The 44,678-nt window shown below is 42.5% G+C and carries 41 protein-coding genes and 2 pseudogenes (1 of these 43 cut by a window edge); 22 read left to right on the forward strand and 21 right to left on the reverse strand.

Annotated elements, in window-relative coordinates; all coding sequences use genetic code 11:
- From galU (H539_RS0106115) to H539_RS0106130, 4 genes are all read right to left on the reverse strand, one after another.
- Positions 1–116, reverse strand: partial view of a UTP--glucose-1-phosphate uridylyltransferase GalU gene (galU, locus tag H539_RS0106115; protein WP_026692806.1) — the beginning only. The gene continues 775 nt to the left of window position 1, outside the view; the window shows 116 of its 891 coding nt (coding positions 1–116); its start codon is at positions 114–116; the stop codon falls past the left edge of the window.
- A gap of 258 nt (positions 117–374) precedes the next feature.
- On the reverse strand, positions 375–1,142 hold the full coding sequence (locus H539_RS0106120; RefSeq protein WP_026692807.1) for a tyrosine-protein phosphatase: 768 nt from the start codon (positions 1,140–1,142) through the stop codon (positions 375–377).
- 86 nt (positions 1,143–1,228) lie between these two features.
- The gene (locus H539_RS0106125) at positions 1,229–1,921 is read right to left on the reverse strand and encodes a CpsD/CapB family tyrosine-protein kinase (RefSeq protein ID WP_425414696.1); all 693 of its coding nucleotides are present in this window, start codon (positions 1,919–1,921) and stop codon (positions 1,229–1,231) included.
- 18 nt (positions 1,922–1,939) lie between these two features.
- Positions 1,940–2,656, reverse strand: coding sequence for a YveK family protein (locus tag H539_RS0106130; protein WP_026692809.1), 717 nt, complete (start codon positions 2,654–2,656; stop codon positions 1,940–1,942).
- Positions 2,657–2,864: 208 nt separating this feature from the next.
- On the opposite strand from H539_RS0106130, the gene H539_RS0106135 reads away from it, so the two are divergent.
- Together H539_RS0106135 and H539_RS27880 are read left to right on the forward strand one after the other, a co-directional pair.
- Positions 2,865–3,647, forward strand: a complete 783-nt coding sequence (locus H539_RS0106135) for an SGNH/GDSL hydrolase family protein (protein WP_026692810.1) — start codon at positions 2,865–2,867, stop codon at positions 3,645–3,647.
- 180 nt (positions 3,648–3,827) lie between these two features.
- Positions 3,828–4,223: a hypothetical protein gene (locus H539_RS27880; RefSeq protein WP_051348461.1), complete on the forward strand. Its 396-nt coding sequence runs from the start codon at positions 3,828–3,830 to the stop codon at positions 4,221–4,223.
- A 208-nt stretch (positions 4,224–4,431) separates the two neighbouring features.
- Here H539_RS27880 and H539_RS30010 read toward each other — a convergent pair whose 3' ends face one another.
- On the reverse strand, positions 4,432–6,906 hold the full coding sequence (locus H539_RS30010) for a SpoIID/LytB domain-containing protein (protein WP_155889952.1): 2,475 nt from the start codon (positions 6,904–6,906) through the stop codon (positions 4,432–4,434).
- Between the two features lie 348 nt (positions 6,907–7,254).
- On the opposite strand from H539_RS30010, the gene H539_RS0106150 reads away from it, so the two are divergent.
- Genes H539_RS0106150 through H539_RS0106160 form a run of 3 tightly spaced genes read left to right on the forward strand, consistent with a single transcriptional unit; the run spans position 7,255 to position 11,340 of the window.
- Positions 7,255–8,262, forward strand: coding sequence for a glycosyltransferase family 2 protein (locus H539_RS0106150; protein ID WP_026692811.1), 1,008 nt, complete (start codon positions 7,255–7,257; stop codon positions 8,260–8,262).
- Positions 8,249–8,650, forward strand: a complete 402-nt coding sequence (locus tag H539_RS0106155) for a GtrA family protein (protein WP_026692812.1) — start codon at positions 8,249–8,251, stop codon at positions 8,648–8,650. Before H539_RS0106150 ends, H539_RS0106155 begins: the two co-directional genes overlap by 14 nt.
- Before the next feature lie 20 nt (positions 8,651–8,670).
- Positions 8,671–11,340, forward strand: coding sequence for a YfhO family protein (locus H539_RS0106160; RefSeq protein ID WP_026692813.1), 2,670 nt, complete (start codon positions 8,671–8,673; stop codon positions 11,338–11,340).
- Positions 11,341–11,532: 192 nt separating this feature from the next.
- Here H539_RS0106160 and galU (H539_RS0106165) read toward each other — a convergent pair whose 3' ends face one another.
- Both galU (H539_RS0106165) and H539_RS0106170 read right to left on the reverse strand, forming a co-directional pair.
- The gene (galU, locus tag H539_RS0106165) at positions 11,533–12,417 is read right to left on the reverse strand and encodes a UTP--glucose-1-phosphate uridylyltransferase GalU (RefSeq protein ID WP_026692814.1); all 885 of its coding nucleotides are present in this window, start codon (positions 12,415–12,417) and stop codon (positions 11,533–11,535) included.
- 98 nt (positions 12,418–12,515) lie between these two features.
- Positions 12,516–14,522 carry a penicillin-binding transpeptidase domain-containing protein gene (locus H539_RS0106170; protein ID WP_180321044.1) on the reverse strand — a complete coding sequence of 669 codons (2,007 nt, stop codon included), beginning with the start codon at positions 14,520–14,522 and terminating at the stop codon, positions 12,516–12,518.
- A 182-nt stretch (positions 14,523–14,704) separates the two neighbouring features.
- Here H539_RS0106170 and H539_RS27890 point away from each other — a divergent pair, with 182 nt between their 5' ends.
- From H539_RS27890 to H539_RS0106200, 4 genes are all read left to right on the forward strand, one after another.
- The gene (locus H539_RS27890; RefSeq protein WP_051348463.1) at positions 14,705–15,724 is read left to right on the forward strand and encodes a M14 family zinc carboxypeptidase; all 1,020 of its coding nucleotides are present in this window, start codon (positions 14,705–14,707) and stop codon (positions 15,722–15,724) included.
- A 141-nt stretch (positions 15,725–15,865) separates the two neighbouring features.
- Entirely contained in the window at positions 15,866–17,569 is a 1,704-nt protein-coding gene (locus H539_RS30015) for a transglycosylase SLT domain-containing protein (RefSeq protein ID WP_051348464.1), read from the forward strand.
- 107 nt (positions 17,570–17,676) lie between these two features.
- Complete coding sequence (locus tag H539_RS0106185; protein ID WP_026692816.1) at positions 17,677–18,912, forward strand: serine hydrolase; 1,236 nt, start codon at positions 17,677–17,679, stop codon at positions 18,910–18,912.
- 533 nt (positions 18,913–19,445) lie between these two features.
- Complete coding sequence (locus tag H539_RS0106200; protein WP_342664001.1) at positions 19,446–20,003, forward strand: DUF6843 domain-containing protein; 558 nt, start codon at positions 19,446–19,448, stop codon at positions 20,001–20,003.
- Positions 20,004–20,487: 484 nt separating this feature from the next.
- Here the strand turns inward: H539_RS0106200 and H539_RS0106215 are convergent, their stop codons facing one another.
- Positions 20,488–22,653, reverse strand: a complete 2,166-nt coding sequence (locus H539_RS0106215; protein ID WP_026692819.1) for an LTA synthase family protein — start codon at positions 22,651–22,653, stop codon at positions 20,488–20,490.
- A gap of 201 nt (positions 22,654–22,854) precedes the next feature.
- Here H539_RS0106215 and H539_RS32760 point away from each other — a divergent pair.
- Positions 22,855–22,953, forward strand: a pseudogene (locus H539_RS32760) (nitrate ABC transporter ATP-binding protein); the annotation flags it as partial.
- Between the two features lie 107 nt (positions 22,954–23,060).
- Here H539_RS32760 and H539_RS33395 read toward each other — a convergent pair.
- From H539_RS33395 to H539_RS30030, 7 genes are all read right to left on the reverse strand, one after another.
- Positions 23,061–23,201 (reverse strand): hypothetical protein, encoded by a 141-nt coding sequence (locus H539_RS33395; RefSeq protein ID WP_245602135.1) that lies wholly within the window; start codon positions 23,199–23,201, stop codon positions 23,061–23,063.
- Positions 23,188–23,325 (reverse strand): hypothetical protein, encoded by a 138-nt coding sequence (locus H539_RS33400; RefSeq protein ID WP_245602136.1) that lies wholly within the window; start codon positions 23,323–23,325, stop codon positions 23,188–23,190. The genes H539_RS33395 and H539_RS33400 overlap by 14 nt, the downstream gene beginning before the upstream one ends.
- Positions 23,326–24,090: 765 nt before the next feature.
- Entirely contained in the window at positions 24,091–24,357 is a 267-nt protein-coding gene (locus H539_RS0106235) for an excalibur calcium-binding domain-containing protein (protein ID WP_026692820.1), read from the reverse strand.
- A 68-nt stretch (positions 24,358–24,425) separates the two neighbouring features.
- Complete coding sequence (locus H539_RS32575; protein ID WP_218970912.1) at positions 24,426–24,854, reverse strand: polysaccharide deacetylase family protein; 429 nt, start codon at positions 24,852–24,854, stop codon at positions 24,426–24,428.
- A gap of 143 nt (positions 24,855–24,997) precedes the next feature.
- On the reverse strand, positions 24,998–25,204 hold the full coding sequence (locus H539_RS32580) for a glycosyltransferase family 2 protein (RefSeq protein WP_026692822.1): 207 nt from the start codon (positions 25,202–25,204) through the stop codon (positions 24,998–25,000).
- Entirely contained in the window at positions 25,197–25,343 is a 147-nt protein-coding gene (locus H539_RS32585; protein ID WP_218970913.1) for a glycosyltransferase, read from the reverse strand. Before H539_RS32585 ends, H539_RS32580 begins: the two co-directional genes overlap by 8 nt.
- A 177-nt stretch (positions 25,344–25,520) precedes the next feature.
- Complete coding sequence (locus tag H539_RS30030) at positions 25,521–26,213, reverse strand: VC0807 family protein (protein WP_051348465.1); 693 nt, start codon at positions 26,211–26,213, stop codon at positions 25,521–25,523.
- Positions 26,214–26,358: 145 nt separating this feature from the next.
- Between H539_RS30030 and H539_RS0106260 the strand changes: the two genes are divergently transcribed.
- The 3 genes from H539_RS0106260 to H539_RS0106270 all read left to right on the forward strand — a co-directional run bounded on the left by H539_RS0106260 (position 26,359) and on the right by H539_RS0106270 (position 30,350).
- The gene (locus tag H539_RS0106260) at positions 26,359–27,357 is read left to right on the forward strand and encodes a BMP family lipoprotein (protein ID WP_035321991.1); all 999 of its coding nucleotides are present in this window, start codon (positions 26,359–26,361) and stop codon (positions 27,355–27,357) included.
- 18 nt (positions 27,358–27,375) lie between these two features.
- On the forward strand, positions 27,376–29,025 hold the full coding sequence (locus H539_RS0106265) for a methyl-accepting chemotaxis protein (protein ID WP_026692824.1): 1,650 nt from the start codon (positions 27,376–27,378) through the stop codon (positions 29,023–29,025).
- 650 nt (positions 29,026–29,675) lie between these two features.
- Positions 29,676–30,350, forward strand: a complete 675-nt coding sequence (locus H539_RS0106270; protein WP_035321992.1) for a DUF421 domain-containing protein — start codon at positions 29,676–29,678, stop codon at positions 30,348–30,350.
- Between the two features lie 21 nt (positions 30,351–30,371).
- Here H539_RS0106270 and H539_RS0106275 read toward each other — a convergent pair whose 3' ends face one another.
- On the reverse strand, positions 30,372–31,139 hold the full coding sequence (locus H539_RS0106275) for a YoaK family protein (protein ID WP_051348466.1): 768 nt from the start codon (positions 31,137–31,139) through the stop codon (positions 30,372–30,374).
- A gap of 508 nt (positions 31,140–31,647) precedes the next feature.
- Between H539_RS0106275 and H539_RS0106280 the strand changes: the two genes are divergently transcribed.
- The 5 genes and pseudogenes from H539_RS0106280 to H539_RS33070 all read left to right on the forward strand — a co-directional run bounded on the left by H539_RS0106280 (position 31,648) and on the right by H539_RS33070 (position 35,306).
- Positions 31,648–32,787, forward strand: a complete 1,140-nt coding sequence (locus tag H539_RS0106280; protein ID WP_026692827.1) for a PP2C family protein-serine/threonine phosphatase — start codon at positions 31,648–31,650, stop codon at positions 32,785–32,787.
- Positions 32,788–32,929: 142 nt separating this feature from the next.
- Positions 32,930–33,343, forward strand: a complete 414-nt coding sequence (locus H539_RS0106285) for a hypothetical protein (RefSeq protein WP_026692828.1) — start codon at positions 32,930–32,932, stop codon at positions 33,341–33,343.
- Positions 33,344–33,359: 16 nt separating this feature from the next.
- Entirely contained in the window at positions 33,360–34,040 is a 681-nt protein-coding gene (locus H539_RS0106290; RefSeq protein ID WP_026692829.1) for a PAS domain S-box protein, read from the forward strand.
- Between the two features lie 35 nt (positions 34,041–34,075).
- A pseudogene (locus H539_RS33065) lies at positions 34,076–34,672 on the forward strand (diguanylate cyclase domain-containing protein); the annotation flags it as partial.
- Positions 34,673–34,712: 40 nt separating this feature from the next.
- On the forward strand, positions 34,713–35,306 hold the full coding sequence (locus H539_RS33070; RefSeq protein WP_281171397.1) for an EAL domain-containing protein: 594 nt from the start codon (positions 34,713–34,715) through the stop codon (positions 35,304–35,306).
- 28 nt (positions 35,307–35,334) lie between these two features.
- Here the strand turns inward: H539_RS33070 and H539_RS0106305 are convergent, their stop codons facing one another.
- From H539_RS0106305 to H539_RS27920, 5 genes are all read right to left on the reverse strand, one after another.
- Complete coding sequence (locus H539_RS0106305) at positions 35,335–36,180, reverse strand: CheR family methyltransferase (protein ID WP_026692832.1); 846 nt, start codon at positions 36,178–36,180, stop codon at positions 35,335–35,337.
- A gap of 37 nt (positions 36,181–36,217) precedes the next feature.
- Positions 36,218–39,025 carry an ATP-binding protein gene (locus H539_RS0106310; protein ID WP_026692833.1) on the reverse strand — a complete coding sequence of 936 codons (2,808 nt, stop codon included), beginning with the start codon at positions 39,023–39,025 and terminating at the stop codon, positions 36,218–36,220.
- A 286-nt stretch (positions 39,026–39,311) separates the two neighbouring features.
- Positions 39,312–39,740, reverse strand: a complete 429-nt coding sequence (gene fosB / locus H539_RS0106315; RefSeq protein ID WP_026692834.1) for a metallothiol transferase FosB — start codon at positions 39,738–39,740, stop codon at positions 39,312–39,314.
- A 22-nt stretch (positions 39,741–39,762) separates the two neighbouring features.
- Positions 39,763–40,317 carry a GNAT family N-acetyltransferase gene (locus tag H539_RS0106320; RefSeq protein WP_026692835.1) on the reverse strand — a complete coding sequence of 185 codons (555 nt, stop codon included), beginning with the start codon at positions 40,315–40,317 and terminating at the stop codon, positions 39,763–39,765.
- 24 nt (positions 40,318–40,341) lie between these two features.
- Positions 40,342–41,133 (reverse strand): sugar phosphate isomerase/epimerase family protein, encoded by a 792-nt coding sequence (locus tag H539_RS27920; protein ID WP_035321994.1) that lies wholly within the window; start codon positions 41,131–41,133, stop codon positions 40,342–40,344.
- 556 nt (positions 41,134–41,689) lie between these two features.
- Here H539_RS27920 and H539_RS0106330 point away from each other — a divergent pair.
- The 4 genes from H539_RS0106330 to H539_RS0106345 all read left to right on the forward strand — a co-directional run.
- Positions 41,690–42,415, forward strand: a complete 726-nt coding sequence (locus H539_RS0106330) for an ABC transporter ATP-binding protein (RefSeq protein ID WP_026692836.1) — start codon at positions 41,690–41,692, stop codon at positions 42,413–42,415.
- The gene (locus tag H539_RS0106335; protein ID WP_026692837.1) at positions 42,412–43,437 is read left to right on the forward strand and encodes an ABC transporter permease; all 1,026 of its coding nucleotides are present in this window, start codon (positions 42,412–42,414) and stop codon (positions 43,435–43,437) included. Before H539_RS0106330 ends, H539_RS0106335 begins: the two co-directional genes overlap by 4 nt.
- 24 nt (positions 43,438–43,461) lie before the next feature.
- Positions 43,462–44,103, forward strand: a complete 642-nt coding sequence (locus tag H539_RS0106340; RefSeq protein ID WP_026692838.1) for a TetR/AcrR family transcriptional regulator — start codon at positions 43,462–43,464, stop codon at positions 44,101–44,103.
- 302 nt (positions 44,104–44,405) lie between these two features.
- Positions 44,406–44,678 (forward strand): transposase (locus H539_RS0106345; RefSeq protein WP_026692839.1); only part of this gene is annotated, 273 nt, incomplete at its 3' end.

The following is a 44,678-nucleotide window of genomic DNA, read 5'->3' on the forward strand; positions in this document are numbered from 1 at the left end:
TGTATAGTTGGCTTATCAACTATAGGAAGCATTTCCTTCGGCATTGCTTTGGTTGCTGGCAAGAAGCGCGTTCCAAGTCCGGCTGCTGGTATGATGGCTTTTCTAACTTTTTTCAATTCACTTATGCTCCCTTTTCCCTTGAATTTTTCTTTCAAAATCAGCTATAAATAAATATCTAATAAAAAGGCAGGCCCTGACATGCCCTTTCATTAGATATTTATTGAAAGCATTTTCATTTAGTATGTAGCGGGCATTTAACCCAGCCTCACATCACATTATCGACGACCCGCGTCTAAGGCCAGCAGTTCCCTGCGTCCCACAACATGACCGAGTGCCTCCATTGATAAAGGTAAGGAGGCATCACCTATCATTTATTAAAAAATCCCCAGAATTTTCTTCCTTTTCACTGGCTGGGGTGCTTCCCTATAGACCACTTTCCCATCTGTCAGTAATTGCGCATTTTCTTTGAACAAATAAACCAGGTCATTCCCAAACTCCTTTTTTACCACATCGAATGCATCTGTCATCTTAAAGCTTCGGCCCCTTAAATTGTGGGCATCTGAAGCAATAAAATGGGTTAAATTTGCTTCTATTAAATCTAAAGAAAACTTCTTAATTTTTTTGCCGAACATACCTGCAATACTTGCGGCTGTTACCTGGCTGAGCGCACCCTTTTCTACAAATTTCAGTAAGAGTTCCGGCCGCTCAATCAGCTCCTGATTACGTTCAGGATGAACGATAATCGGTGCTATACCCTGCAGCTGTATGTCGAAAAGGAGCTTTTCCGTATACCTGGGAACATGGCCGGAAGGAAGTTCCACCAATAAATAGATGCCTTCATCGTTTAGGGTAAGAATGTTACCAGCTTCATAGTCTTCTACTAAATTTCCATATATTCTGACTTCTTGTCCCGGGAGAATCTCAAGAGGGATATTATGTTCATATAAGGTTTGTTTAAGCTGATCGACTTTTTTCAGGATGGTTTCTTTCGTATTTTCATAGGCACCATTCATATGATGGGGGGTTGCAAATAGTGTTTGAATACCCTCTTCAACCGCTGCTTTTGCTAATTCGATACTATCGGAAACAATCTGTGCCCCATCGTCAATTCCAGGCAAAATATGGCTGTGCAAGTCAATCATACTACAAATCCTCCATTTTATACCAAAATAATTCAAAAAAATAATATACTCTCTAAAGAAAGTACTTATTTTTTCCTTTTTCACTTTTATTTACCATAATAATAGTAAGAAGCTGTTTTACTTTCTTCTTTATTATTAAGAACGACTCCGACAATTTTCGCCTTTGCAGCAGTTAGCAGCTCTTTCGCTTTAACAGCGGCGTCTTTCTCTGTTCTTCCGCTAGACACTACTAAAATTACACCATCACACATATTCGACATAACCTGAGCATCCGTCACTACCAGTACTGGAGGAGTATCAAAGATGATGATATCGTACTGTTCCTTGGCAATCCTAAGCAGCTCCATCATGCTTCTCGAGCTCAGCAATTCAGCTGGATTAGGGGGGAGCGGTCCGCTTGGCAGGATATCCAGGTTTTCAATTTGAGACGTTTTTACAGCTTCCTGAAACGAAATTTGTTTAGAAAGGACACTTGTTAACCCAAATGTGTTTGTAAAGGAAAATGTATAGTGGACCGTTGGTTTCCGCAGATCACCATCGACCAATAGCACCTTTTTTCCTTGCTGGGCAAACACCACAGCCATATTTGCGGTAGTTGTTGATTTCCCCTCTCCAGGTCCAGCGGAAGTAACAATCAATGTCTGGAGCTCTTCATCAATTGATGAAAATTGAATATTCGTTCTAATCGTCCTATATTGCTCGGAAATCGGCGACTTTGGGTCATGCTGTGTAACCAGCTTCCGCTGCGTCTCCATCTTTTTTTGTTTATTATTACGAATTCCCAAAATGATTTCCTCCTAAGCTGACTTCCCTGGTTTTCTTCCCCGGGACTTTTCAATGTCTCCGATATTCGTGATGGCTCCTAATACAGGAAGCTCTAATAACTTCTCTATGTCCTGCTCATTTTTAATGGTGTTATCCAAATATTCGAATAGAAATGCAAGGCTAATCCCTGCCATTAAACCGATGACTAAGGCAATCGCGATATTTAACATGGGTTTTGGTTTAATGGGTGATACATGATCTCCCAGAACAGCCGGTGTTAAGATGCTTACATTATCCACATTCATAATTTTGGAAACATCGCGTTTAAACACTTCCACTGTTTTATTCGCAATCTCGGCGGCTTTTTTTGGATCATTATCCTCCACTGATACATTCACAACTTGTGAATTTTGTTCGTTGCCCACCGTTATTTTTCCATTTAATTCACTAACTGATGATTTCAGATTTAATTCATCTTTTACTTTCTCAAGGATCGCCGGGCTTTTAATAATCACATTGTATGTATTGATGAGCTGAAGGTTGGTTTGCACTTCATTATAATTATTATAAAGATTATCCGTTTTTTTCTGATTCACCAGCAGCTGAGCGGTAGATTGATAGACTGGCGTCAATACGAAATAACTGACTAAGGCACTTGCCAGCACCGCTGTTAAAGTAATTAAAATAATTAAGTTCAATCTTTTTCTTAATACACTGAACAAATCTTTTAAGCTGATCGTTTCTTCCATTACTTCCCCCGCCTATTGAATTTAACTAGAATATTATACCATAATACGCTGTAGAATTTTCTGTAAAAATGTAATATTTTTTCTTTTATTGTAATTTTATTTCTTCTTTTCCAGTGCTATAGTATATATTATTACAAGAAAGTTACAATTGGTAGACTTATATCTAAATTGGAATTAATTACTTGTTTTGCATAAAAGGAGATTGGGTATGAAGGCAGTTCTTACTATTTTGGTATTTGGAGTAACGGTTACAGCTATTATATTGGGGCAGACCTATTGGAATGAGGAAATTACAACTGTCAGTTCAAAGAAGGAAATTGTCCAAGAAGCTTCAAAAGCAGCACCTGTTTCTTCAGGTGAGGAATCTGATCCTATCGGGGACAAAATTAAAGATATTCCCACTAAACCACTGCAGGAAGTTTTTAATAGAGTCGAAGGAAAAAAGGAGAAAATAAAAATTACATTTATCGGATCCGATGCTCTTGGCAGCGCAGACTCAGGCTGGCCCCTTTTAGTTGAGAAAAAATTACAAGATGAATTCAAAGACAAGGTCACGTTTTCAACACTCCACTATAATCTCACTTCCAATGAGTACGTGCAGCAAGAAAAATTCAATGATCTGATTAGTGAAAAAGCTGATATTATTTATTTTGAACCTTTTACTCTAAACGACAACGGATCTGTTACGATTGAAGATTCCCTGAAAAATGTCCAAACGACCATGGACAAGGTCCATGAAGATAATCCATCTGCTGTCTTCATCCTTCAGCCCCCTCATCCTATCTACCAAGCGAGGAATTACCCGCTTCAGGTAGAGGCACTGAAAGACTATGCGGCAAAAAATAACATCCTATTCTTAGACCATTGGAAAAATTGGCCGGACTATAACAATGAAGAGATCAATAACTACGAAAATGAAGCTCAGTCTCAGCCAAACGATAAAGGAAATCGTATTTGGGCAGATGCGGTGATTGAGCAATTTGTTCGATAATGGATTAAAGGAGCGGGTTTATCCGGTCCTTTTTTATGTTTATAGATTCTGTCGACGCTCAAGCCTTTGAAGTAAGACGGCCCATCTTTATACGAACGTATCTATTTATATTTTCCATAAAGATTGATTCCAGCCTGGCAGGGTATTTAATCACTAGAAATATGGAAGGAGGGTTTCTGAATGTCATATCATAAAATCGAAGTCAGAGGATATAGTCTTGAGGTAAAGTTTACGAATGGCGTTGTGCATATTAAAAATGGCTCACAGCTGCAGTCCCTGCTGGCTGGTGATTCCCATGGTTCCTACAAGGCAGCCGAAACGATTAAGGATATGTATGTCCGTCAGACGAAAAAACCTCTCAATATTTCCACGATGTCACTAGCTATTGAAATTTTAGGTCATGTCTATCCTGGTAAGATTATCGAATTCATTAACCAAATCCCTCTTCCGAACGGGATTAAACGTTTCTTGGATACCATGTTAGATAGGGCTAATATTATTGATTGTGGCGAGAGGGAAAAGGATAGCAACCGATGGGTTTGGGATTCGCTGGCGCATGTAATTCCTGCAAGGTAAAGAAAAAAGGGCCACGGCATCTTCTACGGTCCTCAACTTGTGGAGAAATTTAAATAGACACTTTCAAAATGATTCTCTTTTAATTCTTACTGGTAGAAAGGTTTTTAAACTAGATCAGTTGCCCATAGCCTTGATGTTATATTTCTTTGGACGAATCATAAAAAAAAGGATAGAAGAAATGCTATTTTCTCCTATCCCATACTATATATTATTTAGTAATAACATTTGTTATATACTTTCCGGATACAAAAGCCTTCCCATTGCTAAACTGAATTTCATACCAGTCACCATTCTTTCTATTAATGGTGACGATCGTATTTTTCTTTAATGACCCAATGGCCTTTCCAGAAGTTGATGGTGTCTGGCGGACAATTAAACTCGTTGCACTTACCTTTCCAGTCATTTTTTTGACCGGATTGGAAAGGGTATAGGAAATATTGGTCGTCCTTTTGTTGTTACTGCCATCGACCGCTGTAAGAATCAATGTGTAGTTTCCAGTGGCCGCATTTGAAGCGGCCCAGGAGACCCATCTGGTTCCTGCCAATGTTTGAGCATCTTTTATAGGCGTAGCAATTACTTTAGAATTCCCATCCTTAACCTGGAGGGTCATCTTCGCTGTTTCGTTTATATCATAACGCATATACACCTTTTGGCTTTTTGAATCAAATGATGTTTTTATATTTTTCAAGACTGGTGCGGATGTGTCTTTCGGTATCGGTTTTTTGAGTGTATACATGATCATTGCGTTAGTCTTGTTGCTGCTGCCATCGACCGCTGTAAGAGTCAATGTGTAGTTTCCATTGGCCGCATTTGAAGCGGCCCAGGAGACCCATCTGGTACCTGCCAGTGTTTGAGCATCTTTTATAGGCGTAGCAATTATTTTAGAATTTCCATCCTTAACCTGGAGGGTCATCTTCGCTGTTTCGTTTATATCGTAACGCAAATACACCTTTTGGGTTTTTGAATCAAATGACGTGAGTATATTTTTCAAGACTGGTGCAGATGTGTCTTTCGGTACGGGCTTTTTGAGTGTATACATGATCGTTGCCGTACTCTTGTTGTTACTGCCATCAACCGCTGTAAGAGTCAATGTGTAGTTTCCATTCGCCGCATTTGAAGCGACCCAGGAGACCCATCGGGTTCCTGCCGATGTTTGAACTTCTTTTAAAGGCGCAGCAATTATTTTAGAATTTCCATCCTTAACCTGGAGGGTTATCTTCGCTGTTTCATTTACATCGTAACGCATATACACCTTTTGAGTTTTGGAATCATAAGAAGTCTCTATATTATTAATAACAGGAGCTGTTTCATCTTTGACTGGTACAGGCAGTGGCGGAGCAGGCTGCACCGGCGCCGGGATGACAGGAGCAGGTGTAGGATTTACCGGCACAGGATTTACAGGATCTGCTTGATAAGCACTGATAATATTCGTATTTTCATAGTAAAATGCAAGGATTTCCTTGTAATTTTTCTTCCCGGTTATAGGATCACCTGCATTCCTCGCACCATACTGACTTAAACCCACTCCATGGCCATAGCCTGCGCCTGTAACCAGTATTCTGTCACCAGTTGTACTGACTGATTGAACCAAATAGCTTTTCATCAAGCTGAGACCAAAAATGGCCCGGATCGACGAAGCATTCATACTATCCTTTACGAGGCGGTGGCTGACCGCTTTTCCTTGTTCTAATGTGAAGTAATCAATGGTTATACTGCCTGTGGTTACCCTGCCTCCGGATTTTACGCCACCGAAGGATAACTGGGGAACTCCTATAATCTTAATATTAGTTCCATATCCATTAGCCGTAAGCCACGATTTCATATTTTTCACTTCAGCTGTCTGTTCTGTTTCGCCTACTGTATTCCACCAAGTATCGGCTTTTGTTAAATCTAACTTAGAAGTATCAATTTGAACTTTTTTGATTCCAAAGCTCCATTTGGTTTTAGGATCATACGGATCCTGCTTAATCGTTAGGTATGGCCTTGCCGTTCCTCCCCAAACGTTGGAGTTTGTTTCCGTAACCCCTCCATTGCTTGAGGTAAAGAATGCATCTGAACCGATCGGCTTGCCATTATAGGCAATAACCTGCCCTTTGGTATCGTCGACTGCTTTTGATGATTTTTCATACCAGGAATAGCCGCCGTAAACCTGATAGGTAGTGGTATCATCTATGGTTTTTCCGTAACCCATGGCGTATGTTCTCGCTGCTACAGCTTGAGATTTTAAAGCTTCATCATTCCAGGAAGCTGGCATTTCAGCCGGAACTACTCCTTTTAAGTAATCTTCTAGACCAATAGAATTAATGGGACGTACATAATTCCCTTCTTTGGTAAAGGAGAAATCCCCCAGATAAAGCCTGCCGTTAATGGACAATGGACCTTTCTCTGTTATGGGCTTTACATCAATCTGTATACCTCTTCCAATTTCCTTAGAATTTTCAAGGATCCGTATACCTTCACTTGTGACCTCTAAAGAATAATTGACTTTAGGTAATAGGGTAACCCCTTTAATATTTGTAGAATAAGCAATATCAGGAACGACTGTAATCTGAGACTTGTTTCCGAGATAATTTTTCAATTTCACCTGAACGCGCGGCTCCTCACTCGAAGCATTAACAGAAAAAGCAGGAACCAGCGACATAACAATGATAAAAACAAATCCCAACAACATAAACTTACGCAAAACTTTCACCCTTTAACCCCTTTTCTTTGAAATTTTTACATTTTCCTTTAACTTAGACAATATTATACATATATTACAATATTAAACTACCAGCCATTTCCCTTTCAATGGTCAATTTCTCCTCTATTTATTAGATGATTAAGCTTTTTATACATTTATCTGGTTTTAGTTGGGTATTAGTTTTAGTATCAGTTGACAAACTTCCTCTTTTTTATGCAATAAATGACTTTTCCGTGATACAATGTGGTTTGGGAAAATTATGTCACCATGTATTTTGTATTCAGCAGGAAACTAAATCCATATGTTTTTATATCGGCTTCTGGGTTTTATTTTGAAGGAGGAAGATCTATGAAATTAATAACGATATTAATTCCAGCATATAACGAAGAAGAAGTTTTATATAAACTTTACCATCGTCTTTCAAAAGTCATAAATAACATTACTAATTATGAATTTGAATTACTCTTTGTTAACGATGGAAGCAAAGACCAGACTATAAATATTATAAAAGAACTAAGAGAAACGGATATCAGGGTGTCCTATATTGATTTATCCAGAAATTATGGAAAAGAGACTGCGATGCTGGCAGGCTTCGATTACACGAGAGGCGATGCACTTATCATAATTGATGCTGATTTACAGGATCCTCCAGAATTAATACCGGAGATGATTGAATTGTGGGAGCAAGGTTATGATGACGTATTTGCGAAACGCAAATCAAGATCAGGTGAATCCTGGCTGAAAAAGTGGACTTCCAAATCCTTTTATCGGGTTCTCCAGAAGGTTTCTCGAATTAAAATTGAAGAAGATACGGGTGACTTTCGTCTATTGGATAAAAGATGTGTACGAGCTTTACAACAGCTGCGGGAGACACAAAGATATACCAAAGGAATGTTCAGCTGGATTGGATTTAATAAAAAAGAGATTCTGTTTGATAGAGATCCCCGTGCGGCAGGGACCACTAAATGGAACTATGCAAAATTAATGGATCTGGCAATCGAGGGAATCACATCATTTACAACATTTCCGTTAAGGATATCTTCTTTTATCGGCGTGATCGTTTCATTTCTGGCGTTTATATACATGTTTGTGATTATATTCAAGACATTGTTTTTTGGGGAAAAGATTATCGGTTATCCCTCTACGATGTCTGTTATTTTATTTTTAGGAGGTATCCAATTACTTTCATTAGGTGTTATAGGCGAGTATTTAGGCAGGGTATTTAATGAAACTAAAAATAGACCTCTCTACTTTATAAATGAATATAACGGTCAACGGGAGCCTTACTTAAAAGGATTAGAAAATTTACGAGAATATAATAATGAAAGAGAAAAGGAATTCAATGAAAATAAGTAAAGAATTAGTACGGTATCTTATAATAGGGGTCTTAACGACCCTTATAAATATAGCCAGCTTTTATATCCTGACAGAATGGCTAATGTTTAACTATAAGGTATCAACGGTGGTTTCATGGTTTTTGTCTGTCTTTTTTGCGTATGTTACCAATAAGTATTATGTCTTTTCTTCTAAAACTACTTCCAAAAGCGGCCTAGTTAAAGAAATAGGTAATTTTTTCCTATTTCGCATACTTTCCCTCTTACTAGACTTTTTAACTATGCTGGTTTTGGTAGAGCTATTATCTATCAATGATCTTATTTCAAAAGTAATCGCAAATATTTTAGTCGTACTATTCAATTATGCTGCCAGCCGCCTGGTCATATTTAAAACAAATGAAGGAAAATAATTAAGTTTAGCAGGTGTTACATGATTCGTTCCAAACTAGATATGCATATGGTTCTTCTGATTGCAGTTACAGTCACTATGGGTTTGTTGATATTTTATCGAATAGCAGACCATGGCTATTATTACTTAGCTTCTTTGGGAGATGCCAAAGAACAATATGTACATTTTTTCAATCTATTTCATGATTTGGTTAGAAGCGGGGAGTTACCTTTCTGGTCATGGACTTATGGTCCTGGAGGGAGCTTTTGGAATGACTTTGGTTATTATATGCTCGGCGATATCTTTATTTGGCCGCTGCTCCTGCTGCCGAAGGCCTGGTTTCCATTGTCTTTTATCCCGATTACAATTCTTAAAATCACCCTAATTAGCTTAGGAACGTATTTACTGCTTAAAAAAATCGGAATAAAGAAATGGATCTCTTTTATTGCCGGGATAGCGAACAGCTTTGCCCTTTTCAACTTTGATCATTTTTACACTCATTATTTCTTTTTAAATGCTGCAGTTTATTTTCCATTTGTACTGTTGGGATATGAGAGATTCCTATCGGCTAAAAAGCCGGCTTTTCTGATTGGGGTTCTTTTCTTAGCCAGCATTAGTAATTTTTACTTCCTCTTCATGATCACTATTGGATTGTTTTTCTATAGTATTTTTAGATATTTTACATTCCACCATAATCATGGGGGTTTCAAGGGATTTTTTTATTTTCACATTAAATTGGCATGTGTTTACTTATTGTCCCTTGGGACGGCTATGGTAATATTTTTGCCATCAGTAATAAGTCTTTTTCATTCCAATGTTTTTCATCGGCCTGATAAAGCCTCGATTGAGAAAATCTTGGATTGGAGTGAACTTCTTACTAAATTAGTTTGGCAGGGCGGGATGAGTTTCCTTCCGTTGATCGTCTTACCCTTGGTATTGGTAAACGGGCTGAAGCGGTATTGGTTTCATGCATTGATGATCATAGCAGTTTTCCTAATGATAGATTTCCAAGAGATCAATTCTCTTATTGCCGGCCTTAGTTCGCCGTTTGAATTTAGAGCATTATTTCTTTATAATACTTTGTTAATCACATTCTCAGCGGTTGTTTTAAACGAGATGGATTTTACACGGATCAAGAACATCGTCATATTGCTATTGACCTCAAGTCTATTATCTATATGGTTACTCAAAAATCCGTTTACCCATTATGCTGGTTATATAGAGTATCTTCCAGCTCTTTTTGCTGTCTTATTTATTTTTTCGCAAAACTTATCAGCAATTGGAGCAAAAAAGTGTTTGGTACTTTTGAGCTCCCTTACGGTAATCCTATACAGCTTATTACTTCCTTATAGTTTAGTTACCGATTTACTTACAAGAACAGAGGGAGGAAATCCCGGGAATTCCCATAAAGGAGTATGGGGAGTATTACCTCTTTTGACTAAAAATGATTATGAACATTATTATAATAATGCAGAGGTTAAGAAAACCCTTCTTCAACTAAAAAAGGATCACGACTTTTATAGGATATATCCGAATAACCCACAGGTTTTAGGGAATAATTCTTCTTTAAGTTATGGGTTCCGCAGCTTTTATTCCTACAATTCTTTATTAAAGTGGGACTTACAGTCTTTCGAAATGGACACATTGGCCCAGATGGGATCAAGACGGATAAATACTTTAAAGGGATATCCTAATGATACATTTGTAACTACGTTATTAAATAATAAATATAGTGTTTCTTTTACTGGCACTAAAACTCAATTATATGGATATGTACCTGTTTATCAAAAAGATAATATTATCATTGAAAAAAATAAATACTTCCTGCCAGTCGGATTTTTGTATAACGGGGCCATTTCTTCTTCTGAGTTTAATCAGATGAACGGGTCATTACATGATGATATCATGCTAAAAAATGCAGTTGTTTCTGAATCTGACTACAAAGATCTAGATTTACCGACTAATACTAAAACATCAATAGAAATCGCGGGCTCCCTTTCTCAAGCAGTATTCAATAGTCCAACTAAAGTAAAGAAAAAGGAGAAAGGCCTGTTGATTTCTTCTAGAAACCCTATAGAAATAACCATACCTGTAAAGGGTCATTCCCTTTCGGATCTCTCTGTTTTTGCAGATATAGTCCCTTACACCACGAATCATGGCATCACGATGCATGCCCTGAATAATGCCGGAAAAAATTATATCTTCGAAAAGAACATGAGAAATAATCAATACGCCCTTACTCAGTATTACTATACAGATACGACTAATAAAGTCATCTTTCATTTTGGGAAGGATCAGGAAACTAAATGGATCAAACTCCAATTACAGCCTGGGACTTTCGTTCTTAAAGATATAAGGGTTACTCTTAGCAGTTACGAAGACTATAAAAAGGAAATAAAGCACTATCAGAAGGACAGTTTAAAGAAAATAAACTATGGGAATAATTTCATCAAAGGGCACTATAATAGCAAACGAAACTCTGTTCTCTTTCTGTCTATCCCTTATTCTTCAGGCTGGAAGGCTTCTATAGATGGGAAAAAAGTAAAGACCTTCCCTGTTCATACTGCCTTTATGGGAATATACGCTCCAAAAGGTAGTCATTCCGTCACTCTTAAGTTTATACCTGAAGGATTTGTTCCGGGTTTGCTTATTTCTATAATAAGTCTAGGTACTGCACTATTAGTTATCAGGAAGAAATTACTTAGTCCCTAAACTACGGGAGATTAAGAATATAATAACCTTTCAAGCATAAAAATAAGACTGACATGAATTCGCATAATGCTTATTTAATCAGTCTTATTTTTTTCAAATTTCACCAGGTGAATGTAATAGTTAAAATAAATAACCGGATAGAGTACACTCAGGGAGGTACCCTTTCCGGTTATAGTTAGTCATTTATCTTTCTCAGCTTTTTATTTGATTAGAGGAAACAATCTCTTTTAAATAATCCATGATATCCTCTTGAAGGTCCTCGTGCTGAAGTGCAAATTCAATCGTTGTTTTTACAAACCCGATTTTCTCGCCAACATCATACCTTTTTCCTTCAAAATCATATGCGAAGACACGCTGTATCTGGTTAAGCTTTTGAATCGCATCCGTCAATTGAATTTCACCCCCAGCTCCTTTTTCCTGCTCGCCCAGAAAATTAAAAATCTCTGGAGTTAATACATATCGTCCCATAATAGCTAAATTTGAAGGAGCTGTACCCAATTTAGGCTTTTCTACAAAACTGTTCACTTGGTAGCGTCTTCCTTCTTGCTGGGAAGGGTCAACAATGCCATATCTATACGTTTCATCCGCAGGTACAGTTTGCACACCAATAACTGAAGACCTAGTCTCCTCATACTGGTTAATTAACTGCTTTAAACAAGGAGTATCACTTTGCACTATATCATCACCGAGCAAAACAGCGAATGGTTCATCTCCTATAAAATTTCGCGCGCACCAGACGGCATGGCCCAGCCCTTTTGGTTCCTTCTGTCTTATATAGTGTATATCTGCCAGGTTAGTAGAGTATCGAACTCTTTCTAATATGTCCAACTTCCCTTTTTCCAGCAAGTTTTGTTCCAGCTCAAGAGCATTATCAAAATGATCCTCAATTGCACGCTTGCCCTTACCGGTTACAATAATAATATCTTCTATACCTGATGCAATTGCTTCTTCCACAATATATTGTATCGTTGGTTTATCCACTATCGGAAGCATTTCCTTTGGCATTGCCTTTGTGGCTGGAAGGAAACGGGTTCCTAGACCAGCTGCTGGTATAATTGCTTTTTTTACTTTACGCATTTTTTTGCTCCTAACTCGAAATAAATTTCCTATTCATCAAATGGAAGCCAAAACCGGCCCACGCTTGTTATAAATAAGTTTAAGGTGTGACAAGTCCTCTACTTTATATATTTTATAATACTTTTCGCTTTTTCCACAACATGCTTGCTGCCGCCTTTTTTATCAACACCCTCTACCATCATGGCAAGAAGCCACTGCGGGTTATTAGGGTTGGTGACGACGAACCAGCCGTTTTCAGTGCCTTTTACGCCTTGCTTTTCTTTAAGCTCGGCCGTTCCGGTCTTTCCTGCCAGCGGCATTTTAAGATCTGCTGCTGCGTGGCCGGTACCTTTAGGATCTGAGATGACTGCCTTCATCATATCGACCACAGCCGATGCCTGCTCAGGCTGGATGACGCTTTGCTTCCAGACCTTTCCTTTGTCCGGGTCGTTTAAAAGAAGGCTTGGCTTAATCAGATTCCCCTGGTTTACAAACGGCGTGTAGGCATCAGCCAGATGAAGGGTGGTCATCTGGATCTGCCCCTGGCCGTAGCCGCTGTCAGCTACCAGGATCTCGCTGCCCATATCGCCCGTCTTGGAGCCCGGGAGCGGATACTCATATGGAAGATCCTCGTTAAAGCCAAAGTCCTTGAGGCCAGCTATGAATTTATCCTTCCCAAGGGCCAGGGCCTGCTGGGCAAAATAGATGTTGTCGGAGTAAATCATGGCTGACTTCATGTTGACTGGGGCGCCGAAATCATGGACACGTGTAACATCGTACTTGCCCCAGCTCTTGGATTTCTGCCATTTCATGCCCGATACCTTCATGGTCTTGCTCGGATCGATGCCGTTTTTCAGGGCAATGGCCGCAGTGAGCGGCTTCATGGTTGAACCAGGAGCATAAAGTGCGCTGAATCGGTTCAGGGACGGATTGTCGGGGTTATTTGCCAGAGCCTGACGTTCCCTCTTCGACATGCCGAGTACCATTTTGTTTGGATCAAAGGACGGACTGCTAACGAGAGCCAGGGTTTCGCCGGTCTTCGGCTGGATGGCTGCCGCAGATCCTACATCTCCTTTATAAGAAGCAAAAATTTTCTTCTGCAGCTCGGCATCAATGGTAAGCTGGATTTTTTCTCCCTGCTTGGCCGGATTTTCTTTTACCACACGTTCTTCTCTATTCTTATCCTGGATGGTAATCTTGGCACCAGGCTCGCCTCTCAGCTTGTCCTCATACAGCTGTTCGAGGCCGCGCTTGCCGATCAGGCTGCTTGAGGTATAGCCTTTTCCCTTAAGCTTCTCCAGGTCCTCTGCCGTTACGGTTCCGATGTAGCCGACAAGATGGGCAGCTGCGTCTTTGTACGGATAGACCCTTGAGGTTTTGTCATCCACATAGACGGACGGAATGCCGTCAAGGTCCTGGGCCAGTCCCATTTGGTCTCCTGGTATGCTTTTGACCGGCACGGCATACGTTGGTTGTACCCAGGATTGATTTAGTTTCGCTTTAATTTCCGGGATGGATAGATGTAATAGCTTGGATACCTTGTTCAGGATGGCATTTTTATCTCCCATCTCTCCCGGCACCATGCTGACTTCATAGACCTTGCTGTTAATGGCCAGTCCTTTTCCGTTGCGGTCATAGATCTCGCCCCGGACGGCCGGCTCGTCATCTACGGACACCTTTTCTCCCTGCTTTAAGTCAGGAAGGATGAAATCCGGTGACCAGTTTAGATACCAGTTGTCATCACTGTCTTTATCTTTTGCTTCCTTCACGAGCTGTGCCTTTTTATCGAAGGAAATGTTTCCAGCGACTGTGTTCATTTTTACAGAAAATGGAATGGATATTTTCTTGGCATCCTTGTGGTCTTGTTCTTCTTTTGGTTTTTTATAGGTGACCTTAAGGTCCTTGGCTTCTATTCCGCTGTAAATGTTCTTATAACGATCCGTGAATTCTTTTTTGCTGATCGGAATTCTGGCAGTCTTGGAGAGATAGTCATACATTCCGCCAAAATCCTGCTTGTTCCAAAGCTGTACAAATTTCTGCATGCGGTCCTCAGGCTGAGGTTCCTTGCTGCAGGACACAAGTACAAGTACAAACGCTAAACACAATACTAGTCTTATGTATTTCATAGTAACCTCCTCTATAAGATGCAATAAAAAAAGCTGCCTCGTGGAATATTATACCGTTTATTGAGCCATTTAACTCATTCCCTGTTTACTAAATTGTAGACATTTGTTGGATTTTTTTCCTTTTGATTTCATAGTTTAATAGAATTGTACTACTAATTTATCTTTTGAGGAGGGGTATTTTTTTGAAGAAAACAAAAATGGCAGTGATCGGACTGATTGTTGCTTTTGCGGCTGTTGCTGTATTTAAACCGGTGCAGGCGGCATCAGCGATTGTCAATCCGAACAAGACGTATACGTATTCGAACATGGCAGCGGATTTAACCAAACTGCAGAAGGCGTATCCTGACCTTGTTAAGGTAAAAGTGATCGGAAAGTCCGAGTTCGGACGGAATATTTATGCGGTGGCCCTGGGAAAGGGCAAGGCGACAGCCTTTATCAATGGCTCCCATCATGCACGTGAATGGCTGACCACCAACCTGAACATGTACATGATCGACCGCTATGCGGGGGCCTATAAAAGCGGCGGCAGCATCAAGGGGTATAATGTACGTTCAGTGCTGAACTCCTCCACCCTGTGGTTTGTCCCGATGGTCAACCCGGATGGTGTGACACTGCAGCAGTCCGGACTGAAGGCATTTCCCGCTTCCTATCATGCCGCCCTCATTAAAATGAATAATGGCAGCAAGAATTTTAAACGCTGGAAGTCCAATGCGAAGGGCGTGGACCTGAACCGCCAGTATGATGCCAAGTGGGCGACGACCAGGAGTCCGAAAGCTCCTTCTTACCGGGATTACAAGGGGATGAAGCCGGCAGCTGCTTCTGAAGTTAAGGCTGTACTCGGCCTCGTGAATTCCATCAACCCGGAGTTGGCACTGTCCTATCATACGAGCGGCCAGATTTTATTCTGGAATTATGAGCAGAAGGGCAGCCGCCTCACAAGCGATAAGGCTCTCGCCAAAAAGCTGAACAGCCTGACAGGCTACCGCCTGTATAACACCACAGACTTCTCCCAGGGAGCGGGCTTCAGCGACTGGTTCTCCCGCATCAAACAGCGGACCGCGTTTACGATTGAAATTTCGCCTTACTATAATGAAACGAACCCACCGGTTTCTGAGTTTCCGGCTGCCTGGAAGCAGAACCAGGCGGCGGGCTTGTTTGCCGGATACGAAAGTGCGAAGAAATATAGTGCACGCATGCACTAAGGCCCCCTTTGCGGGGTCTTTTTTTTGGGGGGTCTGACCCCATTGCCCGGATTGCTATCCCTTGCGGCTAGGGTTTTTCTATCCCCACTCCCCAAGTTATTGTATACTTAGAGAATGCTAGAATATGGGAGGAAACAGAAATTGAAGATTAGTAAGTTTGTATTGTTTCTAGGTCTGTTCTTTGTGTTAGGATTCGCTTCTTTAATGGGATCGAATGCATCGGCAGCTACCCCGAAGGTTTTATCGGATGCGCTAACTGCCGCCAAAAATTTGGATAAGTATACGATGGGGTCAGGTGCGACTGGTAAGAATGTGCCATCTACTTATCTATCGACAGCTAAATCTAAATACAGCTATGCACTTAAGATACTGACAGCTTCACAGGAAAAGACATATGCTTCTACACTCAAATCTATTAAAGCGTCAATTGATCGTGGTACTTATTATGTAGCCGCTGTCCAAGGAGGGCAAACGCTTAATTCATATAAACTAAAGATCGATGCCGCTGCCAAGGCTGGCAAGGCAGATACAGGCCTGCTGGTAACGCTGAACATTGAAAACTCAGCCCAAAATGCGCGATTGAACAAGGTTTCCCCTGCCGCAATCCGCACAAAGATTGATAATAACTACAGTAAGGGAGCCAAATGGGTGCTCTCCACCTACTCAAAGGCTTTATCTGTAAAGCTGCAAATCAATGAAGCCAACAAACGTTTAAGCGGCAGTGCGGATTTTATTGCACCTTACTATAAAAGCGCGATGATCAACCGGACGGAGATTCCTCAGGCGATCTACAAGGCAGCGCTGAATGCTGAGTTTAATAAACTCCATGCCGCTGTTGCCAGCAAAGCCAAGACTGGTAAGCTTGGTGCCTATTATCAGCTGGAAGTTGAGCTTACGAGGCTTGACGGGCTTATTTCACCAGGGATAACCGATAGACAGGTGCCTGATTTGACCAAAAGTATTCAAGTTCAAATTAATAGCAGCTATTATTCTTCTACAGAGAAGAGTCTGCTAAACAAAAGGCTGAACTCCATTTTGGGCCAGGTTAAGATCTCGAAAGCCCAGATCAAGCAGAAGCTGACGGCGGCGGCCATCAAGAAAGGCGTAGAGATACCTCCTGAAATTGTGAAATCTATAGCTTATAAGGAAAGCGGCTTTAAGCAGTTTACAGATGACGGAAAACCTTTCATCAGCAGTGACGGCGGTATTGGAATTATGCAGGTAACTCCTAACGCAACAGGTAAGGATTCACGTGAATGGGAAAAAGCCAAGTATAATATCGTTACCAATATCCAGATCGGGATTGATATTCTTTTAGAAAAGTGGAATTACGCAGGCAGTGAGCTGCCTATAATCAACGACCATAATAAAGCCGTATTGGAAGATTGGTATTTTGCGATTATGGCCTATAACGGCATTTCTTATACTAATGATCCAAACAAGACTTCTAATGCTTATCAACTGGGTGTTTATGACTATATCATCCAAAGAGCACAGCTTAATCCCGAGGTACTGAACAAAGCCAATGTAAAGGTCACCCAGAATCCCGATAAGCTTGGTTATTATATTGATGCCAACGCAAAGTACACAACTAGCAGGCAGACACGGTCTACACAGATGTATACTGCTGGTACGAAATACACTCTGAAAAAAGGAGTTACTTACCGGACTCAGCCTACTACCCAGGCGGGATCCAAGTATACGCTGACTGCAAATACGCAGGTTACCATCGTCCAAACAGGCATTGAGGACACTATGAATGATGACAATCTTCTAAACTGGTATAAAGTCCAGATTCCAGGCAAGAGCGGGTACTGGTATGTGGCTTCACCAAACTTTCCTTAATATAACGAAGAGCCGGAGCAATTCCGGCTTTTTTTCAGTTAAACTGGTGGATTAATATGGTATATTTTTAAAAGTATATATCATCTTTAATTAAGGAGAGTCTAGTCTTGAAGAAAATCATCATTATCCTGGCACTATTTTTTGTAACCATTCTCCAGCCCATCCAGCCGAAGGCAGCTGAAACACTCCAGAGCAGCATGACCAAGGATATCAATAAGTACCTGGGCAAAAACCGTTCTCTGGTAACCTTGAAATATAGGAATCTGGCAACAGGAGAAACTCTATCTATATCAAGCTCCAAAACCGCGAGGGCAGCAAGTACGATTAAGCTCCCGCTCGCCCTCTATATTGTAGAACTGGCTGATCAGCATAAAATAAATCTCTCTGAGAAGCTGACCTACCAAAAGCGCCACTATTACGGAGGAAGCGGCGTGATCCAGAAAGCCAAGGTGGGGACCCGCTATACAATAAAGGATCTCCTTCAAAAGGCCATGGTACATAGCGATAACATTGCATTCATTATGCTCAGGGAGAAAGTTGGAAAGCAGAACTTCATTAAGTACATGAAGAGCATCGGCGGGACGAACGCCTATCCTAATAACCAAAACCTTACTTCACCGGATGATTTGATTATCTATACGGGCAGGCTGTATAAGCTTGCCGAAACCAGCTCCCTTGCACAGCAGCTTGTGGAATGGCTGAAGCATACGGACTATAACACTACGATTCCCAAAGGTATCCCGGGAGTTCAGACAGCCCATAAGGTAGGAATGATTCCCGATGAGAAAATTTATAACGATACGGGGATTGTGTATCAACAAATGCCTTATGCCCTTTCAATCATGACCAGGAGCTTTTCCTATGAAAAATCTCAAAAAGTCATAGCTGATCTCGCAGCCATCATTAATAAGTATCATGTAAAAGCGAACTCCGGCACTGCTTTTACATCGTCAAAAAATATGGCCATATACAAAAATAATAAGGGCACCTTCAGTAAGATTGGTGAATTGAATAAAGGCGAGCTGTTCTCTTATTCTAAAAACTACAATCCATATTATTATGAAATTTTGAGCGGCGGAGAAAAAGTGTATATCAAGAAGATTGGTATATTCATGAAACAGGGAGCTTCCACAAAGGCTGTCAGCGAGAGGGTTTTAGGCAAGATTTCACTTCTTGGAAATACACCGGTTTCAGCCCTGGTTTCGGGAAAAATGGTTAATCTGGGCTCGCTTGCAAAAGGGCAGACCTTTGCTTATGTAGGAAAAGATGATAAATTAGGCTACTCGGTTCTTCTTGGAGGAAGGGTTGGGTATATTCCTCTTAATCTGGCAAAGAAATTTTAAATTAGGTAATTTGCCAGTCAGCGGCGGCGGTTTATCGGCTGCCGCTTTTTTTGTTAGTGGGTCTAGGTACTATGAGTTCGAAACCCGGGTTTCGAATTATTTCCCGAACCTCCAACCCTTATGGATAAACGGTTTTAATGTTGGAAAAGGGGTCAGTACCCAAACTAATCAAACGTTTGATGAAACATAAATGCAGGTGTCGGACAAAAACTAACAATTAAATTTAACTCTAGGGGGAGTTTCTTGGATGGATAATACAAGAGTTAACAAGGTATATATTATATCCGGTCCAGCTGGCATAGGGAATTCAACTACGTCAATAAAAGAAATTGAGACAGTGTATCCAATAACAGTGGTTAATCTGTTAAAGGATTTTGTCTGAACTAACAAGAGCTAGCAAAGTTTATGCAAATGTGTACGGGTCCTGCATTCGCTCCATCCTATTAATGGTAAATGAAGTTTATATTTATTATTAGATTGCATCCAACCTCTCTTTTGGTATGATGTATCTGAGGTGGTAACATTTGTTCAAAGTGCTTGGAATCATGGCAGGAGTGTTCCTTTTTACTATTTTATTGATTGCTTCTATATCTGTGCTTTTCACTCATTATTATGTTTCAAAGTCACTAAAAGAAGGACCGAAAGAAGTATTTTACATACCAGAAAGCATGAACCAATGCGTAGGCATTGTACATGATTGGAAAGGTGCCCCTCCCCTGCACATAAAAAATAACACAATCATTTATCGTATTCCTGAAAACGGAATTTTAAAAACGTCCTCACCAGCGAACTTTGGTTTTGAACCCGAGAATAATTCAGGCTGGCACGAAATTAAGTACTATTATGTGGATAAAAATCGTAAAGCCATAAAAGAATTAACCCGTGAACAAAACATGATTTCTCATGAACTCTACAGCATGTTAAGTGACCGGGAAGAGAATAATGATAAATTCATATATGAATACAAGATAACATCTTTTTGGGTTGGCAAAGAAAAAAATGACTATAACTACGCTGAATGTTTTGAGCCTACCTATCCTGGTCAGTTAATTGAGCAGCTTGGAAAAGGAAAAAAAGCTCCTGCTCAGTGAGCAAATAATAGCTTTTTTTTATTTACCCTGAATGGATAACTGATGGTCTAGATTTTTGCCTCATAATTTTTGGAGTGTATCATGTAGCTCTTTTTATTTATCAGAGCAATTCTTCTTGGTGGTGTCATATACAGAATCGGTTTTACTAGCGTTACCTTTATGTGCAACATCATTGGCTATAGCATTTATATCATTTTCCTTAGTTGCTTTAGTTTCTACAGTTAGATACGACATACCCGATTTTCCAAACGTTCTTTAGACACTTTATACTTCGGTACCTTAGCTTCTTCTCAGGCTCCTCTACAAGCTGAAAGGAATAATGCAGCTATTTGGCTTCAGCACGGAAGTCATATGGATGGCTTCCAGGATTCTGATTCTGGCTATAATGACTTGCAGACGCATCCGATTACATTGCTGGTGTATGGAAAGGGCAACAATCCTGATAAAAAAGAAGAGCCAGGAAATTCCTGACTCTTCACGTTATTTAATTTGTTTGCTTGAGCTTAAAGTATTTGGTGCCTCGAAGTACATTGTTCATAGAATCATATACAGCAAAGCGATAGCTTTCTTTTGGTTTTATATCCGCTTTTTTCACGGTAAAGGACGCTATCCCGTTTTTATCCATGTTCCAAACTGCTTTCACTTCTTTGCCACCCTTGCTCATAAGCTTAGAGTATTTTGGAGCCCCTTTGACAAAGATTTCGTATTGATCCGCTGTGAAGGTAGTTTTCTGCACCTTCATGGTCGAATACAAGCCAAGATGATAGTTCTTGTTTGGTTTTTCAATCAAACCTGGAACAGCGCTGGAAGCATATCTCTTACCATGCAGGAGGTCATATTGAAGCATATGAAGATCCTGCATTTCCTTCGTCTGGCCGCCCATCTGCTTCTGCCACTTATTATACGGGATAACCGTTTTGCCCTGTGATCTCATTTTATCAAGAATGGCTGTAACCGTATTTCCTTTCACTCCAGCCATTTCCAGTGAAATCGCACTAAACTGGTTAGGAGATAGGTCAAGCTTCTGTGACTTATTATTCTCGGAAGACCAGATAAAGTATGGAACGTCATGAGAGTTCATGAAGTCTTGGTAATTGCCCATGATGTTGTTTGCAATCTTCGTACCTTGCGCACCGAATACCTGATTATTATTTCCGAACGTTGGATAATGGTCGCCCCAGAAGACCAGGATAGTTGGCTCATCTCTCTTTTTAAGCTCTTTAACCAGACGTCCGAGCTCTGTATCAACACTGTGCATTTTTTCAGTGTATTTGTTAAGATACTGCCTTGTTGCTTCCGGAAGCACACCCTTTTTCAGGAACTTCGAGTCGGCAAGAGGGCGGTATGGCTGGTGGGCCTCAGCTGACACGGCATGGATAAAGTCCCTGCCCTTGGTATTATCCAAAGCCTGAATGGTCGAATTTGTAATGCTGTTATCCTTAGGGAAGCCCCATCCGGAACCATTTGCATGGTCAAGATCCATGAATTCGCCGGATATAAAGCGGTCAAATCCAAGCAGGCGATAGACAGTCTGGCGCTGATAGTACCAGCCATAATAAGAGTGAATGGCTGTTGTATGGTATCCCGCATCTCTAAACGCATAGGCCGCAGAAGGCAGCGGCTTTTTGATATATAGCTGATAAGCAATATAGTTGTCAGGCATGAACTGTCTGCTCAGCCCTGTTAATGCTTCAAACTCCACATTCGCAGTACCTCCCCCAAATTCAGGAGAGTACATCGTACCGTGAAGAGATTCATTGTATAGACTATGGAAATTAGGGATAGGATCCTCAGTGAAATATTGTTTTCCAAAATGAAGAGGATCTGTAAAGGCTTCACTCATTAGGAAAATAACATTTGGCTTCTCACCTTTTGTCCCGGCTGCAGGCTTGTACTCTTTGCCCAGCGTTTCTATCTTCTGCTTCGAATAGCCCTTAGGGGGTTCAATTTGCGTCTGCTTGGCAAGCATCGCAAAGTTTCCAAAAAGGCCATTTCGCATGGTGCCGACTTCCTGCTGCCACCATGTATTCTGGAATTGAACCTTCTCCATTAGTGAGATCGGATAGTCGGTCCAGACCATCCCTAAGAATGCAGCAGAAAGGAGAAATACCAACCCTTTATAGATCCAATTTTCCTTAAACTTTGGAACTAGTAAAAAGATAGCTACGATTATAGCAATCAGCGCAGCTCCTAGCCCAATGATGAGTCCCCAGTTCAGATCAACCGGATTATCAAGGCCCTTCAGCTCGTTAAACAGGGCAAAGTCGCCTACAGCAATCGGTGCGTTGCGCAGCTCGATCTTAATTTTATTGGCTACCGCGAAAACAATTAATATACCACTCAGCAGGAAGCTAGTTAACATAAACCATTTCCTTGGCAGGATAAATAGCAGATTGAACAAAGCAACAAGCAGAAGAATATTCAACGCAAAACGCTTCGTAAATCCTGTTGTCCAATCTGAAAAAGGCATCGCGAGTGCCTCCCGGACAATATGCTCACTGATCACAAGAGTAAGAATCGGGAGACCAATCATAAAGAACAATGTCAAAAGCTGTACAGCCGATTTTTTATACCTCATTTTTACTAAAGGCTTATTTTCTCTTTTAGGCTGTCTGCTCCCTTCCAGTTCTGGCAGAGAATTCGTAGACAAAAATAACCCCTCTTTTCTAAACTATCATGTAAATACTATCTACTAGTATATCATTTTGCTCTTTACAAAATTTAACATGTAATTTACATAAGATCAATAAACAGCATTTGTATATATTAACATATAGAGAAAAAAGGGTCATTCGTGAAATATTGGAATGGGTTCAGGAAAGCAGAGAAGGATTCGAGTGAGCAATAACATTACATAGAGATGGTTGGTTTAAATGGTATTGAAAAGGCATTTCCGAAACAATTATCGGGAGGAATGAAGCAAAGGGCCGGGATTGCAAGGGCACTTTCTGGCAGGTCTCCTCCATGGAAGATTTTAGCCACAAAGTTTGTCAGAAAGAAAAAAGATTCAAGCACTATACCTGAATCCTTTTAAGAGTCTATTTTTTCCAAGAGGTCCTACAATCCCTGATACTCTTCACGGACATAACCATCTGTCCCAATGAAAAACTCTCTGGAATTCGGTATCTTCCCAAGACCGGAAAAAAAGACGTTGACTCTATCAAAGGTCGAATAGGAAGGGATCTCATGATAGATCACGCAATCCATCCTTTGTTCCTGCATTGTATGTATGGAATTGCACGGTGCTTTTCGTGTCATAACTCATAATTTCCACTTTGGTCCAGTAGAACATATCCTCCAATACTTCCGGGGAGCCATTCACATATATCTCCTTGAATGATGTCTTGCCTGCTTCTCGTTGTTGGTCACGATGGAGGTGTTGTAGCGATCGATGCCGTGAAGGGGCTGATGAAATCAAATCAAACCATTCTTTCCGCCGCCCCTTACCATTGAGAAAAAAATTGCTCATAAAAAAAAGCGTATCTTCCTTGTGTGAAAGAAAGACAAATGCTGTGAAAAACTTCTGAAGTGGTTCGTGGATGAAGTACCATTTCTCAGTGAATGCATCTCTTCTTCGTCGAAGTACAAGTCATCTCTAGTTAGGATATATTTCTCCAGGTACTCAATGAACCTCGCCTTCTTTTATCCTACAATATTATAGTTAATTTTTAAAAATGTTCATAGGAAAAATTAACTATGATTTGTCGAATAAAAAGAAAGAAGGTTACCCGGGTATTACACTCATTCGAGAAGGTTTTTCTAAAATACTACTTTATTACCGAATTGTATCCTTATTCCTTAAGCTCATTGGCCAATTTTTTCAGCATTCCGAATATCTCCAAAGGCTCGGACTTGTACAGTATATAGTTTTAATATCATTTTGAATAGGTTGTGAAGTTTTCATATTATCCGATTGTTAAACTTATTAAGAGTCATTCTTATTCCATCAAGCTTGAGTTGTTATAAAATATATAGCAAGTTCTTCCTATAAAACACATAAAGAAACCACTGTTAATTAATCAGTGGTTTGATCGTTGTAGTAGTTTTCATTTTGAGTAAATAAAAAGAAGGCTGACCGCCTCCCCTTTTATCTCTCACATGCAATGCCATCTTTGTCTCTATCGCTCTTTGTATTTTTCTGATAGAGAGCTTTATTTACGAATGGCTTATACTTAGTTTTACCGCCTTTATTCTTTGTTTTCGAGGAAATTGCTACTCCGCCCTTATACACTTTATTCATAGCCGTACAGTTTTTATAAGTAATGATTTTTACACCTTCTGCATCCGATTTGTGAGCTGGTGCAAAGGATAATGCTAAACCTGCCGATAAAATAATAGATAATGTTTTCTTCAATCATTCCACAACCTTCCAATAATTCACCATGATATTGTAATGGATAAGTTAACTTTAGACAATAGTTTTTAATAGTTTATAAAGATACTTTTCCTAATCATCAGCAGCACGTGGTCGGTTCCCAGTGTTCCAAATCCGTACGGATAGGCAAAGTAGCGGGGTTTCTCGCCGAAGTGCTTTTGGTAGACAGCGATGGATGCTTTATCCTGGAAGTGCATATTGTTGGTATGCGTTCCGAAGGTGAGCATGACGGATTTTTTCGGAAGTGCCTTCATCTTCCCGGATCGGTAGTCATCGAGCTCCTGCGGCGTGATAAATACCGCTCCTTTGCTCTTTAATAGTACGGAGCGGATCAGCGCGAAGTTGCAGAACCAAAGCAGCAGTGTGACCGGGAATTGAAGAAACAGCGAGATCAGCGCTCCCCACCCTGCCATGGTCATCAATACCTCAAAGGCTCTTTTATATTTCTTTTGCTTTCCATCTATACTCGGGCTCATTGGCTCATCCCCCCGATCCGGGGTGTCCCAAACCGCGCAGGACTGACCCATCTTTTTAAACAGAACCTTCAAAATGCTCGCAAACTCTCCTACCTGGATTTTAGTAAGGAGAAATCTACGATTCCGGATCTTCGGATTGCCTGTCACGGCTCCAACTTGTTCCCCGTTTTGAGGGGCAACAAATGGTATACGAGATAATTCAGTGCTTCTTTATCTAAATAAGCATCGGCATCGATCGTAACCAGGATTTCGCCATGAGAGGCGATCAGTCCCGCTTTTCCTCGGTTTGTCTTTATATCAATCACTCTCAGCTTCTCGTATTTTTCCGTGAGGTGCTGAAGCTTAAACATCGGTACTTCCGTCATTAATTACTATGATCTCATAATCCATATAATGAAGATCATGGAGCTTTTCTATAGTAAATTCTACGGTCTCTGATTCGTTAAGCACGGAAAAATAAAACCAGGGCCCGGCAATGATCCAGAGCATACTCATGACCACCGGGTACCAAAAGACATCATCCACTAAAATACCGGTTGATCTCTAAACAATGAAACTCTCCCCCACCTCTTTTGGCATAGAATAGATAGATTATAAACTCAGCGATCACCAAAGTCTTATTCTATCCATTCTTCCTTAGAGCTCCATTTTTAATCAAGCGTTTAATTAAAGTCCCACATTACAAAAAAACAGATAGGACAGCTCCCATACATACAAGGTATTTCCATTCAATTTTGCGATCCGCGACACAGGAAGAGCCTCTTCTGCTTTCCTGCGGATGAGCAAAAAAAGGATGAGGGAGATCCCGGAGAGGACGATATCGATGGACTTATCGAATACAAGATCCAGGCGGTAGGTTTCCACCCCATATCGCTGGATCCACTTTGTCATCATGGCCATGTAGATCATTTCATTAAGACAGCAGAGGGCCGTAATAAGCTGACATAATCGGTATACCTTTTTTTCAAAAAAGAGCTCCTTTGTTAATTTTCGATCGTGTCCATTCAGCTCCATCATATCAAGGGCGAAATACATGTGCAGCGGTTTTCCCGCAGCAAGGCTTCCGGCGTATATAAGGAAAAGTGCCGCAGAATAGAAAATATTGTTCCATAAAAGCTGAATCGCAGAACCTGAGAGCAGGTCCAGCAAAAATCCGGCAATCAAGTTAATAAACATAAACAGACTGGTAAAATTTAGACGCCTTTCTTTAAAGCGGTACAGACTGTAAATCAGACCCGGCAGTGCGGAAAACAGCATCGCTGGATAATCACCGATCATTTCACGGCTAAGCTCCCAGAATACCAAGGGAAAAAGAAAGAATAAAATGAGATCGACAACCAGACGTACATTTGCCCGCATATGTTTATCCCGTCCCTAATTAGAGTTCTTCCATATATATGTCCGCCATCCCAAAAATGAACAAGCTGTTTTCTAAAAATACTGAATTATATTCCTGCCTATTAACTTTTTTGAAATTATGCCGTAATAAAGATTGTTACTATCTATGAACAGGAGAATCCAAGTGAGAAAAATCCTTCTAAGTTTGCTATCATGTTTGGTTATTTTAACAGCCGCGGGATGTTCCCAGCAGGCTGATTCAGCAGCACCTAAAAAACATATTAAAATCGGCATTATGCTTTCCGATGCCGGACTCGGCGACCAATCCTTCTCGGATGCCGGTTTTGAGGGGCTCGAAAAGGCGCGGGACGAACTCGGCATTTCGTTTGATTACCGGGAAATCAAGGATACAAAAACGTACGAAACTGGAATTGAAGAGCTTGTAAAGGAAGGCAATGACCTTGTCATCGGACTTGGCTTTTCCATGCAGGAGGCAATCGATAAGGTGGCCAAAAAATATCCTGATGAAAACTTCCTTGTCATTGATACCGTTTCAAAGCTTCCAAATGTTAGCTCTGTAACCTTTAAAGAAGAAGAAGGCTCTTATCTCATCGGACTGATTGCCGGGATGGAAACAAAGAGCGGAGTGGTCGGCTTTGTCGGCGGCATGGATGTACCGCTGATTCATAAGTTTGAGAATGGCTTCAAGGAGGGAGTAACGGCTGTAAACCCAAAGGCCAAAATCCTTTCCACCTATGCTGGAAGCTTTGATGACGATGTTCTCGGCAAAAAGATCGCAGGAGACATGATCAAAAAGAAGGCCGATTATCTTTATCCTGCCGCTGGTTTTACTGGCATCGGCGTTTTAAAGCAGGCTCAGGAAGCTGGAGTCTACTCCTTTGGCGTGGACTCTGACCAATTCTTTTTAGCGGAAAAGTCCGTCGTATCCTCCATGATGAAGCGGGTGGATGTTGCCATTTACAATGTTGCGGAAGAGTTAGTCAAGAACGGAAAGCTTTCTCAAAAGGACAGAGTGCTAGGCGTTAAAGAGCACGGCGTGGATATTGCACCGATCCGTGTCATTTCCCTGACTCCCCAGGAGCAGACTTCCTTGGATGAGTTTAAAAATAAAATTGAAAACGGAACGATTACCGTTCAGCCATAAGGAAGGAGAAATGACAGCATGAAGCTCAAGCAAAAAATCTTACTTTTATCGCTCGTCCCTCTCGTTTTATCAGCTCTCATCATCGGTTTCATTATCATGGAGATGAGATCATTGAACTCATCCACCGAGACACTCGTAAATATGCTCGTCAAGATCGAAGAGCTGAACAGCTCCTCCAAGAGCCTTTCAAAGTCACTCGGGTCCTATGCCATCAATGCTTCGGCAAGTAATGAGAACGACATCCGGACAGACTTTAAGAACGTGGAATCCGGGACAAAGTCTCTTGCGGGCTACATTACAGATTCACAGCAGAAGAAAACCTTAACCAAAATCAATACAAAATATGAAAACCTTCATGTCAGCTCGTTAAAGGTGCTGAATGAACGGAATCAATCAGAGGCAAAGCGCCAGTCCTTCCGCACAAGAGGAATGGCAAACGATGTGTTTGAATTGAAGCGCAGCATCAATGAAGAATTTCTTGTGGTCCAGCATAATCTGGAGAGCAAGATTAAATGGATTGTTACCTTTTCCATCGCAGCGATTCTGATCTTAATCCTTGCCTGTGCCGTTGGTGCAGCTCTTTATACCGAAAGAATTGTCAGGCCGATTCGAAAGATCACTTCATCTGCTGAGGAAATTGCAGCGGGCAATCTGGCTGTCGAGCACATCGAGGTGCGAACAAAAGATGAAATCTACGCCCTTAATAAGGCATTCCAGAACATGGGCGACAACCTGCGGGAGGTCATCCAATCTGTGAGCCTGAGCTCGAGCCAGGTCGCTGCCTCCGCGGAGGAGCTGATGGCCAGCGCGGATGAAACCATGCGAGGAACCGAGCAGATCACCGCCTCCATTCAGCAGGTGGCGTCAGGAGCGGAGCAGCAGACCCTGAAGCTGGAGGAATCAGCCCAGGCTGTCGTACAGAGTACGGACGGCTCTAGGGATATTGCGGAAAACGCTGCTTCCGCACTTGAGCTTACAGCTGCAGCCAATGAACAGACTAATACCGGTTCCCAGCTTGTAACGGAAACACTGAATCAGATGAATTCCATTCATTCATCCGTGGAGGAAACGGTATCTATATTGAATGAACTGGACTCCCGCTCTGCGGAAATCGGCGACATTCTCGTGCTCATCAAAAGTATCGCTGAACAGACCAATCTGCTCGCCCTGAATGCTGCCATCGAAGCAGCACGGGCAGGTGAGGCCGGAAGAGGATTCTCTGTTGTAGCCGATGAGGTCCGGAAGCTTGCCGAGCAGACCAGCAGCTCGGTTTCCCATATCACAGGCATTACTTCTGAAATGCAGAAGGATACTAAGAAAAGCGTGGAATCAATCCTCTCTGCCAAAGAAAAAGTCGACAAAGGCCTGGAGATCGCCGGCGAAACCGACAGCACCTTCAAGAGCATTCTGTCATCCGTTATGGAAGTATCAGACCAGATCGGAAAAATCACCCACATCTCCGGATCCATCTCCAGAGATGTCACCCTGGTATCCGACAGAGTCACCGACATGACCGGCACAGCCCAGGAAACCTCCCTCCACTCAGCAGAAGTGGCCTCCGCCTCCGAGCAGCAGCTCGCCTCCATGCAGGAAGTGAACGCGGCGGCAGTCTCACTCGCCGGATTGGCTGAGGAACTGAACCATACGATTGCGCGGTTTAGGATTTGATTTAGGGAAGCAGCCTGAGGGCTGCTTTTTTTTGTCTTAGTGTGAGTGGGGTTCGGACTACTTTTCTCCGCCGACCGCCTCAAACCTGTCCGAACCTATACCGCCTTCGGACTACTTTTTCCGCCTCCCGCTTCAACTTGTCCGAACCTGGATCGACTTCGGACTACTTTCTCTGCCGACCGCCTCAACCTGTCCGAACCTGGGCCGACTTCGGACTACTTTCCCCGCTTCCCGCTTCAACCTGTCCGAACCTGGGCCGACTTCGGACTACTTTCTCCGCTACCCGCTCCAACCTGTCCGAACCTGGATCGACTTCGGACTACTTTCTCCGCCGACCGCCTCAACCTGTCCGAACCCGAACCGACTTCGGACTACTTTCCCTGCTTCCCGCTTCAACCTGTCCAAACCCGGAGAGGATCCCCTATAGTTTTATAAAATGAAAGAGTCATTTTATTCACTCTTGTCAACAATGTTTTCAACCACGATAAACAATGAAAGAGGAATAAAAATGACTCAATTGCAGCTACAGTTTAAGCCAAATATGGATATTTTATACCCCGCAGGTCAGACTGCCTCTTCCTTCCACCTAGTTTCTTTTCGCATATATAGTGGAATTAATCAATATACCGTTCCATAGGGGAGGAATCTGGATGTACGGTCATTTAGCGATTAAGCTCGTGATTGGATATATCACTTTGTTCGGGGTGACCCGCCTGCTGGGCAAAAAGAATATCGGGCAGCTGAATCCGATGGATTTTGTTTCTACTCTATTGCTTAGTGAGTTTTTGGGGAATGCCCTCTATGACCAGAATGTGAGCATCCTGCATGTAGTTTTTGCCTGCTTTGTCTGGGTGCTTCTCATTTTGGTCTGTGAATATCTTTCTAAAAAGTTTTATCGGTTCCGAAGGATGACGGAAGGAAATCCTTCGATTGTCATCATAAGAGGGACGGTCGATTGGAATCAGCTTAAGAGAAATCGGGTGGATATGCAGGAGCTGTTGGAAATGCTCCGGGCGAATGAGGTGTTTTCTCTTCGGGAGGTAGAGTATGGAATTCTTGAAAATAACGGCAGCCTCAGTGTGATGAAGCGGTCACTGCAGGATGCGCCCACCAGGAAGGATTTGAACCTGCCAGCCAAAGATAAGCATTTTCCAGTAATCGTCATTGAGAACGGTGTGTTTTCTGATTTGAACCTCACCCGCCATTCTATCGATAAAGGCGAATTGAGGCACGAGCTGGAGGAGCGCCATGTGAATCTCAGTCAGGTCTCTTATGCTGAATATCGGGAGGGAGAGGACCTTTATATCCGTCTGAAGGAAAAATAAAGACTCTGCCATGGCAGAGCTTCATTTAGGCTTCTTATCTTTCGTATACACCAGCAGTTTTTTGGGATTGGATTGAATCACGGCCAGTGCCAGGATCAGGATGCCCGAAGCAATCCAGATGGCTTCAGTACCAAAGTGGAGAGTGGATACGGTACCTGTCAAAGCACCTCCAAGGAAACCCAAAATGATCAGGCTGAAATCCAGGCATTTAAGTGCCGCCTCCCGGTCCTTTTCCATGACGGCCACATAGGCAGCCTGGGATGCGGTCCGAAGATTTCCCGTAACGATGGCAGAATTATAGGGCCATTTTACAAGAGTCCGAAACGCGGATAATTGCACAGAGGCCGCAAAGGCAACGGTGATCGTAACCGTTATGCTGGGAACCTCAGGCGGCCAGGTACCCACAATAAATAGAACGATGCTTTCAACCAGAAGCACCGTTCTCGCCGGATAAGGGAAAAGCCGTATAATATGCGGATGCTTCAGATACTCCGCAACTATCACCCCAAAAACGAACGCAATCATCGGCGGAATATGGGCAAGCCCCTCATGCCACTTCCCCTGGGACAGCTTAATTCCGAGCAGCACAAGGTTTCCGGTCTGTGAGGTCGCGAATACCCCGTCCCTGCTTATATACGTATACGCATCCAGAAATCCTCCGACCGCCGCAAGCAGGATGCCCAATCCAACAGACTCCGCTGTCAAAGGAGGCAGCTTTTCTCTTTTTTCATATATGTAATTTCGTACAGATGAAAGACGAATTCTTCCTCTACCGCTGCGGATTCTCATAAAGTTTCTCCTGAAATGAGTTTTTTGTTCTTTTACCCTTGAGGAGGAGAAACTATTCTTATGGTTCACTGCTGAAATCAGGGTCTCGAGACCGCTTCTCTGAACCGTTTCTCCCGCTCCCTGCTGAAGTTTTGGCCTTGAGGCAAATCTCCTAAGTTAGTTCTCCGTCTTTTTAGTTCTTATTACCAATCCCCCCTCCATAATTTTTCAGAGGGAACATAAAACCCTAAAAGAATTGTAAATGGTAATCCCGGCCATACTATGACTAATTTCATCCTATGGGTTAGTCACGATAGCGAGCATTTATCGGGTTTTTTGGACTGTGTTTTATTAACTTTCATTCAGTTTTCTACTACAATAAAAACTAATCAAACGTTTGAATAAATCATGAACCTTTCTTTCGGCGAATTTTTAATTCAATATGTTTCAACTTGCTCGAAGCTGGGTATATAAAAATGTTAGAATAGACTATATAAATAAAAATTGTTTTGGGGAGTAAGAGGGCATAATGGGCATATTAATTGTTGATGATAACGAAGCGAATTTGTTTGTGGTTGAGAAGCTGTTAAGCCGCGCGGGTTATACAGATTCTTTATCTTTTACTTCGGCACAGGACATGTTTACATATTTGCTTTCTGATAATCCGTTTGTTATAGAAGAACAGGTTGATGTGATTCTGATGGATATTATGATGCCGGAGATGGATGGGATTGAGGCCTGCCGGAAGCTGCAGTGTTTTCCTCATTTGAAGGATATCCCGGTCATTTTTGTGACAGCTCTTGAAGATACAAGCAAGGTGGTTGAGGCGCTTGATGCAGGCGGCATGGATTATGTGATGAAGCCGATCAAGAAAACGGAGCTCCTGGCAAGGATCCGTGTGGCCCTCCGTTTGAAGTATGAAAAGGACTGGCACAAGAAACAGGAAGAGAAAATCACCAATGAGCTGGAGCTGTCCATGCAGGTGCAGACCAGCCTGCTCAGTGAGCCGATTTATAAGGATCATCTTCTGATGAAGGCATCCTATCTTCCCGCGAATAAGCTGGCCGGTGATATGTATTATTGGTATGAAATCGATGAGAACCGCCATGCGGCCATTTTGCTTGATATGATGGGCCATGGCATTTCTGCCTCTTTAGTCTGCATGTTTATCTCTTCTGTGCTGCGCGACTCCATCCGTTCCAATCCAGATCCAGAGTATGTTATTGGGGAGCTGAACCGCTGGATGAATTCCTTGAACCGGCAGAACGAAAGGATTCCCTATTACTTTACAGGCATTTATCTCGTAGTCGATACAGCCCAGCGTACGATTGAGTACATTAACGCAGGGCATCCAAGCGGCTATGCGCTGATTGACGGCGATGTGAAGGATCTGGCCAGCAATACCTGTGCCATCGGATTCTTTGACACCATCAAGTCTGAAAAGCATGTTTTATCCTATCATGATTCGATGCAGCTGCTGTTCTTCACCGACGGAGTGTACGAAGCCGTTGATAAATATGAAGAAGCAGGCATACGGTATTTAAAGCAGGCCGCTTCTTCCTTTATGTCAGAAGCCCGTGTCGCGGAGCCGCTTGATTTGGTCCTGACTCCTGAGCAGCAGCAATCAGCCGGCGATGATATGTGTGTTGTGCTGATTCAATGTTCATAGTTTTAATAGAGAGAATCCCCTGCCGGGTTGCAGGGGATTTTTTCTATGCACTTTAAAAACCTCCCCCAACTATCCGATATAAATAGTAAAAAAGCCTTGGTCGCCTCTTCCGGATGATTTTTTAGGAGAATGGAGTCCCATCTTGTATTCTATTTCAGTTCATTCATTATTTGATTACCGATACATCCTGCCCACCCTTTTTTTCGCTGCCCTCGGCTGTATCATTGCAGTGGAAGTAAGTACGAGGGTTAAAAAGCAGAAGGATGCAGAACGAGTATTATACTGGGGCTCCCTTACCCTGGCCGGCTCCTTTTTGGCCTGCTATTACCTGGTTTTATTCTCAATGAATGCTTCTGCGGCCAGCAAGGGTCCCCTGAATTTCATTTTTATATTTTTATTTTGTCTTTCTGGATCCTTCGGGGTTTTAAAGTTATCGCAGATTTCCATCCATAGCCATAAGCAATATATTGTGGGCTCACTCTTAGTGGGCACCTTCCTGATGATCATAAACATCCTGTCCTATTCGATTTCATTTAAGGATGATCTGGAAGGTTAAGCCAATTTTATTTTCTATGACTTTCGTATTGACCATGACGACTGCCTTTGCCATTTTCAGGCTGCTGATTCAATTTACCAATGAAGAGTCTTTCAGAATTTTAACAAAGTGGAAATATATCGGCTGCTTTTCTGCCGGCACCGCCATTGTTGGTACCAGCTTGATTATGTTCAGTTCCATTGTGCAAATCCATGGTCATTCTTCCGTTTTATCCGAACAAATCGTCCCCTTTATTTTTGTCATGGCCGTTAACTTTGTTCTTATGCTGGTGCTTGATCTGGTAGGGGATAAAATTCTAATGAAAAACGTACAGTCCTATACTTCCCTTTTTAGCTACAACCCGGGTGCTGTTTTATCTGTCAATCTTGGCGGATATATACTCGATTCAAACAAAGCTGCAACAGACATAACAGGTTTTCGAAAAGACGAATTAAAAGGGATATATATCGGTGACCTTTTTGAAGAGGCTACTAAGACTACCATTTTTCTGCATTTAACAGCTGTCCTGGACGGCAGGATTACAAATCTTGAAACACAGGTTATAAATAAGCAGGGACACCCAACAGATATAGCCATAACAGCCGTCCGAACCATCATAAATAATAATGTGATTGGGGCGTTTGGAATTTTTGAGGATATCACAGATAAAAAAGGGCGGAAGAGCAGATACGGTATCTGGCTTATCACGATGAATTAACGAATATCCCCAATAGAAGAAACATCCATCAATATATTGCCGATTTAGCGGAGAGGGGGATAGAGTTCTGCATTTTTCTTTTGGATTTTGATAAATTCAAAAGGATCAATGATTCATTCGGACATACCTTCGGCGATAAAGCGCTGGTGGAAATCGCAAAAAGGCTCCAGGGATTAGCCGGAGAGGATGGAACTGCCGCAAGACAAGGCGGGGATGAGTTTTTAGTTGTACTGCCTTTAGGGGACTTCCAATCACTGGCAGATAGAATTATCAAAGGTTTTCAACAGCCGCTGATTGTTGATGGATCTGATGTTCTGCTTACTGCCAGTATGGGGATTGCCAGCTTCCCAAACCATACTGAAAATTTGGATGAATTGTACAAGTTTGCCGACTTGGCCATGTATTATGCAAAGGAAAATGGATCCAATGGTTTTTCCGTTTATGACGAGATCATGAAGAAAGAGACGCTGGAAAAGATCGAAATGGAACGTGATTTAAAATCTGCCATTGACGGGAATGAACTCATGCTGTATTTCCAGCCAAAATTCAATACTAGCAAACATGTGCTGAACGGCTCTGAGGTGCTGCTAAGGTGGCATCACCCTTTGAAAGGATTTATTCCTCCGAATAAATTTATTCCTGTGGCTGAGGAAAGCGGACTTATTTTTGAGATTGGAAAGGTTCGTTATTGCCGAAGTCTGTTCCACCATAGCTGCCTGGAAAGAATCCGGAAAAGAAATCAACCGAGTGTCTATAAATATTTCCTTAGTAACGATTTTACAAGAAGGGTTTGTCGAATATATCCTTCATCACTTGGATACATTCAATTTGAGCGGAAGTTTTTTGGAACTGGAAGTCACAGAAAGAATGGTCATGAAAAATGAAGAGGAAGTGAATACTATCCTGCAGGAATTAAGGAGAAATGGCATTCATATCAGCATTGATGACTTTGGTACTGGATACAGCTCCCTAAGCTATCTTTACAAATTGAATGTTGATACCCTTAAAATTGATCAATCCTTCATTCGCTCCATAGAAAACAACCGTGAGGTCATTTCCGCTATTCTATCTCTCGCGGATAGTTTAAAAATGAAGGTGATTGCTGAGGGCGTGGAGACGAAAAGGGAAATTGAACTGCTGCAAGAGCTCGGGTGCACAGACGTCCAGGGATATTATTATTCTCCCCCTGTACCAAAAGAACTGTTCGAAGAGAAATGGATGGCTGGCAAGCATGCCGGATTGTCTTCTAAAGCAAATACAGCCTGAGCCCCTTAGGACTCAGGCTGCTTTTTACTTACAGAATATTCTGCTCTAACATCCTGCGTTTTTTAATAAAGATTTTTTCCTGCGTATGAAAGGTTTCAAACCGGATCGAGTCATCCGTACGGACGGATTCCTTGCTTCCAAGGCCGAGGAATCCGCCAGGGCCCAGGCTGTCGTTAAACAGCTTGAATACCTGGAGCTGCAGATCAATATTGAAGTAAATAAGGACATTCCGGCAGATGATCACATGAAATTCATTGAAGGATCCGTCTGTCACCAGGTTGTGCTGGGCAAAGACGATATTTTCCTTTAATGATGGAATGAGATGGGCTCCTTCATGGTCCACCTTATAATATTCGGAAAAGGATTTCTTTCCTCCTGCCGCCATATAGTTCTTCGTGTAGAGCTGCATTTTCTGCAGGGGAAACATTCCCTGCTCCGCCTTATGGATGACTTTTTCATTCATATCGGTGGCATACATCTTGACCTTGTTTCCGAGCCCTTCCTCGTGAAGCAGGATGGCCATCGAGTATGCCTCTTCCCCCGTTGAACAGCCCGCATGCCAGATTCTAATTTCCGGGAGTTCCCTGAGGAAGGGAACCACTTCTTCACGGAATGTCTTAAAGAAGGTAGGGTCCCTGAACATTTCGGTCACATTGATGGAAAAGTCAGCGAGCACCTTCGGAAGCATGTTCTGGTCATGAATGATCTTTTCCGTAAGGTGCGTGATGCTGTTCAGCTTTTCCAAGCTCAATCTATTTTCAACCCGTCTCATGATCGACGAACGCATATACTGCCTAAAGTCAAACCCTGTGAGCCGGTAGACCGCAATCAACAGCAGGTCCAGCTCCAGCTCTTCTTTATTCGATGCCGTCATACCGTTTTCTTTCCTTCCTCCCTTAAAAGACTGCCGGCTAAGACAGCCACACCTGCATTGCAGACAGAAGCTGATCAAGCTTTAACGGCTTGCTGATGTAGTCGGTTGCTCCCGCTTCCATGCACTTGTCACGGTCGCCCTTCATGGCCTTGGCCGTAAGTGCAATGATCGGCAGCTCTTCATGCTGCTCCATGGCTCTTATCCGCTTAATCGCTTCATAGCCATCCATCACCGGCATCATGATATCCATAAGGACCATGTCGACAGAGTCAAGAACCATCAGCTTGTCGAGGCATTCCGCCCCGTTTCCTACCGTTATGACATTCACCCCTTCTTTTAATAGTGCATTTTTCAAGGCGAAGATATTCCGATGATCATCGTCCGCCACTATTACAGTTTTTCCACTTAAAATAGACGTTAAACCTGAATCGGTTACGGCAGCATGCACTGGTTTGACTGCTGGCTGCTGGACAACCGCTGCTGCAGCTTCTTCCACCGCAGCCGCCTCGATGGCCGATGCTACCTGTTCTTCAATCACTTCTCTTTCCGCAATATCCGGAATGCCTCCTGGAAGGTTTGGAACTACGATGGTGAAGGTGCTTCCTTCTCCTTCACGGCTCTCTACGCTGCACATTCCGCCAAGCAGCTGGCAGAATTCCTTCGTGATGGAAAGGCCAAGGCCTGTCCCGCCGAATTTCCTCATGATGGCGCCATCCACCTGCTGGAAGGCTTCAAAGATCATGTTCTGTTTATCTTTCGGGATGCCGATTCCTGTATCAGCCACGGAAATTTTCACCCATGTGTCCACCTGATTGGCGAGAGGCGCTGACTTAAGGTCTGTCGGCTCCGCTTTATCAATGGAAATGGTCACAGATCCCTCTTCCGTAAACTTGAATGCATTGGACAGAAGATTTTTCACGATCTGCTGCAGGCGCTGCTCGTCCGTATAAATAATGGGAGGAACAGAATCGCCATAATTGACATTAAAACCAATATTTTTGTTTTTCGCCGACTGAGAAAAATTGCGCTCAAGGCGTTCGATGAACTCAGAAGTATTAACTTCCTCAAACGTTACTTCGAGCTTTCCTGCCTCAATTTTTGATAAATCCAAAATATCGTTGATCAGGTTCAATAAATCCTGACCGGAAGAATGAATAACCGTCGCAAATTCCTTTTGATCATCTGTCAGTGCATAATCCGGATCTTCGGAGAGCATTTCTGAAAGAAGCAGGATGCTGTTTAACGGTGTACGAAGTTCGTGAGACATATTGGCAAGGAATTCTGATTTATATCTTGAGCTCTGCTGCAGCTGGACAGCTTTATCTTCAAGCTGATCCTTGGCTGCCATCAGCTCTTCGGATTTCAATTCCGCATCTCTTGAACGCTCTTCAAGCTGCTCGTTCATCATGCGCAGCTCTTCTGTCTGGCTCTGAAGCTCCTCGGATTGTGCCTGAAGCTCTTCTGACTGGGACTGAAGCTCCTCGGACTGCGCCTGAAGTTCTTCGGTCTGTGCCTGAGATTCGACAAGCAGGCGTTCCACTTCCATTCTTCCAAGAATATTCGTGATACCGATTCCGAGCGTTTCCAGTACATTATCTATCAGCTTCTGCTCCCTGGAGGCGATGTCGCCCATGCTTGCGATCTCCACCACTGCCACTACCTCATCCCTTAATTTGACAGGGGCAATGATGATGCTCTTTGGCTTCATGTCGCCAAGGCCCGTAGAAATCACTTTATAATCTGATGGTATATCTGTAAGTACAATTTTCTCTTTTTCACTGGCACTCTGTCCGATCAGCCCTTCGCCAAAGCTGAACAGCTCCCGGCCTGCCTGGTCCTCAGAATCTGCATAAGAGGCAATCTTCCTGAACACCGGCTTTCCTTCTGTTTCATCCTTCAGATAAAAAGCGCCAAGGCTTGCGCCCGCTGCAGGAGCAAGCTTGCGGATGAACTGCTGCGCAAGAGAATTGACAGATGTATGCCTGCTGTAAATGTTGACAATATCCACAGAGTTCGTCTGGATCCAGTTCTGTTCCTGGATGGCCTCCGTATAGCTTTGTTCTTTTTCATTATACGTTTCAATCGAAGCCGCCATGGCATTGAAGGCTTCTGCGATATGGCCGATCTCGTCCCTTGTTTTCACATCAATCCGGGGAATGGAGGACAGGTTGCTGTAATCCACATTCCGGATGACCCTCGTGATGGAGTTGATGTTGGATACCGTACTGCGGATGACCCACAGCATAACGGATACGATCAGAAGAAGTGCAATCGAAATCGTGATGATAAGAGCTGCCACCAGATTATCATAGGTATTGGTAGCCTCCTTTAAAGACGCATTCATCAAGGTTTCTTGATACTTTTTAAATTCATCAATCTTTTGGAATAAATAGGTTCGGTTATTGGCCCCATTGTTATACAGTGCCTGAAGATCCGCCTTGGAATCCCCGTCCCTAAGGCCGGCTCTGATGGCTTCTTCCATGCTGGTATAACGGCCGAATGAATCCCTTATTTCCTTTATAAGCACTTTGGACTCCGTTCTGTTTGCAGCCGTTTCTAAATTGATCAGGAGGGAATCAATGTCCTTTTCCTGCGTTTCAGCTGCCTGGATGGTCTTATTTACATCCTGCCGGCTGGTGTTTACCATGTTGATGACATCTCTATCCTTTAAATAGAGCTTCTGTCTAATTTCTGTGGTTTCATTCACTTTATGATAACGATCCTGGACAATCTCCAGCATATTGGCTTTAATTCCGTTCAGCATATATAAAATGACAAATAATAATAGGAACATAAAAAAGACCGTTAAGCCTAAACCTATGAATTGCTTCTTTTTAAAGCCCACGCTTTTTCCTGCCTCCCTGATTATAAATTTTTATCTATTGGACTATAGCCCGCTTCTAATTAAAAAATGTTTTACACTTAACTATATCAAACTATTGCTTTTTACTCTAGTTCTCCAGCTTCCGTAAACGTTATGTAAGATATAGGAATCAAGAAACAGAACAGTGTGTATCCAGTGAAATGAAGGCTTTGTGCCATCCAGATTCAGATGTCTATATTCTATTATTATACAGCATCTACCAATAAATCTTTAAATGAAAACCCTTCGAATTCCGAAAAAAAAGGCCCTATTGGAGAGGGTCTTGTTCTTCATAAAACTGAATATGCTCTTTTTCTCTGTAATAATCCATCCGGTCGAACAGCGTGCCTGTGTGGAATTCGAATTTATGGCCATCCGGATCCGTGAAATAGATGGAGAGCTTATCTTTCTCGTTCCGTTCCCTGCCCGGAAGGATGTTCACCCCAAGGCGCTCCAGTTTCTTCCTCAAGACATCCAGCTCTCCCTCGTCTGCAGAAAAAGCTATATGCGTATAGGATTGATGGATCTCGTTTCTTGGGATGTCTTCCTCAGTATTCAATGCAAGCCAGAGTCCATCCAGATCCAGATAGGCTGTGCTCCTGCCTTTTAAAAGCAGCCTTGCGCCAAAAACATTCTGATAGAAAGCGATGGATTCGTCCAAATCGCTGACGGAAAATAATAGATGATTGATTTTCATAGAAAGCTTCCTTTCACCTATTCTATAGTTGTGATTCCCATTCCCTGCGCAGGAGCCCGTACACAACGTGGTCGACATAATGGTCATACAGCCATTCAGCCTCGCGGATTAATCCTTCCTCCTTAAAATGAAGGTGCTCAGGAAGGGCACGGCTTTTCAGATTCCCAACTGCCGCCCTTACTTCAATCCGGTTCAGTCCCGCTTCTTTGAAGCCATAATCCACAAACGCCTTAAAGGAGCGGCTCATGATGCCCCTGCCCTGGAATTCTTCTCCGAGCCAATAGCCGATGACGCCGATTTTACTCATGCGGTTGATCTCATTAAAGCCAATGGTCCCGGCAATTTTCCCGCGGTACACAATTGCGGCCGACTTGGGATGACCTCCGGTTTCTGCCGTGCCGGATAGCGTCCCTTTGATAAATTCCGCTGAATCATCCTTCGTCACCGTATAATCCAGCCAGCCCAGCCATTCCTTGAGATAAGGCTTTGAGCGACAAGTAAGCTGAAACAACTCCTCGGCATCTCCCAGTGTAAAAAGCCTTAATTGAATATCCTCGTCCACCTGACAGTTAAACATGTTAAAGTCCTCCGTTGTCATTAATTAAAGCTGATGAAAATAAGCCGCACTTTCTGCCATAGGCGTGCAGTCCCGATAATCTGCCAATTCTATTTCAAAAATATATTCCCGCTGTGTGATGTAAGGCTTCAAAGCGCCCCATTTTATACTGCCCTGCCCTAATGGAAGAGCGTCATGCACTTCCGTACCCGCACTGTCGACCACGTGGAAGTAGCGGACAAACGGCATCGCGTCACTTATATTCTGAAGGAGCTTTACATTGTCTCCCCTATAGGACATAAAGGAGTGGCTGATATCATAGCAGATAGGCAGCTCAAAAGGCTTCACGATATGAGTCAGCCAGTATGGATTAAGGCTTGAGAACAGACCGCGGGGTGAATTTTCCCATAAAAAACGGCCATGTGTTTTCTGGCTGATTTCCTGGATGGCTTCCCCTAATTGCTGAGATTTTTCCCGGGCGTCCTCAGAACCCGCTGCATCCCACATCCCGCTCCCACACTTTTCATAATGAGGATGCACCACGCAATCCACATCCTCCGACACGCAAATCTCATCCAGCACCTGCGACGAATAACGGTAGAAATCATACACTTCCCGCTCCCGGCTCAATATATCAAGAAAGTTTCCGTTCACCTTCATGGGATGATGCAGATATACCTTAATTCCCTGCCCCTTCAGCATCCGAATCGTTTCAATAATCCGGCGCACGTTTTCAATATCCTGCTCAAACAGCTGCAGTTCAATGATTTGAGGATGATAGGCAAGCCGGTCCTCGATCTGCTCCAAGTCCAGCGAGCACTTTAGATTGATCTGCATGGGACACCTCCTTCAGAATGAGTCAGCCTAATTTTACCACTTTTTAGTGGTTGGGGGCTCATTATTGGAGGACCGCTTATGCACCGGAGGGCTGGCGGATAAATAAAGGGAAAAATTCCCCTTAATTCATAATTATCATTAAAAAAGGCTGAAATAGAGGGAGAAATTCCCCTTATTGACTTTAAAAAATTAAAAGTGGCATATTTTTCTGTAGATAAGGGGAAAATCTCCCCTTATTTTCCCCGAAATGAGCTCCTTTTCGGATTTAACGGTAAAACCTCCCCTTATTTTACTTTTGCTGGTCGAGTGAAAGAAAACCGCCAATTGCCATGGCTAGTTTACGACTTTTTAGTCTTTGAGTGCTGTATGCTGGTCTCTGATTTTCGCTGGTTTCCCTCAAGACTGAATAGAATTTGTTTTTCCTACTCGACCGGGAGCATCTCAATTAAAAAGTGAGTAATTACTCACTTTTTAATTGACTTCTTTCTCCCGACGCCATATATTAAAATGAAAAGTGAGTGATTACTCACCACATTATTAAAAGGAGGCAGAGTTCATGAAAGAGACCATTTCCATCCAGAACGTCAGTAAACGGTTTGGCCAAAAGATGGTGCTTCAGGATATTAATTTCCGCGTGGAGGAAGGAAAAATTAACGGTTTTATCGGGCCATCTGGGGCTGGAAAGACGACTTTGGTGAAGATGATTGTCGGGATGGATGTTCCAAGCAGCGGTTCGATTCATGTGCTGGATCACACCATGCCAAACTTGAACATTTTGGAGGAGATCGGGTACATGGCGCAATCTGATGCGTTATACACAGAATTGACCGGCATGGAAAATCTCAAGTTTTTCGCCTCTCTCTATAAGCTGAACAAAGCGGAAAGGCATGAACGGATTCAATATGCAGCCGGCCTGGTGAATTTGACGGAAGATCTCACGAAAAAAGTCGGAGCCTATTCTGGCGGCATGAAGCGCCGGCTGTCGCTCGCAATTGCCCTCATTCAGGACCCAAAGATCTTGCTTTTAGATGAGCCGACTGTCGGCATCGACCCTGAACTGCGATTCAGCATCTGGAATGAGCTGGAGAGGATGAAGAATGAAGAGCGGAAAACGATCATCGTGACCACTCACGTAATGGATGAGGCAGAGAGATGTGATTATATTGCCATGATCCGGGACGGCGCCCTCATTGCATGGGGGACACCGAAAGAATTGAAGGAGCGGTACCATGCCAGCAGCTTTGATGAAGTATTCCTGAATGCAGGGAGGGAAAATCAATGAGGACAGCTGCCCTTATTAAACGGATTTTTCAGCAGATGCTGAGAGACAAACGCACATTGGCCCTGCTGTTCGTCGCCCCTTTATTGGTCCTCACCCTGATGAACCTAGTTTTTAACGGAAAAACAGTGGATTCCACTATAGGAGTCGAAAACGTCTCTCCAGCAATGATTACACAATTCAAGGCTGCAGATATTAAAGTGGAAACATTTAACCAAACCTCGAGCACCAAAAATACAATGGAAAAGCATGATTTAGATGCCTTTTTAAAGATCGAAAATGGCCGGCCGGAGCTGACCCTTCTGAATACGGACCCAACGGCGGCAAAGAGTTTACAAATGAAAATTAAGCAGATGCTTTCAACTCAAAAGGCAGCTGCTAAGGATCCTATTCAGACTCATTATATATATGGAAGTAAAGACACAGGCTTTTTTGATGTGGTAAGTCCTATTTTAATCGGCTTTTTTGTTTTCTTCTTCGTCTTCTTGATCTCTGGTGTCGGCCTTTTGAAGGAGCGGACAACAGGAACCCTGGAACGATTAATGGCGACTCCTATTAAAAGAGGGGAAATTGTGCTTGCCTATTTAATCGGCTTTGGTGCATTTGCTGTCATCCAGACGATTATCGTAGTCTTCTATGCCATAAATGTCCTGGATGTTGTATTAGTCGGGTCGATCTGGAATGTGCTGCTGGTTAACTTGCTTCTGGCTCTTGTTGCTCTATCACTGGGCATCCTGCTATCTTCATTCGCGGCTTCTGAATTCCAGATGGTCCAGTTCATTCCCGTGGTGGTTATCCCGCAGGTTTTCTTCTCCGGCATTTTTCCGATTGAGGGCATGGCAGATTGGCTGCAGGCACTGACCAAAATCATGCCGTTGTATTATGCGGCAGATGCGCTGAAGGGCGTTATGTACAAGGGATTCGCTTTTTCCGATATAATGGGCGATATCCTGGTTTTGATGATATTTGCCGCGGTCTTTATTATTTTGAATTTATTCGCACTGAAAAAATACCGCAAATTATAATTTTTAACAAAAGGAGGGGCGTGTATGAGCAGTCTTCTCGATCAAATGATTGAACAGGCAAAACAATCAACCAAACAGACCTTAAAACAGAAAAAAATCGTGGAAACCGCCATTACCCTTTTTGCCGAAAAGGGCTATTCCAATACATCCACATCCGAAATTGCCAAGCTCGCAGAGGTCTCAGAAGGGACCATATTTAAGCATTATGGAACCAAGGATAATTTACTTCTATCAGTGATCCTCCCTTTTATAAAAGAATCACTGCCCGCCATGGCCGAGGAAGTGTTCAAGGAGACCTTGACCGAGAACACCTTAACATTTGATGAATTTCTGCGGGCCTTTCTCAAGAACCGCAGAGACTTTTTTACCGAAAACAAAGAAATCTTCAAGGTGATGATCAAGGAAGTCCTTTATAAGGAAGAGCTGCGAAATGAAATTCTCCCCTTCCTTTATGAAAATATTTCGCCCCGGTTACGTCATGCTGTTGAATTTTTCAAAGAACGCGGAGAACTCACCGATATCCCAGCAGATACGATGCTGAAAAATCTGCTGACCATGATCGGAGGATTCTTCACCTCGCGTTTTGTGTTTTTGAATAAAGCTTCCATCAGTGATGAGGAAATCGAAGAAATGATCTGGTTTGTCATGAATGGGCTCAAGAAATAATAGGGGAGCTTTTTCCAAGAAATGGGCAGCCCCCGCCATTCTTGGGTACGCCGGCCAGCCGATAAAGCCGCTGACCAGCTTATAGACCCAGGATGGAATATAAAGGGAGAATTTCCCCTTATTCTATAATTCCGGTAAAAAGTGGCTTGAATAGAGGGAGGAATTCCCCTTATTGACTCAAAAAATTAAAAAATAGCTGATTTTGCTTGGAATAAGGGGAAATCTTTGAGTTAGTCTCAAAAGTGGACACGTTAAAACGGTTATTCATATACTTGAATTAACTTTAAAGAGGACGTGTTCTTATGGGGAAACATTTTGATCATGAATATAAAGAGTATGTTGCGAAACTAATTGTTGAAGAGGGGCGGGTCGCCAAGGAGCTTGCTTTCGAGCTTGAGATCCCCTACTCAACCATTAGAAAGTGGGCGAGTGCCTACAAAGAGAAAGCAAATAGACAGGTCAACAAAGAAAACTATATGACTCCCGGCGAGCTGGAAAAGTTAAAGAAACAACATGAAAAGGAGCTTCAACAGCTGCGGGAGGAGAATGAGATCCTAAAAAAGGCCATGCACATC

The organism is Peribacillus kribbensis DSM 17871, from assembly GCF_000430765.1.
GTDB lineage: Bacteria > Bacillota > Bacilli > Bacillales > DSM-1321 > Paraperibacillus > Paraperibacillus kribbensis.

Excerpts from the sequence above, each read along its gene's own strand:
- H539_RS0106120 (WP_026692807.1), bottom strand. The coding sequence starts at position 1,142 with ATGATTGACTTGCACAGCCATATTTTGCCTGGAATTGACGATGGGGCA.
- H539_RS0106130 (WP_026692809.1), bottom strand. The coding sequence starts at position 2,656 with ATGGAAGAAACGATCAGCTTAAAAGATTTGTTCAGTGTATTAAGAAAA.
- H539_RS0106135 (WP_026692810.1), top strand. The coding sequence starts at position 2,865 with ATGAAGGCAGTTCTTACTATTTTGGTATTTGGAGTAACGGTTACAGCT.
- H539_RS27880 (WP_051348461.1), top strand. The coding sequence starts at position 3,828 with ATGTCATATCATAAAATCGAAGTCAGAGGATATAGTCTTGAGGTAAAG.
- H539_RS0106150 (WP_026692811.1), top strand. The coding sequence starts at position 7,255 with ATGAAATTAATAACGATATTAATTCCAGCATATAACGAAGAAGAAGTT.
- H539_RS0106155 (WP_026692812.1), top strand. The coding sequence starts at position 8,249 with ATGAAAATAAGTAAAGAATTAGTACGGTATCTTATAATAGGGGTCTTA.
- H539_RS0106160 (WP_026692813.1), top strand. The coding sequence starts at position 8,671 with ATGATTCGTTCCAAACTAGATATGCATATGGTTCTTCTGATTGCAGTT.
- galU (WP_026692814.1), bottom strand. The coding sequence starts at position 12,417 with ATGCGTAAAGTAAAAAAAGCAATTATACCAGCAGCTGGTCTAGGAACC.
- H539_RS0106170 (WP_180321044.1), bottom strand. The coding sequence starts at position 14,522 with ATGAAATACATAAGACTAGTATTGTGTTTAGCGTTTGTACTTGTACTT.
- H539_RS32575 (WP_218970912.1), bottom strand. The coding sequence starts at position 24,854 with ATGAGCCCGAGTATAGATGGAAAGCAAAAGAAATATAAAAGAGCCTTT.
- H539_RS32580 (WP_026692822.1), bottom strand. The coding sequence starts at position 25,204 with ATGTTTAAGCTTCAGCACCTCACGGAAAAATACGAGAAGCTGAGAGTG.
- H539_RS32585 (WP_218970913.1), bottom strand. The coding sequence starts at position 25,343 with ATGCTCTGGATCATTGCCGGGCCCTGGTTTTATTTTTCCGTGCTTAAC.
- H539_RS30030 (WP_051348465.1), bottom strand. The coding sequence starts at position 26,213 with ATGCGGGCAAATGTACGTCTGGTTGTCGATCTCATTTTATTCTTTCTT.
- H539_RS0106260 (WP_035321991.1), top strand. The coding sequence starts at position 26,359 with ATGAACAGGAGAATCCAAGTGAGAAAAATCCTTCTAAGTTTGCTATCA.
- H539_RS0106265 (WP_026692824.1), top strand. The coding sequence starts at position 27,376 with ATGAAGCTCAAGCAAAAAATCTTACTTTTATCGCTCGTCCCTCTCGTT.
- H539_RS0106270 (WP_035321992.1), top strand. The coding sequence starts at position 29,676 with ATGTACGGTCATTTAGCGATTAAGCTCGTGATTGGATATATCACTTTG.
- H539_RS0106275 (WP_051348466.1), bottom strand. The coding sequence starts at position 31,139 with ATGAGAATCCGCAGCGGTAGAGGAAGAATTCGTCTTTCATCTGTACGA.
- H539_RS0106280 (WP_026692827.1), top strand. The coding sequence starts at position 31,648 with ATGGGCATATTAATTGTTGATGATAACGAAGCGAATTTGTTTGTGGTT.
- H539_RS0106290 (WP_026692829.1), top strand. The coding sequence starts at position 33,360 with ATGACTTTCGTATTGACCATGACGACTGCCTTTGCCATTTTCAGGCTG.
- H539_RS0106305 (WP_026692832.1), bottom strand. The coding sequence starts at position 36,180 with ATGACGGCATCGAATAAAGAAGAGCTGGAGCTGGACCTGCTGTTGATT.
- fosB (WP_026692834.1), bottom strand. The coding sequence starts at position 39,740 with ATGAAAATCAATCATCTATTATTTTCCGTCAGCGATTTGGACGAATCC.
- H539_RS0106320 (WP_026692835.1), bottom strand. The coding sequence starts at position 40,317 with ATGTTTAACTGTCAGGTGGACGAGGATATTCAATTAAGGCTTTTTACA.
- H539_RS27920 (WP_035321994.1), bottom strand. The coding sequence starts at position 41,133 with ATGCAGATCAATCTAAAGTGCTCGCTGGACTTGGAGCAGATCGAGGAC.
- H539_RS0106330 (WP_026692836.1), top strand. The coding sequence starts at position 41,690 with ATGAAAGAGACCATTTCCATCCAGAACGTCAGTAAACGGTTTGGCCAA.
- H539_RS0106335 (WP_026692837.1), top strand. The coding sequence starts at position 42,412 with ATGAGGACAGCTGCCCTTATTAAACGGATTTTTCAGCAGATGCTGAGA.
- H539_RS0106340 (WP_026692838.1), top strand. The coding sequence starts at position 43,462 with ATGAGCAGTCTTCTCGATCAAATGATTGAACAGGCAAAACAATCAACC.